General features: G+C 36.7%; 42 protein-coding genes and 4 pseudogenes. 13 read left to right on the top strand and 33 right to left on the bottom strand.

What is annotated here, in order from left to right; genetic code table 11:
- Positions 1–549: 549 nt before the first annotated feature.
- Entirely contained in the window at positions 550–1,416 is an 867-nt protein-coding gene (locus CWR48_RS04590; RefSeq protein WP_115771870.1) for a nucleotidyltransferase-like protein, read from the bottom strand.
- Positions 1,417–1,605: 189 nt separating this feature from the next.
- Here CWR48_RS04590 and CWR48_RS04585 point away from each other — a divergent pair, with 189 nt between their 5' ends.
- Complete coding sequence (locus CWR48_RS04585) at positions 1,606–1,989, top strand: YgzB family protein (RefSeq protein WP_115771869.1); 384 nt, start codon at positions 1,606–1,608, stop codon at positions 1,987–1,989.
- 112 nt (positions 1,990–2,101) lie between these two features.
- Here the strand turns inward: CWR48_RS04585 and perR are convergent, their stop codons facing one another.
- From perR to CWR48_RS04555, 6 genes are all read right to left on the bottom strand, one after another.
- Positions 2,102–2,551, bottom strand: a complete 450-nt coding sequence (gene perR, locus CWR48_RS04580; protein WP_425453875.1) for a peroxide-responsive transcriptional repressor PerR — start codon at positions 2,549–2,551, stop codon at positions 2,102–2,104.
- Between the two features lie 126 nt (positions 2,552–2,677).
- Positions 2,678–3,235, bottom strand: coding sequence for a cob(I)yrinic acid a,c-diamide adenosyltransferase (locus CWR48_RS04575; protein WP_115771867.1), 558 nt, complete (start codon positions 3,233–3,235; stop codon positions 2,678–2,680).
- Positions 3,236–3,237: 2 nt separating this feature from the next.
- Positions 3,238–4,182 (bottom strand): D-2-hydroxyacid dehydrogenase, encoded by a 945-nt coding sequence (locus CWR48_RS04570; RefSeq protein WP_115771866.1) that lies wholly within the window; start codon positions 4,180–4,182, stop codon positions 3,238–3,240.
- Between the two features lie 67 nt (positions 4,183–4,249).
- Complete coding sequence (locus tag CWR48_RS04565; protein WP_245976722.1) at positions 4,250–4,888, bottom strand: sugar transferase; 639 nt, start codon at positions 4,886–4,888, stop codon at positions 4,250–4,252.
- A 500-nt stretch (positions 4,889–5,388) separates the two neighbouring features.
- The gene (gene bcp, locus CWR48_RS04560; protein WP_115771864.1) at positions 5,389–5,859 is read right to left on the bottom strand and encodes a thioredoxin-dependent thiol peroxidase; all 471 of its coding nucleotides are present in this window, start codon (positions 5,857–5,859) and stop codon (positions 5,389–5,391) included.
- 56 nt (positions 5,860–5,915) lie between these two features.
- Positions 5,916–6,353 carry a potassium channel family protein gene (locus tag CWR48_RS04555; protein ID WP_115771863.1) on the bottom strand — a complete coding sequence of 146 codons (438 nt, stop codon included), beginning with the start codon at positions 6,351–6,353 and terminating at the stop codon, positions 5,916–5,918.
- A gap of 636 nt (positions 6,354–6,989) precedes the next feature.
- Between CWR48_RS04555 and CWR48_RS04545 the strand changes: the two genes are divergently transcribed.
- Entirely contained in the window at positions 6,990–8,285 is a 1,296-nt protein-coding gene (locus CWR48_RS04545) for a glutamate-1-semialdehyde 2,1-aminomutase (RefSeq protein WP_115771861.1), read from the top strand.
- 361 nt (positions 8,286–8,646) lie between these two features.
- On the opposite strand, the gene CWR48_RS04540 is transcribed toward CWR48_RS04545, so the two are convergent.
- From CWR48_RS04540 to mutY, 4 genes are all read right to left on the bottom strand, one after another.
- Complete coding sequence (locus CWR48_RS04540) at positions 8,647–10,401, bottom strand: ABC transporter ATP-binding protein (RefSeq protein ID WP_115771860.1); 1,755 nt, start codon at positions 10,399–10,401, stop codon at positions 8,647–8,649.
- A gap of 40 nt (positions 10,402–10,441) precedes the next feature.
- Positions 10,442–10,969, bottom strand: coding sequence for a nucleoside tri-diphosphate phosphatase (ntdP, locus tag CWR48_RS04535; protein ID WP_115771859.1), 528 nt, complete (start codon positions 10,967–10,969; stop codon positions 10,442–10,444).
- Between the two features lie 200 nt (positions 10,970–11,169).
- A complete protein-coding gene (locus CWR48_RS04530; RefSeq protein WP_115771858.1) occupies positions 11,170–11,334 on the bottom strand; it encodes a gamma-type small acid-soluble spore protein in 165 nt (54 codons plus the stop codon).
- 225 nt (positions 11,335–11,559) lie between these two features.
- Positions 11,560–12,636, bottom strand: a complete 1,077-nt coding sequence (gene mutY, locus CWR48_RS04525; RefSeq protein ID WP_115771857.1) for an A/G-specific adenine glycosylase — start codon at positions 12,634–12,636, stop codon at positions 11,560–11,562.
- 189 nt (positions 12,637–12,825) lie between these two features.
- On the opposite strand from mutY, the gene CWR48_RS04520 reads away from it, so the two are divergent.
- Positions 12,826–13,812: a metal-dependent hydrolase gene (locus CWR48_RS04520; protein ID WP_115771856.1), complete on the top strand. Its 987-nt coding sequence runs from the start codon at positions 12,826–12,828 to the stop codon at positions 13,810–13,812.
- A 36-nt stretch (positions 13,813–13,848) separates the two neighbouring features.
- Here the strand turns inward: CWR48_RS04520 and CWR48_RS04515 are convergent, their stop codons facing one another.
- Both CWR48_RS04515 and recX read right to left on the bottom strand, forming a co-directional pair.
- Positions 13,849–14,181, bottom strand: a complete 333-nt coding sequence (locus CWR48_RS04515) for a YfhH family protein (RefSeq protein ID WP_115771855.1) — start codon at positions 14,179–14,181, stop codon at positions 13,849–13,851.
- A 253-nt stretch (positions 14,182–14,434) separates the two neighbouring features.
- Positions 14,435–15,244, bottom strand: a complete 810-nt coding sequence (gene recX / locus CWR48_RS04510) for a recombination regulator RecX (RefSeq protein WP_115771854.1) — start codon at positions 15,242–15,244, stop codon at positions 14,435–14,437.
- Positions 15,245–15,677: 433 nt separating this feature from the next.
- Between recX and CWR48_RS04505 the strand changes: the two genes are divergently transcribed.
- The 7 genes from CWR48_RS04505 (at position 15,678) to CWR48_RS04475 (ending at position 20,088) form a co-directional block, all read left to right on the top strand.
- Positions 15,678–16,235 (top strand): GNAT family N-acetyltransferase, encoded by a 558-nt coding sequence (locus CWR48_RS04505; protein WP_115771853.1) that lies wholly within the window; start codon positions 15,678–15,680, stop codon positions 16,233–16,235.
- A 92-nt stretch (positions 16,236–16,327) separates the two neighbouring features.
- Positions 16,328–16,456 (top strand): YfhE family protein, encoded by a 129-nt coding sequence (locus tag CWR48_RS04500; RefSeq protein WP_115771852.1) that lies wholly within the window; start codon positions 16,328–16,330, stop codon positions 16,454–16,456.
- A gap of 212 nt (positions 16,457–16,668) precedes the next feature.
- Positions 16,669–17,064 (top strand): GntR family transcriptional regulator, encoded by a 396-nt coding sequence (locus tag CWR48_RS04495; RefSeq protein WP_115771851.1) that lies wholly within the window; start codon positions 16,669–16,671, stop codon positions 17,062–17,064.
- Positions 17,061–18,170: a DUF1648 domain-containing protein gene (locus tag CWR48_RS04490; protein WP_211316704.1), complete on the top strand. Its 1,110-nt coding sequence runs from the start codon at positions 17,061–17,063 to the stop codon at positions 18,168–18,170. The genes CWR48_RS04495 and CWR48_RS04490 overlap by 4 nt, the downstream gene beginning before the upstream one ends.
- A gap of 29 nt (positions 18,171–18,199) precedes the next feature.
- Entirely contained in the window at positions 18,200–18,403 is a 204-nt protein-coding gene (locus CWR48_RS04485) for a PLD nuclease N-terminal domain-containing protein (protein WP_115771850.1), read from the top strand.
- On the top strand, positions 18,404–19,312 hold the full coding sequence (locus CWR48_RS04480) for an ABC transporter ATP-binding protein (RefSeq protein WP_115771849.1): 909 nt from the start codon (positions 18,404–18,406) through the stop codon (positions 19,310–19,312).
- Positions 19,312–20,088, top strand: a complete 777-nt coding sequence (locus tag CWR48_RS04475; RefSeq protein ID WP_115771848.1) for an ABC transporter permease — start codon at positions 19,312–19,314, stop codon at positions 20,086–20,088. Before CWR48_RS04480 ends, CWR48_RS04475 begins: the two co-directional genes overlap by 1 nt.
- Before the next feature lie 45 nt (positions 20,089–20,133).
- Here CWR48_RS04475 and CWR48_RS04470 read toward each other — a convergent pair whose 3' ends face one another.
- From CWR48_RS04470 to CWR48_RS04445, 6 genes are all read right to left on the bottom strand, one after another.
- Positions 20,134–20,835 (bottom strand): hypothetical protein, encoded by a 702-nt coding sequence (locus CWR48_RS04470; protein WP_115771847.1) that lies wholly within the window; start codon positions 20,833–20,835, stop codon positions 20,134–20,136.
- A 3-nt stretch (positions 20,836–20,838) separates the two neighbouring features.
- Positions 20,839–21,696 (bottom strand): ATP-binding cassette domain-containing protein, encoded by an 858-nt coding sequence (locus CWR48_RS04465; RefSeq protein ID WP_115771846.1) that lies wholly within the window; start codon positions 21,694–21,696, stop codon positions 20,839–20,841.
- On the bottom strand, positions 21,686–22,063 hold the full coding sequence (locus CWR48_RS04460; protein ID WP_115771845.1) for a GntR family transcriptional regulator: 378 nt from the start codon (positions 22,061–22,063) through the stop codon (positions 21,686–21,688). Before CWR48_RS04460 ends, CWR48_RS04465 begins: the two co-directional genes overlap by 11 nt.
- 254 nt (positions 22,064–22,317) lie before the next feature.
- A complete protein-coding gene (locus tag CWR48_RS04455; RefSeq protein ID WP_115771844.1) occupies positions 22,318–22,497 on the bottom strand; it encodes a type II toxin-antitoxin system antitoxin in 180 nt (59 codons plus the stop codon).
- 12 nt (positions 22,498–22,509) lie between these two features.
- On the bottom strand, positions 22,510–23,358 hold the full coding sequence (locus tag CWR48_RS04450; protein WP_115771843.1) for an SPFH domain-containing protein: 849 nt from the start codon (positions 23,356–23,358) through the stop codon (positions 22,510–22,512).
- An 82-nt stretch (positions 23,359–23,440) separates the two neighbouring features.
- Entirely contained in the window at positions 23,441–24,307 is an 867-nt protein-coding gene (locus CWR48_RS04445) for a ComEC/Rec2 family competence protein (protein ID WP_115771842.1), read from the bottom strand.
- Positions 24,308–24,634: 327 nt separating this feature from the next.
- Here CWR48_RS04445 and CWR48_RS21155 point away from each other — a divergent pair.
- A pseudogene (locus CWR48_RS21155) lies at positions 24,635–24,729 on the top strand (nucleosidase); the annotation flags it as partial.
- Positions 24,730–25,011: 282 nt separating this feature from the next.
- On the opposite strand, the gene CWR48_RS04440 reads toward CWR48_RS21155, so the two are convergent.
- The 9 genes and pseudogenes from CWR48_RS04440 to CWR48_RS04395 all read right to left on the bottom strand — a co-directional run.
- Complete coding sequence (locus CWR48_RS04440; protein ID WP_115771871.1) at positions 25,012–25,800, bottom strand: lipid II flippase Amj family protein; 789 nt, start codon at positions 25,798–25,800, stop codon at positions 25,012–25,014.
- 231 nt (positions 25,801–26,031) lie between these two features.
- Entirely contained in the window at positions 26,032–26,655 is a 624-nt protein-coding gene (locus CWR48_RS04435) for a hypothetical protein (protein WP_115771841.1), read from the bottom strand.
- 175 nt (positions 26,656–26,830) lie between these two features.
- Positions 26,831–27,232: pseudogene (locus CWR48_RS04430) on the bottom strand (GNAT family N-acetyltransferase).
- 122 nt (positions 27,233–27,354) lie between these two features.
- On the bottom strand, positions 27,355–28,242 hold the full coding sequence (locus CWR48_RS04425; RefSeq protein ID WP_115771840.1) for a hypothetical protein: 888 nt from the start codon (positions 28,240–28,242) through the stop codon (positions 27,355–27,357).
- A gap of 97 nt (positions 28,243–28,339) precedes the next feature.
- A complete protein-coding gene (locus CWR48_RS04420) occupies positions 28,340–28,819 on the bottom strand; it encodes an STM3941 family protein (protein WP_115771839.1) in 480 nt (159 codons plus the stop codon).
- Positions 28,820–29,105: 286 nt separating this feature from the next.
- Positions 29,106–29,558, bottom strand: coding sequence for a VOC family protein (locus tag CWR48_RS04415; RefSeq protein ID WP_115771838.1), 453 nt, complete (start codon positions 29,556–29,558; stop codon positions 29,106–29,108).
- 215 nt (positions 29,559–29,773) lie between these two features.
- Positions 29,774–30,730, bottom strand: coding sequence for a hypothetical protein (locus tag CWR48_RS04410; protein ID WP_115771837.1), 957 nt, complete (start codon positions 30,728–30,730; stop codon positions 29,774–29,776).
- A complete protein-coding gene (locus tag CWR48_RS04405; protein ID WP_115771836.1) occupies positions 30,723–31,244 on the bottom strand; it encodes a sigma-70 family RNA polymerase sigma factor in 522 nt (173 codons plus the stop codon). The genes CWR48_RS04410 and CWR48_RS04405 overlap by 8 nt, the downstream gene beginning before the upstream one ends.
- A gap of 679 nt (positions 31,245–31,923) precedes the next feature.
- Positions 31,924–32,049 (bottom strand): annotated as a pseudogene (locus CWR48_RS04395) (IS4 family transposase); the annotation flags it as partial.
- 12 nt (positions 32,050–32,061) lie between these two features.
- Between CWR48_RS04395 and gnd the strand changes: the two are divergent.
- A pseudogene (gene gnd, locus CWR48_RS04390) lies at positions 32,062–32,907 on the top strand (phosphogluconate dehydrogenase (NAD(+)-dependent, decarboxylating)); the annotation flags it as partial.
- Positions 32,908–33,143: 236 nt separating this feature from the next.
- Here gnd and CWR48_RS04385 read toward each other — a convergent pair.
- From CWR48_RS04385 to CWR48_RS04365, 5 genes are all read right to left on the bottom strand, one after another.
- Complete coding sequence (locus CWR48_RS04385; RefSeq protein WP_115771834.1) at positions 33,144–35,273, bottom strand: ATP-dependent Clp protease ATP-binding subunit; 2,130 nt, start codon at positions 35,271–35,273, stop codon at positions 33,144–33,146.
- 595 nt (positions 35,274–35,868) lie between these two features.
- Entirely contained in the window at positions 35,869–36,669 is an 801-nt protein-coding gene (gene pdaA, locus CWR48_RS04380) for a delta-lactam-biosynthetic de-N-acetylase (RefSeq protein ID WP_115771833.1), read from the bottom strand.
- Between the two features lie 77 nt (positions 36,670–36,746).
- Complete coding sequence (locus tag CWR48_RS04375; RefSeq protein ID WP_115771832.1) at positions 36,747–37,550, bottom strand: YfkD famly protein; 804 nt, start codon at positions 37,548–37,550, stop codon at positions 36,747–36,749.
- 403 nt (positions 37,551–37,953) lie between these two features.
- The gene (locus CWR48_RS04370) at positions 37,954–38,637 is read right to left on the bottom strand and encodes an amino acid ABC transporter permease (RefSeq protein WP_115771831.1); all 684 of its coding nucleotides are present in this window, start codon (positions 38,635–38,637) and stop codon (positions 37,954–37,956) included.
- 12 nt (positions 38,638–38,649) lie between these two features.
- Positions 38,650–39,498, bottom strand: a complete 849-nt coding sequence (locus CWR48_RS04365) for a transporter substrate-binding domain-containing protein (RefSeq protein ID WP_115771830.1) — start codon at positions 39,496–39,498, stop codon at positions 38,650–38,652.
- A gap of 410 nt (positions 39,499–39,908) precedes the next feature.
- Here CWR48_RS04365 and CWR48_RS04360 point away from each other — a divergent pair, with 410 nt between their 5' ends.
- Complete coding sequence (locus CWR48_RS04360; RefSeq protein ID WP_115771829.1) at positions 39,909–41,849, top strand: heavy metal translocating P-type ATPase; 1,941 nt, start codon at positions 39,909–39,911, stop codon at positions 41,847–41,849.
- Positions 41,850–41,997: the final 148 nt, after the last annotated feature.

The raw sequence follows: 41,997 nt of genomic DNA, 5'->3' as shown, positions 1-41,997 counted from the left end.
GGCACGCCGCCAGCGTTCGTCCTGAGCCAAGATCAAACTCTCCAATAAAGTGTTTGAAATGAAATTGACACCAATCAATTCCATATAATGACTTAGCATTAAGAAGTGTTACCTTCTTGTTTTGTTGAAAAGAAATCAAGTTTCTTTTCGTTGACATACTGGTTGTTTTGTTCAGTTTTCAAAGAGCAAATGGTGTAACTGCTCGTTCAGCAGCAACTTTAATAATGTAACATACTTGTTATCTAAATGTCAACAAGTATTTTTTATTTCTTGTCGTTATGTTGTTTCGTTTCAGCGACGTTTATTAATTTACCATGGTTGAATTATTAAGTCAACGGTTTTTATTAAATAATTTAATCCATAATTTTCTAAAAAGTCGCGTTGAAATTTTTCCTTCTATTATATATTCTGTCACAGTGCTCGAATAATTATTAATCAATAAAGCGCATAATCCAGTCTAGGTTATTTACATGTGATTGGATTATGACGCCTATAGTTGATTGAAATATCATATTGTAGCCTATGCCAAGAAATAATTTAGGTGATTATTTACTGCTTAATTTTATATTTCCTTTGGTAAACATCGATTCCTTTTGTTGGTTCGAGGACGATTTCGATAATTTCTTTGTCCGTTAGATAAGAAATCATTGCTGCCAAATCTAACATGTAGGGCCTCGTATCCTCATTGGTTAGCTCCGCAAATGACCATGCCGAATCTTTTGCCTGCATGATTGTTAATAAATGATTCGCTGAAACCCTGGCACGAAGGCTAATCACATACTCCATCGCCAGTATCATCAGCTCTACCTTCTTAGAAATTTCTTCATTGCTCTCAATAAATTCCTCATATAATTTATATACTTCTAAATCAATTTTCTTTACTTGGCTCCAAACCGTTACCTCAGGATAATATCCCTTTTCAATTACTGCCAATCTTGCTAAATGAAGGAGCGAATCCATAATTTCACTATGGGCATCCTTAAAATCCCCCATTTCATAAAGATTTCTAGCCCCAGAATAGTTCTTGATTAGTTTGCCAAATTCGATTGCTTTCCTTAGGTCCCTTTTTGTATTTGGGAACTCCCTAAGCTGGGTCTTTAAATGATTCATATATTCATTTCGATCAAAGATGATTTGCCCTTCAATAATCCACTCTACCGCTGTGCGGTATCCACTCGTATCGATCCAGCTCATTAGTATATCTTCACTAACAATATGTAATGCTGCCGTTTTTCCTTCAAATTCATAATGCTTTACTTGCCAATCTTCATCAACATCCGTCACAATGATTAGTATAATGATATCAAAGTTGTCTGTTAAAGAGCTATTTTGGGTCGTTTTTTCAATCATTGTTATTCCCATTGTATTCTGGTTGCTTGCACGTTCTTGATAAATCGGTCTTAGGAAATTTTCCATTACTCGATTTCCCCCATTCCTATCATTACAGCTAAGAGTTAATTTCTTCCATTAAACCATTTCGGTATCGTTATACAAAATCCCTTTTTATTCGCTAAAATAATTTTATTACTTATTGGATAATACAACAACCTGTAACTCGCAAAGTGAAATATGCTATACTACAAGTGAATAATAAGGAGGAAAAACATGGCTGAGCAAAGGTTAGTCTATTCGAGTAAGATAAATAAAATACGATCATTTGCGTTAATATTAGTTTTTGCTGGGATTCTATTAATGTACGTTGGACTCTTTGTTAGAAATATGGAATGGTTAATGGTTATCTTCTTTATTTTAGGAGTGCTGATGGTACTACTTAGTTGTGGTGTTTACTTGTGGATTGGCTCTCTTTCCTTGAAAGCTGTGCCTGTTATTTGTCCAAGCTGCGAGAAACCAACGAAAATGCTTGGACGTGTTGATGCTTGTATGCATTGCAAGCAACCATTAACAATGGATAAAGATTTAGAGGGCAAAGCATTCGATGAAAAATATAATACACGTCGTTATGCTAAAGGCAAGGATGCAACAAAATAAGATTCTATCTACATAGTTGCACTTATTCATTAAGAAGATTGTTATATTTCCTCTACTCTATTAAAAAAATACCCAAAAAAAATCCAAATGCAGAATGCAGCATTTGGATTCTTTAATGTTTTGCTGTTGCAACATGTTTACAATCTTCACATGTTCCATAAATTTCTAAACGATGGTGGCTGACATCAAACCCTGTCACCTGTTCCGCTAACGACTCAACTTCATGTAACGATGGATACTGGAAGTCAACAATTTTCCCGCATTCATTACATATGATGTGATAATGCTCTGACGTGTTACAATCAAATCTACTTGATGCATCGCCATACGTTAATTCACGAACAAGACCTACTTCTCGTAAGACACGTAAATTATTATAGACCGTTGCTACACTCATATTTGGAAATTTACTTTCCAATGCTTTATATATTTCATCCGCAGTAGGATGAACCATAGAAGTCAGGAGATATTCAAGTACAGCATGACGTTGTGGCGTGATCCGAACGCCTGATTCTTTTAATGTATCAATCGCTTGACGTAAACGTTTTTCAGACACGGTCATCCACCTCTCTTTCAATAATGTATTCTAGTCTAATAATGTTATCAGTTTATAATCTTTATAATTAGTGTACCTTCATTTATAGCCTTCTGTCAATATAAGTACCTTTCCATATGTTGTTAATCACATTTATAGATCCACTTTCAATGGTTTTTCCTCGCCACCGAGCTGTTTATTGACATATCTTGCGGCAACAAATAGAAAGTCGGATAAACGATTTAAATACGGACAGACAAGGGAATTATCTAATTCTTCACCTAGAGCAACCGCTGTTCGCTCTGCTCGTCTCACTACTGTTCTTGCTAAATGCAAGGCACTTGATACGCGATGACCAGATGGGAGGATAAAATTATTTAGCGGCTCTAATTGCGAATCCAATAAATCAATTTGATCCTCTAATTCTTGGATATGCTCCTGCTTCAGTTTCCAGTTTACTTCCTTATCTTTTGGTGTAGCGAGTTCTGAACCAGCGTGAAAAATAATCGTCTGGATGCGGTGCATTTTTTCCTGGAATTCTACTTTTCCGTCCCACGTTACATCATCAAGGAAACTTAGTGCAAGGCCAATCATTGAATTTGCTTCATCACATATACCATACGCTTCGACACGCAAATCGTTTTTCGGCACCCGTTCTCCATAAACGAGCGATGTTTTTCCTTGATCACCTGAACGAGTGTAAATACGCAATGCTAATACCCCCTCTTAGGATCAATCACATTTATATATTCCCCTTCACCAGCTAAATACGTTTCTAGATTTGCTATAAAGATTTCTAATGCCCTTGGTACATAGTTTGGTGACATTGCAGCAATATGTGGTGTAATGGTGATCCTTTCTTCTTGCCAGAAAGCATGGTTCGCCGGTAATGGCTCTTCATTGAATACATCTAATACAGCATGCGCTAATTTCTTCTCTTGTATTGCTTGCAATAAATCTGCATCGATTACCGCATCCCCGCGTCCCATATTTAAAAAGACAGCATGATTCGGTAGCGCTTTAAATTGTTTATTCGCAAAAATCCCCTTCGTCTCAGCTGTACTCGGAAGCACCGATACAACAAAATCCACACTAGGAAGAATCTTATCTAAATCATCGAGGGTATAATTTTCATCGAAGCACGTTACCTTTCGACCGCTTCTTGAAATTCCAATCGTTTTCATCCGAAAAGCTTTCGCGAGTCGCGCTACTTCACCACCGATTGCCCCTGTTCCAGCAATTAACATCGTTTTCCCCGTAATTTCCTGCATCCGAACAGCCTTATCCCATGTATGGTTTCTTTCATTTTCAGCGAGCACTTTGCTCCTGCGATATATTTGCAAAAGCATAGAAATTGCATATTCCGCCATCTGAATCTTATGGATGCCCCGAGCATTGGTAAACAGGATTCCTTTTTCTTCTATTAACTGAAAAGGTGAACCTTCAACACCAGCAGAAAGGCTTGCAATCCATTTAAGATTTGCTGCTTCTCTAACTAATTCTGTTCTGACATCATCCCCGTATGTAACAAAAACTTCTGCTTCACGAATATCGTTTTTTAACGCATCAGCATTACTGAAGACAAATTGTTGCTTTGGAAATTGGTGCTTTAATTTTTCTTGATATTCTTCTGATAATTTTGCAGAAAATAGAATCATCGAGTTCACTCCTATTAGCTAATACCCTAATAGTAAAGGAATGAGAGCTAATTGAAAACTAGAAAGATTAGAATTTCCTTTTAAACAACTTCTTAATTGTTTGAAACAGAAGCATCATATCCAGTCTGTATGAACAATTTTCGATATAGTATTGATCTGCATTCTTCTTAAATTGCTCACTAGATTGTTTATTCCCAAATACTTGAGCATATCCGATAATACCTGATTTTACTTGTAAGTGATTAAGATTGATGCTCGTCCCGTCAATGATTTTGGGTGTTGGTCCAACAAGACTCATCTCTCCCTTCAGAACATTCCATAAACGCGGAAGGAAATGCAGGTGATAACTTGTTAGCCATTTCCCTGTCGGCGTCAGGATACCTGTTGCGTTGTTAGTTGATGTGAATACTGCTAGATTACGATTTAATGGTAATGAGCGAATAACCATCGATGGGTTTGTCATCGTGCGGAAGCTATACATAATAAAAGACCGTGTGCCCCTGCCAATACACGCTTTTCTATCAAAAATGGGTGTCCCTTCTCTTTTTTTTATTTGATTACCGATAAGCAATAATAACGGGGACAACATTAATAGGAAGAAGAAACTAATTACAATATCAGTTATTCGTTTGCTCACAACATAGGTGATTTTCCGTTTTCTACTAGATAATCTTGCTTCAACTCTAGAACGAACATGCTTTTGCATTTCCAATCGAATCACCTCATTTTAAAGAATAATATAGCTAGTACTACATCCTATTCTAAAAAAGGTTTCTATATTACTACTAAATAAAGAAGTCCGGATTTGCATCATAACAAAAGATTAAAGCTAGTTTGAGCTGTGTACGGACATTCCTTTGTAGGAGATAAAGGAAACTCTTTGGGAGCGTAAGCGGTTGACTTAGATTACGGCGGTGAGGGAAGTCTCCCTAGGAGCACGGGCGCTGGTGCTGGACGTGGCTGTTCTCGGTAATTAAGTTTTTCACTGCATCCAATTTTTATAGTTTCCTAAGCAATAAAAAAATAATAATAGAGGTACAATCCACATATGAATTGGTACCTCTATATTTATTGGTATATTAAGGGTTATCGGGGTTTTGCATGAAACAATTGCAGCATATAGTTTAGGTGAAATCGTTTACAATCCCTATCTATATTTTAACATAAACACCGAACCGTTACGAAATTGGACTTTTTATACAATACTTATGCTAGATTCTCGCGAATAAATGTAAGTGCATCTTCAACATGCCCTGCTACTTTAACTCCACGATATTCCTTCTGAAGTTTTCCATCTTTATCGATAATGAATGTAGACCGCACCACGCCATAGTATTCTCTACCAAAATTTTCCTTCAGATCCCAAACATCGAAATCCTCCGCAATCTTATGTTCTTCATCTGCTAATAGCAAAAATGGCAAATCGTATTTTCCAATAAACTTCTGATGGGTGTTTGCAGTATCCGGACTTATCCCAATGATTACAGCGTCAAGCCCTTTGAAGCTTTCATGCTGATCCCGGAAGTTGCAAGCCTCCGTTGTGCATCCAGGTGTCATATCCCTTGGATAAAAATAGAGTACAACATTTTTTCCACGATAATCCGACAAGCTTACATTCTCACCATCTTGATCCGGCAAAGTGAAATCTTTTACTAGTTTACCAACTTCTACTGTCATATTGATTCCCTCCATCTCGTCAATACCGTTCAGTCTAACATACTTGCATAACAAATTCATTTATCTCTACTTCGTGAACCTGTCTGAAATAAGCGCATGACAAATGCAGTAGGTAAAACATAGCCTATCAAAGCTTCGATTAACGCAATGAATCTCCCTATGCCAATTGGCGTAATATCTCCATAACCTATTGTAAGTAAGGTTACTCCACTGAAATACATTGAATGGATAATCGAACCGACGATATTAACCTCCCTTAATTCGCCACCCTCAACAAGGATAATTCCCTGGAACGATAAAATAAAATAAAGCATGCCAAATCCTATTATTACAAGGCTATAAATGATTAATAACACAATAAATAATTCACCGGAAAATCGACTATCTTGCATTTCCATACGCGTGGGGAAAATTCCTCCTCTAATAAATGCATGAATGCTAATAAAAATGAGTATACAGACGATAACAAAGATAAACCAAGGAATAATATTCATCGCAAATCTCCTTTAAAATCCTCTAGATTCATTATATGCACCATTCCTTCAAGCTTGTCTTAATTTTTTTAGGCTCGTTGCTTATTGTACGTTGCAATTAATATAAAGTGCGGACAAAGTTAGGCGCAAAGTTGATTTTCACTTTGACAGTCGCGCATCCAGAGGGCTTGTGCTGAGCCCCTAGCAAAGAACGCTATGGACTCAACATTTTCGCTTTTACCGTAGGAATCTCCTGCCCTCCGGCCTTTAGAGAGGATAATGCTGTCTCCCCTTTTTAAGAAAATGATAAAAAGAACAACTGCATAATCCCAGCGGAAGAAATACACGTAGACTCCTGCGGGAAGAAGAGCCTAGGCGAGACTTCGAAGTGCGCAAGCACAAGAAGGCTCGCCAGCTCCCCGCGGAAAGCGTAGTGTATTTCTGGAGCGACTGGCCCGAGAGCCCTAAGCACATTAGAGTAGTTCGCACTTTACATCTATACACCAGCATCTAATTATTGAAAAACAACAATCAGTTAGAGTTTAGCCCTATTCTATGACGTACATTAATAGATGGCAATTACCTATCCATCGTTTTTTCTTCCTATTTTTGTTATATTAATAGTTGAGTTTCATTATTTTAGGAGGTATGAAGAAAATGGATTTTTCAAAATCTGATGCACTACATAAAGAAGCACTTGAGCATATTGTTGGTGGTGTAAATTCTCCATCACGTGCATATAAAGCAGTTGGCGGTGGCTCACCTGTGTACATGGAGCGCGGAGATGGCGCATACTTTTATGATGTCGATGGCAATAAATATATCGATTACTTAGCAGCATATGGCCCAATTATCACTGGATTTAATCATCCACATATAGCAGAAGCAATTAAACAAGCTGCAACAACTGGCGTTTTATATGGTACACCAACCCCTCTTGAAAACAAATTTGCAAAGATGTTAAAAGAAGCAATCCCTTCATTAGAAAAAGTTCGTTTCAACAACTCTGGAACAGAGGCAGTTATGACGACCGTCCGGGTTGCGCGCGCATACACTGGACGCAATAAAATCATTAAATTTGCAGGCAGCTATCACGGACACTTCGATGCAGTTTTAGTTCAGGCTGGTTCTGGTCCGTCAACATTAGGTACGCCAGATTCTGCAGGTGTTCCAGCATCCACCGCAGCAGATGTAATCACCGTCCCTTTCAATGATTTGGATGCATATAAAGAAGCATTGGATAAATGGGGAGATCAAATTGCGGCAGTATTAGTTGAGCCGATTGTCGGCAATTTCGGAATTGTTGAACCACACGAAGGATTCCTTCAAGGTGTCAATGACTTAACACATGAAGTTGGCGCATTAGTAATTTATGATGAGGTTATTACAGCATTCCGCTTTACGTATGGAAGTGCACAACAGCTTTATGGCGTTGAACCTGACATGACCGCAATGGGTAAAATTATCGGTGGCGGTTTACCAATCGGCGCATATGGTGGACGTAAAGAGGTTATGGAACAGGTTGCACCACTTGGACCAGCATATCAAGCTGGAACGATGGCTGGAAATCCAGCTTCCATGGCTGCTGGTATTGCCTGTTTAGAAGTGCTTGCACGAGAAGGCGTATACGAAAAATTAGAACGCCTAGGTGAACGCTTAGAAAAAGGAATTTTAGAAAAAGCAGCGCAGTACGGTGTAGCAATTACGATTAATCGCCTACGTGGTGCATTTACTGTCTTCTTCGGTGAAGAAACCATCACCAATTACGCACAAGCCGAAGCAACTGACGGCGAAGCATTCGGTCGCTTCTTCAAATTAATGTTAAACCAAGGAATAAACTTGGCACCATCTAAATATGAAGCATGGTTCCTAACAACCGAACATACCGAAGCAGACATCGACCAAACGATAGAAGCAGTCGGACATGCCTTTGAAGTAATGGCAGCTGAATAAGTTACATTTTAAAAAGGTCCTTCACAATAATGTGAAGGACCTTTTTTTATCAACTATCTCTTTGAGGTGACTAATGACATTTCATAATTGATGTAAAGTGCGGATTAGTGGTAATTTAAAAATCAAATCTAGACAGTAGTTACTGTTCACACGTGAGTTTGATTTTTTCACTTCAATCAATATTGTTTGTTAGTGGTAAGTCACTCTCTTATATATGACTCCTCCAACCCCAGTGGAAGAAATACCCGAAGACACCATCTCCCCTAAGGTGCGCGAAGGGTATTTCTGGAGCGACTAGCCTGAGAACCCTAAGCACTAAACAAGTGCACAGTTTATCTAAATAACAACAAACTATATAAGTTTATTTCCCATTATCCAAGTTCTGAACCTGATACAAATCATAATAGCTACCCTGTTTCTTCATTAATTCCTCATGTGACCCCAACTCCGTTATTTCCCCGTTTTCAATAACTACGATTCGATCCGCATGGGTAATTGTTGCTAAGCGATGTGCCACAATGAAAGTAGTCCGATCAGATGCAAGCTTTTCTAATGTTTGCTGGATACTATGCTCACTTTCTAAATCAAGTGCAGAGGTTGCCTCATCAAAAATCATGACTGGCGGGTTTTTCAAGAAAACACGCGCAATTGCAATCCGCTGCTTTTGCCCACCAGACAGCTTCACACCACGTTCCCCAACTAATGTGTCATATCCATATGGCAATTTATCAATAAAATCATGCGCATTTGCTGCTCTTGCCGCTGCCATGACTTCCTCATCTGTTGCTTCTGGGTTACCCATTCGAATATTAACAGCAATTGACTCACTGAATAAAATATTGTCCTGCAGCACCATGCCAATATTATTTCTTAATGAACGTGCCTTTACATCGCGGATATCCATACCATCAATTTTAATCGATCCACTTGTTACATCATAGAATCGTGGAATTAGGCTGATTAGCGTTGATTTTCCGCCACCACTCATACCAACAAAGGCAATTGTTTCTCCTTTTTTTACATCGAGGGAAACATCTTTCAGGATAAGCGCCTCATCCTCCGTATATTTGAAGGATACGTTTTTAATTTCTACAGCACCTTCCACTCGTCCAAGCTCTTTGGCATTTTCTTTATCAACAATATCGTACTTCTCATTCATGAATTCCATCACACGATCAATCGATGCAATCGATTGGACAAGTGTTGTTGAAGAGTTGATTAATCTTCTTAGTGGACTATACACCCTTTCCATATAACCAACAAAAGCAACCATTGTACCAATACTTACATTTAGATTGATTACTTGATAGCCAGCAAAAGCAATGACTAGGAGTGGTGCAAGTTCTGTTATCGTATTCGTCACCGCAAATGTCTTTGCATTCCAGTCTGTATGCTGGACGGATTTCTGCAAAAATTTATCATTCCTAATTCTGAATTGGCCTTGTTCATATTCTTCTAATGCAAAGCTTCTTGTAACAGGAATTCCTTGCACCCGCTCATGTAAATGTCCTTGAACCTCGGCCAATGCTTGAGACCTTTCCTTTGTCAGTCGACGTAATCGACTAAAAAAGTACTTAATCGAAAAGCCAAACAATGGGAATAAAATGACCGAAACAACTGTCAAGCCAACATCCATCGTCAGCATAATTCCAATTGCGATTAGGATTGTTACTAAATCAAGCCATATATTCATTAAACCAGTTATTACGAAATTCTTCGTTTGTTCGACATCATTTATTACCCGGGAAATTATTTCGCCGGTTTTTGTCGAAGAATAGAACTTGAGACTAAGCTTTTGTATATGGTCGAACAACTTGTCCCGAATATCGTAAAGAATTTTATTTCCCACCCACTGTGCTAAATATTGGCGAATATATTCAATCGGTGGGCGTAAAACGAGAAAGATAATAAAGGAAAGTCCCATTATCCAAAACAACTGATTCACTTTTTCTGGCTGTGTCATCGTGTCAACAGAAATAATATTATCGATCACATATTTTAAAATTAATGGCATTAACAATGGGATTCCAAACTTGATAATTCCTACGATAATCGTCCAGAAAATTCGCCACTTATATGGTTTCACGAACTTCATATATTGCTTTACACTACTCAAAAATAACCTTCCTCTTTTACATTACTTTAGATTGCTATGTCTAACGATAGGTCAAAAATCGTTCATACCAGCTATCAACAAAATCTGGTGCGAACGGGCCTCTCCTCATACGAACAACTTTAATTAATTGTTCCATATTATGATGCAAAATCCTGTCCAATACTAAGGGGTAGTTCATTTGTCTTTTATGTTCATCGTACTCATCTTCATCCAAAATTTTAAAGGTCATATCTGGAAAAACCTTGAGATCTAAATCATAGTCAATATATTTAAGTGCTTCTTCATCATACACAAAGGGAGAACTAATATTGCAGTAATAATGTATGCCATCCTCACGAATCATCGCGATAATATTAAACCAATATTTAGAATGGAAATAGCAGATGGCTGGTTCCCTCGTTATCCAAGTTCGTCCATCACTCTCGATTACTGGTGTTTTATCATTGGCGCCAATAATAACCGTCTCAGTCCCTTTCAATACTATTGTATTTTCCCATATCCGATGAAGTTGCCCATTATGCTTATAGCTTTGTATTTGCATATTAGAACCAGCTTTCGGAGCAACCATCCAATCTTCCTTTCTATATCATTAATCCCAATACTAATCTTGCATTTATTATATAGGCAATGATAGGAAATATAAAGGGAAACTACTTTTCAGTATATAGGGAATATTTAATCTTAAAGAAAGGCTATACATTTAAAAAGAAGAGAGCTTCCCTATCATTAGGGAAGCTCTCTTCTTTTTCATTATATCGACCTAGGTATTTACTTTTTGTTTGATTGAGATTTCTGATTCTGTTTTCTTACTTCCTGAGCATCTGTCTCAGAAGCAAACTCAGTACCATATTGTCCTTGAGCTGCTTGTTGGTTTTGTTGCTTCACATGCTGTACGCTAGTACCTGCAGCTGTTTTGTTAGCTTTTTTAGCCATCGATATCACCTCCGCAATAATTAATTTGTCCAGTTATCAAATTGTTATGCCTTTATTTTTATAAAGATTATTTAATAAAGTGAAACTTCATTAAGCGGGGTAATATCATCCCCCACTTACAATTCTTGATTTTTCTCGAATTCTTTTCGTTAAGGGTCTTACAGCCAGTTAATTCGGGATAAATGAAAAACAAGGTCCCGAAATCGTTGAGAACCTTGTTTAAAATCACTGTTCAGACAAATATTGCATCATTTTCTGATGGGAAACAGGAAATGGATAGTTGCCGATTTCCTCAAGATTTACAAAACGTAATCTTGGATCATCTGTGGCAATACTTTTTGTTTCTGCTTCATATATTTCCAATTCCCAAATAATATGGGAAAATACATGCTTCAGATTTCCTTTATGTTCCTTTAATTTTACTTTTATACCATATTCACTGAACACCCAATTTTCTATATGTTTCCTGCCAATTTCATTGATTGGCACCATCGGAAATTGCCAGAGATCCGCTAATAACCCCTTATCCTGTCGTTGCTCAATCACATATTCGTTTTTTTCATTTCTGATTAATAGCACTACATATGGAATCTTTTTTTGTTTCTTCGCCTTTGTTTTGATTGGTAATTCCTCCTGCACGCCGTCTTCAAAGCCTTTACAATGCTCCTGAATCGGACAGAACATGCATGCTGGAGCTTTCGGGGTACAAATAGACGATCCAAGATCCATAATTGCCTGATTAAATGAAGCTGGATCGTCCTTTGAAATAATTTCGCGAACATTGGCTTCGATTAGATTTCTCGTTTTAACCTTCGCAATATCTTCTTCAATTTTAAGAATACGCGAAATCACACGCATGACATTTCCATCTACTGCGGGTTCCGGCTGGTTATACGCGATAGAAAGAATTGCTCCTTTTGTATATGGTCCAATCCCTTTTAATGATCCTAATTCATCAGGATTTTCAGGTACTACTCCACCATAGGATGCGACAACTTCTCTTACAGCTGTTTGTAAATTCTTAGCACGGGAATAGTATCCTAGTCCTTCCCACGCCTTCAGCACATCTTGTTCATCGGCTGCTGCTAATTCGTAAACCGTTGGGAATTTATCAATAAACCGATAAAAGTATGGGATAACGGTGTCGACTTTCGTTTGTTGGAGCATTATTTCCGATACCCAGATTTTATAAGGATCTTGGTCTTGTCGCCAAGGCAAGTCACGTTTATGCTGATAATACCAAGATAGTAAATCTTGCTGGAATTGTTGTATATTAAATTTATTTAGAACTTCTTCATTCATGTTTACACACCCTTTGTGATACAATAAAGTAAATCTATATTCTGGCAATTATGCTGCTGGTTAATATTCTTTCATGAAATTGTAGATAATAATAACAATATAACTTTCCATAGTACACTATTTCTGATAATTATTCTTGTCCTTCTCCGTTATTTCTTGGAAAGGACATTATCAAGGAGGATCCTGTGAATGGATACCGGAACACATATTGTAATGGGTATTGCGCTAGGGGGACTTGCGACGATAGATCCAGTTGTTCAAAGTGACCCTACGTTGTTTCATGCGGTATTAGTTGGAACAATCATTGGCTCACATGCCCCAGACTTTGATACCATTTTTAAATTAAAAAACAATGCTACCTATATAAGGCATCATCGTGGATTATCGCATTCCATTCCTGCAATTGTTTTGTGGGGACTGTTAATATCTGGAATTACTCACCTGTTCGTGCCTGAAACAAGCTTCCTACACCTATGGCTTTGGACTGCCTTAGCGGTCATTATTCATGTCTTTGTGGATTTATTTAATGCATATGGGACACAAGCATTTCGTCCATTTACAGACAAATGGATTGCCTATGGCTTTATCAACACGTTTGATCCATACATTTTCTTAATGAATGTTGTTGGAATCTTTGCTTGGGTATTAGGTGCTAATCCTGGCTATACTTGGCTAACCATTTATACCGTCATTGTACTATATTACATCAAGCGTTATATGGATAAAAGAGAAATCGTTAAGAAAATCAATGAATATTTCCCAAATACTGTAGAAATTGCAACATCCCCAACATTAAAACAAAACTATTGGCGTGTCGCAATTACAACAGAAGATCGTTTTTATGTAGGTACAGCAATTAATGGTCATATCGAGATTATCGATGAGTATTCAAAGGTTCCATTGCCAGACCTACCAATTATGGATCTCGCGAAGGAAGACAAAAATGTTTCATCATTTCTAAATTTCTCACCAGTTTATCGTTGGGAAATCAATGAATATGATCACTTCACAGAAGTTCGATTCATCGATTTACGTTATCGCTCGAAAGAGTACTATCCATTTGTTGCGGTCGTTAAAATAGATGATAACATGAATATTATGAGCTCCTATACAGGCTGGATCTTCTCTGAGCTTAAGTTACAGCGTAAACTATTCGTTGAAGATAGCCCGATATAAAAAACCGGCTGACCTTACAGATCAGCCGGTTTTTTGTTAACTAATTCTCTTACCAAGTAAGGATATTGGCAGTGCTTCAACATTTTCGTACACTTCTCCAAGTAAATTTATCCGCTGTCCCCATGCAAACACACCATTAATATAATTAATCTTAAACGTATACCCTATTTCCATCTTTAATTCATATACTTCATCTGCTTTAAACGCTTCTGGATTCATCGTATATGCCATTGCAACTTGCATCTTTCGTTCGTTAATTTGAACTTCGGAAACATTCCCTAACTGCTCCGCTTTTTGTGCCTTCTCTTTCAATACCCCAATCTCCCGGTATAACTGTTCGACAGAATAATCACTATATCGATAATTCATTTGCCTTCCCCCTTGTCTACCTTACTATCTTATCAATTATTAATCGACTCTTCCATACTTTCATCCAACAAAAGTGCAAGCGCCCGTTTAGCGACGTACGGACTGGACTGAACCGCAGGAGATAAAGGAAACACGATGAGCTTTAGCGAATCGATGTTGACTTATCGTACGGAGGTGAGGGAAGTCTCGCTAGTCGCTGGGCGCTGGAGCTAGACGTGGCCAACTCTAGCAAAAGATTAATATAGAGAATTTTTTATACTTTCTTATCATCCAGGAAACGATTAATCAGGTCAATTGGAAAGCCCTTTCGATACAATCCTTCCTTTACTTTGTTGCGGAGTTCATAGCCTTCGAATTTTCTTTGATGCTTATTTACTAATTTATCTCCTTGGAAGACGATTGCATTCCATTCCTCATCTTCGTCTTTCTCCTCATGAATTTCCGACAATGCATCTTTGATTACATCTTGTGTAAATCCTTTTTGTATTAGTGTGACTTGCAGCTGCTGGATTTGCTTCTTAAAGGAGTCTTTTTTCTGGAGTTTAAGCTTCTTCTCTGCCCATTTCGAAATCTTTTCATATTGAACCTCATATGGGTATGCTTGTACCGCTTCACTCGCAATACTAGCTGACACGCCCTTCTCAATAAGTTCCTTCTTGATTAGCATCGGTCCCTTTGATGCTGTATTTATTCGTGTACGAACGAACATCTCTGCAAATTGCCGATCATCAATGAGCTTTTCTTTGATCAGTTTATTAATTATTTCCTTAATATGCTCGGCTTCGATTTCTTTTTTAACTAAATAATCGTAAATTTCTTTTTCCGTTCGCATTCGGAAGCTTAGAAAATGGATTGCTTGGGTATATGATTTATGTAATGTATCTTTCTTTATTAGTAAAGCAATCATTTCATCATCAAGCTCAAGATTCTTTCGTAAATGGAATTCAATTAAAACTGCTTCATCTACACTGAAGCCATATTTTTCACCTTTACCATCGTCCAAGTATATATTGTAACGTTCCTTGCTTTTCTTTTGTGTCGTGATACGAGTGATTTTTTGCAACTATCCCACCCCTTTCCAATAATATATCATGAAAAATAACTTAAATTCTATCCTAACATTTATTAACATCGGATAACCTTTCAACATACATTATTTTGTCTGAATTAATTTATGATTTTATCTGAAAAGAACGCCATTTTATGTCACTAAACTTCATTAAAATTTTACAAAAAAATGATTCCCTTTTTCGGATAAAAATTGTAGAATAGTATTATCAAAATACGAAAGAGATGAATTGGATCTTACTTGAGAACAATTTGAATTAAATAGGGAAGGCAAATGGTGCGCCACCAGTATTTACTGGTTCTAGTGGGTTCGATTCCCACCCCGAATTTTTGTTGCAATCTAAAATAAAAATTCGTGGGTGGGTCACTTACTAAATTCCTAATTGGAAATTTAGAATACCCGCCTGGAAATAAGGAGGGTATTTTTTATGCTGAAAATGCGTGACTTACATGAGGTGCCAGTGTTATTTGACTTGATGACGCATCCAGATGTATTTCCCTATGTTAGACATAAAGCAGAAACAAGTGATGAATTTTATTTCCTCACAAAGAAGACAATTGAAGCAGAAGAAAATGGTGAATTGATCTCACGTACGATTTTAGATGAGTATATGCAGCCGATTGGCACGATTAATTTATTTGATATCCAGAATAAGCACGGATTTTTAGCTACCTGGATTGGCCAGCCTTATTTCGGCAAAGGATATAATCGACCTGCCAAGGATCAATTTTTCAATGAATTATTTTTTTCCCATGATATTGAAGGGATTTTCATGAAAGTGCGGAAGACAAATACTCGCTCACTTAAAGCAGTATTAAAGCTTCCATATGTCTCACTAGGAAATGAGTTTTACCCTGAAGTTTATCAAGATATTAATACGAATGGTGATATTTATGACCTTTTCGTTATTACAAAAGAACAGTATGTCAGCTACCAGCAGTTTACTGCAGAGCAGATAGTTACTACAGATGAAGAAGTATCTTAATTCAAAACCTCCAATTGGAGGTTTTTTTATTATTTGCAGTATAAAATGGATGAAATGGGAGATTCTAATTCTAAAATGAGAGGAATGATCTGATGAGCAAGTTTAAAGAAAATCAGCGATTAAAATACTTATCGAAGACACAGGAAGTCAATTATCAAAAGGAATTTAAACGTGCGGATCGTATCTATGAACAATTATCACAAAGAGGCAGTCGAAGCTGATCAACCCTCTCTGACGTGCAACTGTCGTCCATTACAAAAATCTAAAGCTATTCAGAAACAATCTAAAGTGAAACTCCTTTTAAGGCGTTTCACTTTTTTATTTTGAAGTAAATAGTGTCAAACAAACATTTTCTAAATTTCTATTGCTTTTCATTTCTATCTGTTATATTCTAACTATAACAGATAGAATAAATATATAAGGAGGTGTAAACATGTTTATTAATATCAACCTTGAATCAGCGGAGCCCATTTACATTCAGTTGGAACATCAAATTATTGAAGGAATTGCGAAAGGTAAACTGAGTCCTGGTGATCCGCTGCCATCCGTTAGATCATTAGCTTCTGATATTGGAATTAATCTTCATACAGTGAATAAAGTTTACCAGTTACTGAAACAAGGTGGTTATATTGTAATCCATCGGCAAAAAGGGGTCGTAATTAACCCCGATGGTCCACCAAAAGCTGATGAAGAGTACAAACAGAATTTAATAGCAAGCATCCACCCTCTCATTGCCGCTTCGATTTGCCGCGGCATGGATGAAGAAGCGTTTTTACGGATTTGTAAAGAAGTGTTTAATGAATTTACTGAGGAAGGTGAGAAGAAATGAATACAATCCCATTAATATTATTACTTGCCATTTTTATTCCTGTTTTTCTAATGATGATGCTCACACCATATTTAACTAGAAAAACCGAGAGCTTTGGTGTAACGATCCCTGAGGAAGTTTACAGTAGTAAGGAACTAAAGGCTATGAGGAAAAGTTATCTCATTTCAACAGGTGTACTTAGCTTCATCGTGCTATTACTTTTCAGCATTTTAGGTCTTACCGTCGCAAATCATGAACAAACAATAAGTATCCTACTTACTACTGGCATCGCGCTTTATTTAATTGTTAGCTTTATCATTTATTTAACGTTCCATCGCCGGATGAAAATCTTGAAGGAAAAATCAGATTGGGCGGCAAACAAATCACAGCAAGTATTCATCAATACAAGCTTTCGAAATCAAAGACTTAACCATTCAAATTATTGGTTCCTTTTTTCATTTGTCATTATTATTGCAACTATTATCATTACAATTCAGCTTTACAGCCTAATACCAGAACAGATACCAATGCAGTATAACTTTGCTGGGGAAGTGACTAATTGGGTGGATAAGTCATATCGATCCGTTCTTTCTATGCCAATCATGCAATTGTATTTAATGTTACTGTTCTTATTCATCAATACGATGATTGCAAAAGCGAAGCAGCAGATCAATGCGGAGAAGCCTGAAGAGTCGATGCACCAAAACGTTATTTTCAGACGGAGATGGTCGCTATATATCATTGTCACTGGAACATTATTAACAATCATGTTCTCTTTCATACAGTTATCGTTCATCTATCCGATCAATCAACAACTATTGACAATCATCCCGCTTCTCTTTAGCTTTATCATGATCATCTGGGCAATTGTACTTTCAATCACTACTGGTCAGGGTGGAAGTCGTGTAAAAGGGAAATTTGGGAAAAATGGTAATGTCATCGACCGTGATGACGACAAATATTGGAAGCTTGGGCAGTTTTATTTCAATAAAGACGACCCTGCTTTTATGTTAGAAAAGCGCTTTGGTGTTGGCTGGACAATAAATTACGCGAGACCATTAGCATGGATTATTTTACTCGCGATTATTGGTTTAGCTATTGGAATTCCACTTTTATTGGGAATTTAATGACATAACTCCTAGAGGAGGAAATTGCAATGCAGGAAATAATTGAGACAATTAATTGGGCAATCGTTACGCCAATACTAATTATTCAGGCAATATTAATCATAGTCGCACTCATTGACTTAACAAAGGCTGAATCAACCAATGGGCCGAAATGGATGTGGTTTTTCATCATTCTTCTAGTAAACACAATTGGTCCAATCATTTATTTCATATTTGGAAGGAGTCGCGACTAGATGACATTACTAACGGTGAACAAGCTTTCAAAAAGTTATGACGGGAAAAACGTAGTAAAAGATGTAAGCTTTGAATTTCATAACGGAAAATGTATTGCACTCATTGGACCAAATGGTGCAGGAAAGACGACCATTTTACGTACGCTTGCAGGTCTTCTAAAACCTTCAGCAGGTACGATTCAATTTTCCAATATGAAGGAAAAAGATGATATCCGAAAATATATCGGTTACCTGCCGCAATATCCAGTTTTCTACACATGGATGACTGGAATGGAATTCATGATTTATAGTGGGCGACTGAGCTATTTATCCGAAGCGGAAGCAAAGAAGCGTGCTGAAACATTACTTGAAAAAGTAGGAATAATCGATGCAAAAGATCGGAAAATCGGAAAATATTCTGGCGGCATGAAACAACGGTTAGGAATCGCGCAAGCAATCATCCACAAGCCAAAACTGTTAATGTTAGATGAACCTGTTTCATCACTTGATCCAATTGGTCGCAGAGAAGTGTTAACTTTAATGAAGGAATTAAAAGAAGAAATGACGATTCTATTTTCTACCCATATTTTAAGTGATGCTGAAGAAGTAAGTGATGAGTTATTATTATTAAACAAAGGTGAAATAGTTGAAAGTGGATCGATGGTGGAGTTAAGAAAAAAATATCAAACATCCATTATCAAGCTCGAATTTCAAGGAGATTTAGCCAAATATCAGGAGCCTATTAATGCATTAGCAAGTGTCGCTAATTCTTCAATCGAACGTGATGTACTGCAGGTTTCTGTATCAGATATCGCTGAGGCAAGACAGGAAATTTTGACATATGTACTAAAAGAGGGCTGTCCTTTAACGAGTTTCACGCTAGATCGTGCTTCCCTTGAAGATATGTTTATGAAGGTGGTGACTGGCTAATGCAATGGATGGCACTATTCAGAAAAGAAATAACCGAATATTGGCGGAATAAAAAGTGGATTTGGGTTCCTTTAGTTTTTATTCTCCTAGCAATTATCGATCCTGTTTCCAATTATTATTTGCCGCAAATCCTCGAATCTGTTGGTGGATTACCAGATGGAACCGTCATTGAACTCCCAGATTTTGCACCGGCAGAAGTCGTGATGATGAGCCTTGGCCAATTAAGTAGTTTAGGAGTCTTAGTTATCACATTGATGTCAATGGCAACAATTGCTGGTGAACGTAGAAGTGGTGTATCAGAACTCATTTTAGTGAAGCCTGTCGCTTATCGCAATTATATTACTGCAAAATGGGCCGCACTGCTTGCTCTTGTGTGGGCTTCATTGCTAATCGGAATGCTTGCCAGCTGGTATTATATTAATATTCTTTATGGTGAGCTTTCACTTCACAGCATATTATTAGTCATTATTTTCTACGGATTCTGGCTTACATTGGTAGTCTCTGTATCTATTTTCTATAACACTTTGTTTAAGACACCTGGGATTGTCGCTTTTCTAACGATTGCAACGATTATCTTAATGAGTATTGTTACCCAAATATTTAGCCATGTACTTGTATGGAGCCCGAATAACTTAACAATGTATCTAATGGAGATGGTACAGACTGGGAGCATCTCATCAGACCTTGTTTGGACAGCAATTGTAACAATCATCATTTCAATTGGCCTGTTAATCGCTGCAATTATAGCTTTAAAAAAGAAGGAGCTTGCAAATTAACGTAAGAAGGACTGGATCCTTTAAGCAGAATCCAGTCCTTCTTCATTATTTCGCCTTTATCGTTGTTATTCTTCTTAACAGTAGGAAGGAGATGCAATATATTAATACCCCTACACCAAGCATTTGGTAGAAAAAAGTTAATTCAACGTCTGCAAATACATTGGTCATAAAATCGATAATCCACCCTTGAGTAAGCCCTAGAAGTAAAATGACAGCAAGTGCGCCGACAACAACTCCTCCACCTAGTAAACCATATTTATAAAATAGTAAACCAATGACAAACAAGAGTGAGAATAAGAAAAATAGGAAAGATGTATCAATGACGACACGATTTAACCAAGTATCCCCTAATAGTTGTGCAGGATGAAAAAGATTAATGGTGTAAATTTCTGTTCCACCTATTAACTTGACGATAATCGATTGTAACGTATTTGCAAGTATAGCATTAAATAGTGCTAAACCTATGAAAAATAGACCAAGACTGATAAAAATATTCTTACGTGTTGCTCCTAATTTTAGCGAAAATGGAACACTCTCTTTTACCATCAAGAAACCTGAAATACCGGCATAAACATAAATTGCGAATGGGAAAGCAAAATAGAATTCGGTATTTCCATCACCAAGTAAAAAATAAGCAATCGTTATTGTAACAACTAAAGTACTTAGCAATATCGTCCAAAAGATTGTCAACGAGAAACGGATATCCGTAATATAAAAGTATAGCAGTCCTTTTACTTGCCTAGTCATTATTTATGCCCCCTTCTTTCTTTCCGTTAAATAAATCATTAATTCTTGAATTGGCACACCTTCAACATTTAAACCAAACATTTTTGCTTCTTCCACCGTTCCATAAATATATGCGGTCATCATACCGGCAAGCTGCTTTTTCTCGATTACTTCTTTACCTGAAATGAATGTCTCAACTTCTTCAATAGTCCCAGATACTGCAATTGTATTGTTGCGAAGGATTTCTGATTCCTCCTGTAAAACTAAGGAGCCTTCACGTAAGATCAGAACCTCTTCAAATAATAAACTCACTTCATCAATTAAGTGTGTTGAGAATATAATCATTCGCGGTTTTTCCTGATATTCTTCCAGCATGATTTCATAGAATTTCTTTCTTGATGGTGCATCTAGCCCAATATATGGTTCATCAAAAATTGTAATCGGTGCCTTACTTGCTAATCCCACGGTAATCCCTAGTGCCGATTCCATCCCTTTCGAAAGCGTCTTAATCTTTGAATTCAGATCTAGATTGTATTCTTTAATTAAATTCTCTGCGAGCTCCTGATCCCAATTCGGATAAAAGTAAGAATAAATCTTAAGCACATTTTTTATCTTTAGATCCCTTTTAAAATTCTGTCCTTCTTTAATTAAACAAATCGATTCCGTTAAGCGCTGGTTATCGAATGGATTCTCTCCATTTATTAATATCTCTCCATTGCTTGCCATGATATGTCCAGATAATATATCCATAAAAGTCGTTTTTCCTGCACCATTCCTACCGAGCAACCCATAAATCTTTGGACCATCAAGTATAAATGAAATATCATTTAATGCTCGATGATCACCATATTTCTTGGTTAAACTTTTGACTTCAATTTTCATTTGAAATATCCTCCCTTTTCACCATATCCATAAGTTCTTCCACACTAATTTGTAACTTAATGGCCTCACTTTTTAATGGCAGCATATAATTTTCATAAAATGTTTTCTTCCGACTTTCGATTAATATTTGCATTGCATCATCTGTTACAAACATTCCAACACCTCTCCGTTTGAAAAGAATATCCTCTGCGACTAATTCATTAATTCCTTTTGCTGCAGTAGCTGGGTTGATCTTGTAGAAAGCAGCAAATTCATTTGTCGATGGTACGCGTTCTCCTGCCTTAATCGTTCCGTTGATAATAGAATCCTCAAGCTGCTCTTTAATTTGCATAAAAATTGGTTTACTTTCGTCTAATGAATTTTTCATTTTAGTTCATTCCTTGTTTGGTTAATTGCTTATGTAACTAACCATATAACATATTGATTGATTTGTCAATCTTTTCAAATAACAAAAGCGTAAGCACCCGTTTGAGCTGTGTACGGAGGTGAGGAAAGTCTCGTCACAGCTTTAGCGCTGAAGCTGGACGTGGCTGTTCCAGCATAAGAAATATTTCAGCCAAATTTTATACTTTCTTACCTGCAATAAAAAAATAAGGTCCCGCACACAATGTGTACAGAACCTTATTCGTCATCCATTTTCTTAGCTTCGTTTTTCGGCAGTCGACCCGCTTTCTTGATCGACTCCCTTAATAAAAACTCCAAATGACTATTTACGCTTCGAAATTCGTCCTTTGCCCACGACTCTAAAATATCATATAGCTTCGGGTCTATACGCAATGGAAAATTCTTTTTCTTAGCCATAAAAACCCTCTTTTATTGATATAGTGATCCAGTATTTATCACTGGTTGTGTTCCCTTATCCGATACGATAGAAACAAGTAGATTATTAATCATCGCAACCTTCCGTTCATCATCTAACTCAACAATGCCATCTTTCTCGATTCGTTCAATCGCATCTTGTACCATGCCGACTGCGCCATCAACAATTTGCTTTCTTGCAGAAATAATTGCACTTGCTTGCTGGCGTTGTAACATCGCTTGAGCAATTTCAGTTGAATAAGCTAAATGGGTTAATCTTGCTTCAATTACTTCGACACCAGCAACTTTTAACCGTTCCTGCAATTCTATCGTTAATTCATTCGAAACTTCCTCCGCATTTCCGCGTAATGTAAGCTGCTCTTCCCCAAAGGAATCATATGGATACTTTGTTGCAACCGTTCTAATTGCCGTTTCACTTTGAATTTCAACAAATTTCTCGTATTGATCCACGTCAAATACTGCCTTTGCGGAGTCAATCACTTTGAACACAATGACAGCAGCGATTTCGATTGGATTGCCATTTACATCATTTACTTTCATCTTATTACTATTGAAGTTTCGAACACGAAGCGATACCGTTCTCCTTGATGAAAATGGAACGGTAACTACAATCCCCTCATGGCGAATCGTTCCCATATACTTTCCAAGAAAAATCACTACGACCGACTGATTAGGCTGTACGATGGCAATACCGCTAATTAGCGTTATTGCTACAAGTAATAAAATTCCGCCGATAATAAATTGTTGCTGAATAAAACTGAATACTGTAGCGGCTAAAAGGATTGCAATGACTAAAATACCTAACATTCCATTCATAGACCAAGCTTTTCTCTCCTGAATCATCAAAACGTCACCCTCACTTCTTTTGAATTCATATTGATACTATTATGATATCACTATGGCATCGTTTTGTAAATCAGGATGATTAGTTCGCTAAATTATCAGTCGGACTTTTTTCAGGTATGATCATATAATTCTCCCCATTTGTAATAATTCTTATGTTACCGAATACCCCTGTTGAATAAATTTGCGCATCAATCCGATTTAAATTGTCAATTACCCTTTCAACCGGATGCCCATAATCATTGCCAACACGATACGTCAGAATGGCAACCTGTGGATTTACTTCTTCTAAGAAACGGAGAGATGTGCTTGTCTTTGAACCATGATGTGCAACCTTAATTATTTCCGATTCAAGATTTTGCCGAGATAATAATGTCTTTTCCTGCTCAACTTCGCTATCTCCCATCAGTAGGAAATCTATTGCTTTATAACTAACGCTTAATACGATTGATGCCTGATTATTGCTTTTCCCCTTACCATCGGCATTCAATACTTTAATATTTACTTCAGGATCTAATTTGATTTGTTCATTTACCTTTGCCACGCTCATTGGAATTCTCTGTTTATGAATCTCCATTACATAATTGGTATACGTATTAGTAAAATGAAATTTACCTGAATCGAGTATTTGGATAACTTTCATTTTCTTCATTACTTCTTTCAGTCCACCAATATGATCGACATCTGGATGAGTAGCAATCAACAGATCAATTTGGTTAATGCCTAAATTATTTAAATAGGCTACCACCTTCTTCCCTTCTTTAGGTGATCCGCCATCAATGAGAATCGTTTTATTGGATGGAGTCTGAATTAATATGCTGTCACCTTGCCCCACATCGATAAAGTGCACCTGCATTTCCGCTTGTGCGTCACTATGTAATTGAAATGGCATTTGAATAAATAAGATAATAATTGTCATAAGAAATATAAACAGATACTTAATTTTCATCGGAGTCATCCCTTTGTTAAAATGACGTTCGATAATAGCTTTTCACGAGGAGATTTAAATTATCCTTTATAATAAGAAGTTAACGAGCAGAATAACATATCAACGCGCACATTATGACACATTAGAAATAACGTGTTTCTTTTTTTGTAGTGTATATAAATTCCTGATTATAATATTCAGATAGTTCATATAAAGATGAATGGGTAATTGTGTTAATATGGGGCTTGTGAAGAACTTTTCTTAAAGAAACGTTGAAGAATTGTTAAAGAAGTATTAGTTAATTAATATTCAATTCTTTGCTAAACTTTGAAAGTAATAATTATTTTAAAAGGGAGAGAAAAAATGTTGCAACCACTAATCTTTGATATGATGGAACACTATTTCAAACAGAAAAAATATTAGAGTTATCTCTTGAAGACACTTTGCCAACGTGTTTACCAGCAGACTAGACACAAATGTGATGTCTTTAGAAATTACATAAAGAATGCCGTATTCTTTTATCTTGTTTGAATTTAACGGATCCGTTTTGATTAATCATTTTTCCAAAATGGATTCTTTTTCAACAGATTTAAGTTTGGGTTTTATAAAAAAGATTGATCATTTCAGTAATCCTTATTCAACTATAACACCCGTTGAAGTACAATATTTCACAATTTCCCTTCAATTTATCTAAGAGTAAAGAAAATACATATGTATTTTCTTTACTACACAATGAACTGAGTAAACCAAGCAATATACTTCGCACCTGGAATGAATAACACTTGTGCTAACAGTGTTCCTAATAACCTCGATGTCACCATCATAATAGATGCACTTTTTAAATTAACATAGCTTCCCTTTTGGTTAATCACATCATCTGCAAGGATTGAAATTTTAGGGTCGATAAAGACAATGAGTAAGATTGTGGCTACACCATTAATTAAACCCGATGCCATTACGGCTGTTGTCGCCCGTTCAGGTGCAAGCAACGCTGCATATAGTGCAGATAATACTCCTATTGTATAAATTGCTGTAATCAACATATTAGTGCAAAATAATTTAATCGGTATATCTCGCCAGTTCATATCTTTTAAATAAGCATACCTAGGTAAATGAATATGTTTTCTTGCACGTTTTAAGTAAGGTATAGTAAACCCTTTTTTCAATAACGCAGGAATAGACCCTCGTTCCTCTGCTAAATGAATGATTGCCCTCGAAAAGATAGCAATAAATGTCGGTAACAAAAGTAGACCAATAATTGTTCCTAATGTTGCAGAACCAATTAGAATTCGATATTGACTAGCAACGAATTCTAAAGCATTTTCTTTTGGTGCATTATCTATCAAACTTCCTGTAAAAGGCTGTTGCATCATATTCGCTAACCTTGAAACCATTACCATCACGTTAAATAGGGAAAGAGCCGATGCTAATAGTTTCACCCTTGCACCTGATAAACGTACGGAATATGCTAGTGTTTCGATTGAATGAATGATTAAGATAAATAATGCAATCATTATTAATTGAGTTGTGATATATTCCAAAGACATTACCTACTCCATTTTATTTATTGATTAATCCTAAACCCTACTGCTTTGTTAGCTGAAGATCTTTGTAAATCAATAATAGCATAATATTCCCATTGTTTTACCAAAAATAAAAGACAATCAATTCAATGATCGTCTAATTTAACTATCGCACCCGTTACTTTAAGTACATTTCTTCGCAATTTAACTAAATACAGTTAATTAGTTCTGATTTGCATTTTTTTCTTCTATCTTTATCTTCAGTAATAGTACCATAGCATCTTCTTTAATCATTCTATTTACTGATTCCTCATCTTGTAAATCAATGGTACTAATTGAATTACCTTCAGTTTCCCTATATACTGCTAATATCTTTGTTTCACCCAATTCTAACTCTATTTCTTCATTACCAATGGCATAGTCCCAAGAACTAATAATATCAGTCTTAGATTCATCTTCAATTATTGATGGTTGAGTGCTTACACCAGGTCCATAAACAAAAACTAAAGTGTCTTCTGAATTTGGATTGATCATACCAAACCCCAAATGCCCTTCGTCCACTTCATTAGGGCTGTTACCATAGGATAAGTGCGTTAATGGTTTAGATTCTTTTTTTCCATAATAGTATCTTTCTACCCAAAGATTTACCCAACTTTTATCTGCATTGGGTAATTTAAAATCAAAATCATATAGTACTCCTAAATTTAAATCCTCAAAGGTATTCACATATTCGGAATCGGAATTAACTGAAATAGTAACTATATTGTCACTTGAATTAGTGCAACCAGAGCTTAATACTAAGAAAAAAAATAGGATAGTACTGAACATGAAATAGTTTTTTATCAAAGAAGCTCCCCCATTCTTAAATTGAATTTACTAAAATATTTCGGCACACTCTTAATAACACCTTCTTATTCCATTAATCTGCCCCATTAGTTGAATAACAGGTTCAGATTTCCTTCTTAAAGTAATGCACCAATTAGCTTAATATGGAAAAAGGGTTATTGGGAGAACAATTGCTTTAATATTGATTGATGTCTTCTCCTACAATTAAAAATCTATAATGTATATTTTTTGAAATTACAGTAAACATACCGTCATGTTTGGTAAGTAATCTTTAAAATCATATTTTTCATAGAACGATTCTTCACCTTGTGATGCAAACAAACCGACAAACGCCATATCTGGGACATTCCAATTTAAGTATTCAACTCAATATTTCTTTCCCAATACCATTTTTTTGATAATCTGGATGAACCAATATATCTTGAATATAGAAATAGATAGCCCCATCGCCAACAATTCTCCCTATGCCAACAATTGGTTCATTATCATTGACAATGATTCAGTGAATAGAATTCTTTAGTGATGTTTCCACCACTTCAAAATGTATCCTCCAAGACCTCAATTTCAACAAGTAAATAAATTCGACATCTTTTTATCTATTCCTCTTACTCAACTAAACTGCTACCCCGTTACCCACCATCCCGTTTTTCTGCATTTTGCGGGGTTTCCCTTCCTATTGAAATATGGCGGCCGGTCAAACTAACGCTTAGTTGCAGCGGTCTTCATCTGTTCTATCAGGCGCTGGCGCAATTCCTCCTCAATCGGGGCGTTGCGGCTTTTCAGAAAACGGACCATAAAGAACCCATCCGGGGCAAGCATGCTCAAGATCAGTTCATGTTGCAATCCGGATTTGCCCCCGAATTTCATTTCAATGATGGAGTAATGCTTCTCCTGCACCAGAATATTACTATATTCCACTGTGTTCCCCTCAATGAAGTCTTTTGTATGCTCTTCAATCGAGTCAGCTTCCATCTCTTGAAAGTAATCGAAGGTAAGCTTTTCCGATGTCCGATATGAATAGCGTTCCTTTTCGGGATAGTATCCGATGAACTCACTATCGCGGTATATAAGATAAGTGGCCGGCTTAAAATGCTCAAGCTGAATGATATCAATAAACCGCTTCATATTGCCGAAGTACTCGGCCCCTGGAGGCACAACCGCCTTTTCATCCGGCATAATTTTCCCTTCAAGATCCAAAAGCAGCTCGCTGTATCTTGCATATCTCATGATCCAAATCGTTTTACCTTCTACCTTAAGCTGTACATAGTAGCTTGATATATTGTTCGGTTTTGTTCCGTTTTCATCCTCTTCATTCACACATTTATACATATGCTTCCGTGTATATGTAAATGTTGCTTCCTCCTCACTCATATCTAATATTTCGAGGTTGAGAATTTCGAATGTAATATTGTAGATTTGAAAATTCATCATGAGGGAAAAGTGATTTAAAAAGGAAATATTGCGATGGTCCTGATGAAATATTTCTGTCAATTGTTCGATATCCTTATCCGTATACGTCTTTTCCAGTTTCTGCACTAGTCCTTTAATTGTTTGCTCACTTATTTTTGGTTTTCTTTTGAAAAACATTTATTACACCTCCAGTAAAAAGTTTAATTAAGTTAACCTAGTAAACCTTGAAAAAAGAGAAAAAGCGTGTTTTGAAAAAAAGATTGATCAAAAGAAGTTAAGATTCTTTCTTCATCCCCGTTTCCCAACGTTCACCAATAGCATTCACAAGATCATCCGCAGAACAAGCTAAATTATTTACGGGTATGTTGACTTGTGATGGCAGTAACCGTTTGTTTAATTGATTAAACAATTTCTCCATTCCGCTTGATCGGTTAATGATCAATTCACTGTCAAATGTAAAAATGCCAAGAAACACCTGACCCGAAAAGTTAACTAGGTCAATCGCTTCAATATCCTCCCATCTGACAAGGCCTGCTCCTATATAACTAGACTGGTCTATAATTCCTTCTTTCGTGATAACCACTGCCGGTTCCCTTATGACAATTACTTTTACATAGTATAGGAAGCAAAGCCCGAATACTGCGATGGTAAGAATTCCTATCACCATCGGCCACATTGGTTCATTAAATGGTACCGATAAAATGAATATGCCCACCGCTACAAAAACGAGGCAAAAAACAGCCAGTATGATCATCCTGCCCTTTTTTTGCCATTACAATAAAATCGTCATTCACATCATTACCCCCCAAGATTACAAAATTATACGAATAGTTAGTCTATATTATTTTCATACAATTGCCTAATTGAAAAGGTGTTAAGCGATAGCACCCATCAAAACTCTCCTTAGAAATTCTTATTCCTGAATTGCCCCTATTCCGTAAGATCAAGATAATGATTGCTGCGAATAGCTTACTGAACTAATGCACCCGTTTGTTTAAGTACAGTTCTTCACAATCTCAAGTTATTAAATATACTACTAACTAAATTAAATTCTCCCAGTCCTCAAATGACAACTTTTCCGTAATATATTTTAATTTGTCTGGAACTTCGACATAACACATCAATTCTAAACTATTTCCATCTGGGTCATCAAAGTAAATCGAAGCATTTCCTTGATTTGGTCTTACAAAAGGCTCTATCAATGTTCTCTTTCCAAAAGAAACAGGTTCAACTTGGATGGATTCAAGCCATTGTAAAGAATCTTTTAAACCCTCATATGTAACTCGAAAAGCAACATGCCTCAAAGAAGGGTGGTATGGTGTTTGATACTCCTTCCCTTCCCATAATCCTAACCAACTTTTCCCTTCTTCTATCCAAAAGAATGCAGTGTCTTCATCACGCCAAGCGAACCTCAAACCTAATTTTCGGTAGAATTCAATTGAAATATCTAAATTCTTCACAGGTAAATGTGCTTCATATAACCCCTTTATCATTTCTTCCACCCTTTTGTTTGTTGAATTTTTATATTTTAAATATACAGTCAACAGATTTCATCTTCAACTCTTCTGCACCTTTGCTCAATATCTTTATAACTTAATATTATCCCATAATATTCCAAGCAAATTATTAAATTTTCCAGAAGAAAAAGGCGATCAAATCTTCTATGATCACCTTGTTAAATTCTTGCACCCGTTTGCTGAATAATATTTTACTCAAGTTGGCTCCACATTTTTAAAAATACGTCCTCATTCATTTCAAAATACACATCCATAAATCCATAATAGATATATCCGTCTCTGAGAAGTGTTAATCTAACTAAAGAACCATCATTCAAGTTAATGCTTAATTCCCTGAAGTCCTCGTTGTTTCTGTTTGGAGAATTACCTATTGGGTCTGAATTTTCTTCGCGAGGAAGAGGCTTCACCTTATTCAGTTCTTCTAGAAAGATATTTAATGCTTGCATACTTGTAACAGACTGATAATTTTTAATACCGTTATCCCAATCACTAAAGTTTCTATACTGTGCAGAGGATACATTACTAACCATATTTAATTGACCAAACACACCCTCACCACTATTTATTGTTATTCCGTTAAGGTTTTCATAGAACTCTGCGTATTTCTTACCATCCTGTTCTTGGTATGTCATTATCCTAAAGTCTTTATCGTATCCTTTTACAGAATATACGTCTGTTTCTCCAATTGTTGAAGCGAACTCTTCATCATAGGCTTCTTGCTTACTCCATTCATCAATTGTTCCTTTTGTAGTTCCGAGTTTATCACCTATAATAGCTTTTGCATCTTCTGGATCTATCTCTGTCGCTGCTTGGGTATAAACTTTCCCGTTATATATAATTAAGCCAATCATACTCGCACTTGAAGTGTCTTCTGGTAATTGAATAGCTGGGATTTCTACACTTCCATCCTCATTAACAACGAGTGCTTCTTGACTTTCTGTTGTACCATCTGGGGTATCGTTATTAAATAAGGTGAATGCTCCAACAGACACAAGTAAAGCGGCAGCAATACCGATGCCTTTTACATTAATTCTTTTTCTATCCTTATTCATTTCTTTCTTTGCTTGAGAAACACCCATTTTGCTTCTTTCGCTCAGTTCCTTTGGTATTTCAATTTTATTCATTTCTTGTTTAATCTTATTACTCATAAAAATCATCTCCCTTCAAATTTTTACGGAGCTTGTCTAACGCTCTATATAAAATCGTCTTTGCCGTACCCAAGGGAATATTCAATGTTTTGGATATTTCTTTTAGAGTTAACCCTTCGTAAAATCTTAAAATAATAACACTTTTTTCATCTTCATTTAAACGCTCGATTAAGTCACGAACCGTCACTTCTAAATCAATATCTTCGTTTATATCATCCGATAAATTTCCCTCTAGTTCTGGCTTTAAATAAACTACTTTCTTCTTTTTCCGAAGTAAATCCATTGAACAACTAATCGAAATTCTTATTAACCAAGTTTTAAAATACTTAGGTTCTTTTAGATTTTTGATTGATTTAAATGAACGATATGCTGTTTCTTGAACCACATCAAGTGCATCGTTTGGATTTTTCACATACACAAAAGCCATTCTATAAATATCCTGTTCATATTTCTGAAACAAAGCCATAAATGCTTTATCGTTACCTTTTTGAGCTTCCTTTACTAAATCTAGCAATCAATAGCCACCTCCTTAATTCCCTTTCACCCATTAGACGGGCAATTTATTGATTTGGCTTTAATTTCATATAAAAAATTATCGTCCCGCTGAAGAACGATATTATGAAATTTGTTTATTTTTTTGTAATATGTCTTCTTCCACTGCCCCTTTAAGTAAATCTTTTCACAAACTCTCATATGTCATTTCAGTTATTTCTATAAATTCGGTTTACACCGATCCTTCCCATATTGCCTCCCATGAATTAACCTTTCCTTAAGCAATTAACTTTATTGACAATTGTACCTTTTTTTAGTGAGCTCTGTTCTATTGTTACTTCCCTTTTAAACCTTTATTTAACTCTTACTGCCCGTTAGAAAGTCCTTTCACAAATATATATGCATTTTATGATTTGCCGATATATTCTTATTCGATATAACCTCAATATTTAGATAGACAATACTTTTGTGTCAAAAACTAATAAAGACATAAATCTTAAGTCTTGGCTATTATAATAACTGATATAACAATATTTTCAAAGACACCACTCTTGTGTCACTAGTCACTAAAGTCGCAGGATTGTTGCATTAGGTTTAGGATTATTAAAGATGCGAAGGGGATTTTTATGGATTATAATTTTAGTGTTATGACACAAGAACAAGCAGAAAATATTGCTTCAAACTGGCACTTTGATGGAAAATATTCCTTTTAAACGTCGTGAAAGCTGTGAAATACTGATAGAATCAAGATCGATGCACTTTTGTAGCAGATCATCGAAAAGACAATCGGCCAATTCATGGAGACTTTCAATTTCTTCTAGCTTTGCAATCTTGCATTAAATATTCAAGAGCATCATTATTTCGTATGTGGGTATACGGTGTCCGAGGCTTCACGCCTGAGGGCCGCTGCTGAAGAAATAGAAGTATATGAGAGTATTGACTTAATGTTAGACCGTTTGGAGAAGCAGAAAATTATATGGCTTACCTTGCCCGCTGGTGAGGTTACAGAAAATATTGTACAAGAATTAATGAATCAGTTGTCCAGCGATGATATCATCATTGAAGCAGGAAACTCATACTATAAAGATTCGGTGCGAAGAGCAAAGGCTGCCAAGGAAAAAGGAATCCATTATATTGATTGTGGCACATCTGGTGGACAATCTGGCGCACGGACAGGCCCTTGTCTGCTGGTAGGAGGAGATCAGGTGGTATGCCAAGAGCTTGAACCGTTTTTTAAGAGCATTGCGTATGAAAATGGAAACCTATATTGTGGGAATTCCGGTAGCGGCCATTATGTGAAGACGGTACATAATGCCATCGAATATGGAATGATGGAAGCAATCGGGGAAGGCTTCCATCTTTTAGAGGCTAGCGATTATCCCTTTGATTTGGCGGCAATTGCCAATGTATTTAATAATGGCTCTGTGATAAGAAGCTGGCTAATTCAATTGGCACATGATGCTTTGGTAGAAGATTCAAATTTGGAACAAATTAGGGGAATCGTGGGTTCAACTCCCGACGCAAAATGGGCTGTGCAAGAAGCAATGGATAAAGGCATTTCTGTACCTATTATTGCAAACTCATTGTTTATTCGTAATGATAGCCAAATGGAAGACATTTTCAGCATCAAGGTGGTAGCTGCCTTGAGGAATGGCTTCGGAGGACATGGTGTGGTGAAAAAGTGACCCTTCTTTCAGTTATCTTTTGACAGTCCACCTAGTTTAAAGTTACGAAAGAGGATTTAATTGAAGTCGCTAATTCTATGCAGTAATTCTGTGCTTTCAACAGAATAAGAACTATAAAACACAAGGCTTAGAGATAAAAATTCTCTAAGCCTTGTGTTTTCCTATTTGTTTTAGTATTTTGCACCACATAAGAAAACCTCGCTAGATAACATCCAGCGAGGTTTTCCTGTTTAATACTATCCCATTTTCACAACAATTTCGTTATCGACTACATCAACATTTACTTTTTCAACCGTGTCGTGTTCCAAAATTAAATCTGTTAACTGATCTTCAATTTTATCTTGGATCACACGACGTAATGGTCTTGCACCAAAGCGTTCGTCATAACCACTTCTTACTAGTGCATGTTTTGCTTCATCCGTAATCGTAATGGTCATATCATTATCGTCAAGTCTTTCTTGTAATTCTAAAAGCATAAGGTCAACGATCTTCAATAGGTTCTCTTCTGATAATTGATTGAAGTTAACGATTGTATCAAAACGATTTAGGAATTCAGGTTTAAAGTATGCATTTAATTTCTCTAACGTCGATACAGATTCGTGTTTTCCTTGATTAAATCCAACATTAATTTGTTTTTCACCTGTACCTGCATTACTTGTCATAATAATGACAGTTTCTTTAAAGCTAACTTTACGTCCTTGAGAATCTGTTAAATGACCATCTTCCATAATTTGCAAGAAGGTATTTAATACGTCTGGGTGTGCCTTTTCAATCTCATCCAATAAGATAATCGAATATGGATTGTGTCGTACACGTTCTGTTAATTGCCCTGCTTCCTCATGTCCTACATAACCTGGAGGTGAACCGATAATCTTAGACACCGAATGTTTCTCCATATATTCACTCATATCAAGACGAATGATGGAGTCACGGGAACCGAATAGCTCATCGGCAAGTACTTTCGATAATTCCGTTTTACCAACACCAGTTGGACCGACAAATAGGAACGTACCGATTGGGCGATTTTTAGATTTCAATCCTGCACGACTGCGACGAATAGCCTTCGCTACTTTATTTACAGCCTCATCCTGTCCAATAACTTTTTCACTTAATGCTGCAGCAAGATTTTTCATTTTTTCTTGTTCGTCTGTTTGCATTTTCATTACTGGGATACCTGTTTTTTCTTCTACAATTAATTGAATGTCACTGACATCTACATCGATAATTTTTTCACTATCGGAAGCTTTTTCCAACTGTTTTTGTAATTGAATTTCTTGATATCTCAAGTTCGCTGCACGTTCATAATCTTCTTTTTCAGCTGCATGTTGTTTTTCCTTAATAATTTCATCAAGTCGTTGTTTAATGGAAGTTGAATCTACTTGTGAATTTTTAAGATTCAATCTTGAACCTACCTCATCCATTAAATCAATTGCCTTATCTGGTAAGAAGCGGTCTTGAATATATCGACTAGATAACGTTACAAATGCTCGGATTGCTTCATCAGAATAGTGAACATCATGGAATTTCTCATATCGATCTTTTATTCCATTCAAAATTGTTACTGTGTCTTCTTGAGTAGGCTCGTTTACTGTAATTGGTTGTAAACGTCTTTCGAGTGCTGCATCCTTCTCAATTTTACGGTATTCTTTTAATGTTGTTGCACCTATTAACTGTAGGTCACCACGAGCTAACGCTGGTTTCAAAATATTTCCAGCATCCATTTGTGATCCTTCTGCTGTTCCAGCGCCAACAATTAAGTGAATTTCATCAATAAATAGGATGACATCATCACGCGACTTAAGCTCGTCGATTAATTGTTTCATACGTTGTTCGAATTGACCTCGAATACCTGTATTAGCAACTAATGACGCAACATCAAGTAGGTATACTTCTTTATTCAATAGTTTTGCCGGTACATTTCCTTCAACAATCTTCACTGCCAATCCTTCAGCAATCGCTGTTTTACCAACACCTGGCTCACCAATTAAAACTGGATTATTCTTGTTTCTTCTATTTAAAGTTTCAATTACACGTTTAATTTCATTGTCTCGTCCAATTACCGGATCAACTTCACCAGCTCTTGCGCTATCTGTGAGGTTACTACCTAATTGATCAAGTAGACTATTTCTTTTATTAGTTTGTCTTTGTTTTGTTTTTGCTCCTACTTTCGCTTCTCCATTACCTTGTGAAAAGCTATTATTAAATGCATCATTTGCAAACCCAAATGGAAAGCCAGCAGAATTCATCATTTGACCTTGGAGTTCCTGGAAACAATCATTACAAAGGTGTATTTCCATTTTTTGATTGTTCATCATCATAGCTGCGCTAACGTTCGCTTCATTGACACCACATTTTTGACATAGCATATTCCATTCCTCCTAGAAAAATTATATTTAAAGTTACGTTTTTTATATTTGACTTTGACTATCTTTGACCTTATGAATTTATTATACCCTGACCTTCTTTGACTTTCAAGTATTTTGTTCAACTTTTTTTATTTTTTGTGAGAACGGTCTATGTAAGGCTTTATTAATGTTGACTCGTTTTGTATTGTTGGTTGCAATTTAAATAAAGTGCGGACTAGGTGCGAAGTTGATTTTCGCTTCGGGCAGTCGCTTTCCGTGGGAGTCTCCTGCCCTCCGCTACAATCAACGGCCAAGAGAGAGCGAAATGTTCTCTCATCCTATTTAGAAGTGATTACTTGAAAATAATTGCTCATTCCCAGCGGAGAAAATACACGGAGACTTCTGCGGGAAGAAGAGCCTAGGTGAGACTACGAAGTGCGACAGCGCGAGTTGGCTCACCAGCTCCCCGCGAAAAGCGTAGTGTATTTTCGGAGCGACCGGCCTAAGAATACTCATCTCCTCCAGGTAGTCCGCACTTTATATCCATTTCTAATTACTACCCATTACTTAGCAAAAATAGAGGTAGACTCATTATAACTGAGCCCGCCTCTATTCATTAATTAATATCCATAAATCCCTTTGGCAGAATATCTTTGAAAACAAGATCATCTAAACTTTTAAAGCTATATCCCTGCTTCTTCAAGTCCTGAATAATTCGCTCAAGTGCACTGGCATTATCGGATGATACAGCGTGCAGAAGAACGATTGCCCCTGGATGGATCTGTGCCATCACTTGATCATATGCATATTGGGCGCCCTTCTGCCCGTTTACATTCCAGTCATTAAATGCTAGCGACCAGAAGATATGAATTAACCCAAGCTCATTTGACCATTTCAATGTTTGTTCATTGAAGGTTCCTCTTGGTGGACGAAGATATTTTATTTCCTTTTGCTCTGAAACAGCCGCAACAGCTTCCTCTAATGTTTCTAGTTCTTTTTTCATTGCTTCTTTTGTTAATATCGTGAAATCTGGATGATGATACGAATGGTTTCCTATTATATGTCCTTCATTGACCATACGTTTAACTAGATCAGCCTCACTCTTTACGTAATGACCCGTAACAAAAAACGTTGCAGGGACAGATTCCTTTTTCAATATATTTAATATGTCAGCAGTAAACCCTTGCTCAAACCCATTATCAAAGGTCAAATATACGACCTTTTCTCCTGAATAATCAGCATAGTATGCGCCATATTTTACAAGCATTTCTTGATACTTACCGATTTCTGGTATCTTATGTTCGTTATTTTTTGCATATCCCCAACCGAATCCACTTGCGGCTACTTGAATAGGACTAAGGAAGATAAGACTGAAGATAAGAAGATAAATAATCGATGAACTTATTTTTTTATCCATAACAACCCACCTATTTTCTTCTTACCTTGTCCTACATCAGGAGAAAATATGCTATAAAATTAATGATGCTCCTGTCTTTACTTCACCTGATATGAAAAGGAAACATGATCCTGGATTGGAATCCATGCACCAATTCCCTGTTTTGTTACATTTTTAATGACAAGCTGTTTTTTTGTACCTTTTAACTCAATGTAAACTTCCCCAAAGGTAACCTGACCCTTTTCATTTACTGCGGGTGCAAACGCATGTAAGTAACCATATTTATTCACTGGTACAGCGTATTTATTATTCTTTTTTGTATTGCCGCCAATCGTACTCGTATATGCAAGTGGTAATTTCGTCTTTTCCGCTGCTTTAAACAGCATCATTTTCTTTACATCATCTGGATTTGTAACTTTATTCGTTAATGCCCCTTTTACTTCCTTCTGAGCTTGCTGCACATAATTCATTTCCTGGTAGACATTTCCACCAAGATTATTTAGCTCGTTTGTATTGATTGATTGATATTCCCAATTTATAGTTGTTTCTTTGGAGTCATAATTTAACGGCCAACGTCCAAGATAAATCATGCCCCGATAACCAATCCCTACTGGAGATGGCTTGATCGAAGTTTCATTAAGTAATTTGATCAAATCTGGGTTATCAACGGCGACTTTAATTCCATCTAGTAATTCCTGCGTTAACTCACTAGGCTCGATTATTTCTTGATCATCTGCTGAATTAGGAAAAGTATTCTCCTTGGATATATTTAGTACGTGATTTGGTATCGCAAATGAGTCTACTTTCGTTTTCTCCTTTTCTTCCGCAAAGATTGCTAATGGCAATGTCATTATTATAAGAATTGTCATGAGTAAGGCGAGAACAGGCTTCATTTTTTTCATATGTCGGTCCCTCTCTTTTATAGTAGCTAGGAAAATTCATGTTTTTCTACTATAGTTTTTTCGAAATCCTAGAAATTATACGTGGCAGGTTAAATGGAGATATTTGGGTTCAAACAAAAGCGGAAGCGCCCGTTTTAAGCTGTGTACGGACTGTGCCTCACGGACGTAAGGTGGTTCGACGTTGCCACAGGACGTGGTGAACTTAGTCGAACTTCTCCTTGCCTTTTGAGCACGAGGAGCGTAAGCGGTTGACTTAGATTACGGAAGTGAGGGAAGTCTCGCTACAGCTTTAGCGCTGGAGCTGGACGTGGCTGTTTCAGCATAAGAAGAATTTCAGCCAAACTATATACTTTCTCATTTTCAAAAAAGGCACTCAATTTCTTGAGTACCTTCTTTCCATTCTTTATACAAACTTACTATAGCGTTTTTCCAACTGCTCTTGTAAAGAGCCTATGGCTATACATATTGGCCAGTAAATGAGTGCAACTAATATATACATCGTCATCGCATCGAATTCTCTTCCAGCAACGATTTGTGTTTTCTGAAAAAGCTCCGGTACGGTAATCACCGCTGCCAGGGAGGTTGCTTTCACAACATCCATGAAAATATTAGTCATCGGCGGTAACGCAATTCTTACTGCTTGCGGCAGGATAATCCTTCTTAATGATTGCCAGTATCCAAAGTTCAACACTTTTGCCGCTTCCCACTGGCCCTTATCCACACTATTCAATGCCGAGCGATCAACTTCGGCAACAAATGCTGCACTGATTAAGCCGAATCCTAATATTGCAGCAGTAATTGCATCGAGCTGAATCCCCACGACAGGTAAGCCAAAATAGAGAATAAAGAGAAAGACGAGCATCGGCGTTCCTCGCATAAAGGAAATATAAATTCTTGCTGGCCACCTAAGCAGAAAGGATTTCGAACTTCTCGCTAATGCAAGGAACAAACCCAGCACTAATGCCATTGCCATTCCAGCTATCGAAACGAGTAATGTCATTGGTAAACCTTCTAAAACAAAAGGTAGACTCTCAATTGCTAATTCAATGTCAAATAAACCACCAAAATCAAAACCGTTGAAGTCCATCTCCATTTCCTCCTACAGTTCTAGACCTTCAATAACTTCAACTTCCTCATCTGACTCTTTGGAAGCATCCTCTTCATAGAACTGAGTCGCTAATTCAGTCAATGTGCCATCTTCATGCATTTCATCTAATACTTTATTAATTTCCTCTGTCAGCTTATCAGCGCCTTTAGGCAGTACGACAGCTTGTTCTGTTGGATGGAATTTCAATGTAGGGTGTAAATGCAAGTCAAAGTCAGGAAATGCTGCTACACCGAATTTCGTTAAGAAATAATCGTTAATTACAACATCTGTTCTTGCATTACTTACATCGCTTAAATATGCTTCATTCGGTGCGTTTCCGTATGTAACAACCTCAGCACCATACTTTTCAGCGATTTGGCTATATACTGTTGTTGCTCCACCACCAGCTTTTTTCCCTTTTAAATCTTCTAATGACTCGATGCCAGAATTATCGGATTCACGCACAGCCATTACAGTGTACGAATATTTATATGGCTCACTGAAATTAAATTCTTCTATTCTTTTGTCTGTTATATCGATATTATTTGCAGCTGCATCGATTCTACCACTCTGAATTGCTGGAAGCATGCTATCAATCCCCATAATTTCAAATGAGATATCTACATCAAGACGTTTTGCGATCTCTTTCATAACTTCAACATCATAACCAGTTAACTCGTCTGCATCATCATAATACGATGCCGCAATTAGCGTACCGGAAGTCCCTACTACAATCTCTCCATCTTTTTGAATTTTATCCCATCTTTCATCTGTATTGCTTTCTTCTTTACCTGTATCCCCACAAGCAGTAAGAATTGCAATTAAAACGATTGAAATAAATAATAAACCAACTTTCTTCAAGTTGTCCCCTCCTATTGTTCTAATAAATATTCCATTTAGACTATAACAGTAATAGCCTATAATTTCAACCAATTTTCTTCTGTAATGAATTTACCCATTACCAAAATATAACAATAAGAAGAAGTGTTCCATAATTATGATGGATGCATAAATCTAAAGCATTTAACATTTATAAACATATTATAAACAAAACGAACATTTGACTTTCAGTTTGATTTTTTATACAAACTTTTTACCCCTAAATGATAATCACTATCAATATAGAAACACCCTTACAATGATAACCATTCCCATTTAATGGATTACTATTGACTTATAACGCCATTAATCTTATTATGTAATCAATACTTAATTACAATAATTCTAAATAATAACGAATATCATTATCAATGATAAGGAGGAAATTAATAATGTCAGCAGACTCTCATACACTACAATCAGGCGACAAACGGAGGAACTACGATAATTTGCAATCGATTCCGTTTATTTCAAAGTTTAAAGCCCATATCGAATTAATTGCAGCTTTATTTAGCGGTTTACTCATTCTAGTAACTTGGACTTTAAGTGATCATTTATCAACATCTGTATGGGTCACTCTCCATCTGTTTGCCTTTGCAATTGGTGGTTATGCAAAAGCAAAGGAAGGGATTACTGAAACAATCCGAACGAAGAAATTAAATGTAGAGATGCTCATGATCTTGGCCGCTATTGGTTCTGTAATAATCGGCTACTGGACAGAAGGCGCGATTCTCATCTTTATTTTCGCACTTTCTGGAGCACTCGAAACCTATTCAATGAATCAAAGCAGTAAAGCAATTTCATCTTTAATGGAGCTTCAACCAGAAGAAGCATTATTAATAAGCAACGGTCAAGAAATGATTACCTCTGTTTCTGAATTACAAATGGGAGATCATATTATTGTTCGAGCCGGTGAACGAATTCCTGCAGACGGAACGATTATCAAAGGAGCAACCGCAATTGATGAGAGTGCGATCACGGGGGAATCGATGCCAGTCAACAAGTATAACAGTAATGAAGTTTACGCTGGTACAGTTGCATTAGATGGTTCGATTACAGTACAAATAACTACGAAACCAAATGAAACGTTATTTCAGAAAATCATTAAACTCGTCCAAACAGCACAGGATGAGAAGTCCCCTTCCCAATTATTTATTGAACGCTTCGAAAGCAAGTATGTAAATATTGTTTTAATTGTTGTTGCGATTATGATGTTCTTACCTTACTTGGCATTCGGCTGGACCCTTTCTGAAAGTGTTTATCGGGCAATGGTTTTACTTGTAGTAGCGTCACCGTGTGCACTCGTCGCATCAATCACACCGGCAACATTATCGGCAATTTCTAATAGCGCTAAGAGAGGCGTCCTATTTAAAGGTGGCGTACATGTAGAGAATCTAAGCCATATTAAAGCAATCGCATTTGATAAAACAGGGACCCTAACAAATGGCAAACCAGTAGTTACTGCTGCGCATTTTGATCTTAATCAAAATGCGGAGACGATAATCGATATTGTTGGTACCATTGAAAATGAATCCACCCATCCATTGGCACAAGCAATCGCTAACTATGGTGCTGATAAACTTCAAGAGAGAAGTAATATCGAAGTAATCGATATGAAAAATGTAAGTGGGAATGGCGTTACCGCAGTAGTAGACAGTAAGCGCTGGACAATTGGCAAGGCAGACTTTGTTGGCAAAGAAGATGCAGCACGTTTCCAAAGTGGAATTGGTACTACGTTAGCGGAACAAGGCAATACAGTTGTTTATGCTAAAATAGAGGATACAATTGTTGCTGTATTTGCATTAAAAGATACCGTTCGTCAAACATCGAAGGATGCGATAAGCCAATTAAAGGAACATGGTATTCATACGATTATGCTCACTGGCGATAATGAATTAACCGCAAAAGCTGTAGCAGAAGAAGCTGGACTTGATCAGTATATTGCCAATTGCTTGCCACAGGAAAAAGTAGAACATGTAAAACGTTTAAGAAAGGAATACGATAACATTGCTATGGTCGGTGACGGAATAAACGATGCACCAGCATTAGCTAGCGCAAATGTAGGAATTGCAATGGGAGAAGGAACGGACGTTGCATTAGAAACGGCGGATGTTGTACTCATCAAAAACGATCTTGCGAAAATCACCGATGCAATAAAATTGTCCAGTCGCATGAACCGAATCGTTAAACAGAATGTTATTTTCTCATTAAGTGTTATTTTTATACTAATACTTTCAAACTATTTTCAAGTATTAGATCTCCCTTTAGGCGTAATTGGTCATGAAGGAAGTACGATATTAGTTATATTAAATGGACTGCGTTTATTGAGATAGTCGCTAATCACAATACTAATTGCGTTACTAAAATATAGATAATAATGAATAGTTGATGTAAAGTGCAGATTAACTGAATTACAAATAGTATGTGCTAAACCGCCGTCCGAGTTCGCTACGGGCGGATGCTTTCCGCGGGCACGGCCTC

It is taken from the genome of Oceanobacillus arenosus (assembly GCF_003369575.1).
Lineage (GTDB): Bacteria > Bacillota > Bacilli > Bacillales > Amphibacillaceae > Oceanobacillus > Oceanobacillus arenosus.
The sequence above is the reverse complement of the archived record's forward strand: the minus strand, read 5'-3'. Positions and strand labels throughout refer to the sequence as shown.

Excerpts from the sequence above, each read along its gene's own strand:
- CWR48_RS04590 (WP_115771870.1), bottom strand. The coding sequence starts at position 1,416 with ATGGAAAATTTCCTAAGACCGATTTATCAAGAACGTGCAAGCAACCAG.
- CWR48_RS04585 (WP_115771869.1), top strand. The coding sequence starts at position 1,606 with ATGGCTGAGCAAAGGTTAGTCTATTCGAGTAAGATAAATAAAATACGA.
- perR (WP_425453875.1), bottom strand. The coding sequence starts at position 2,551 with ATGACCGTGTCTGAAAAACGTTTACGTCAAGCGATTGATACATTAAAA.
- CWR48_RS04570 (WP_115771866.1), bottom strand. The coding sequence starts at position 4,182 with ATGATTCTATTTTCTGCAAAATTATCAGAAGAATATCAAGAAAAATTA.
- CWR48_RS04565 (WP_245976722.1), bottom strand. The coding sequence starts at position 4,888 with ATGCAAAAGCATGTTCGTTCTAGAGTTGAAGCAAGATTATCTAGTAGA.
- bcp (WP_115771864.1), bottom strand. The coding sequence starts at position 5,859 with ATGACAGTAGAAGTTGGTAAACTAGTAAAAGATTTCACTTTGCCGGAT.
- CWR48_RS04555 (WP_115771863.1), bottom strand. The coding sequence starts at position 6,353 with ATGAATATTATTCCTTGGTTTATCTTTGTTATCGTCTGTATACTCATT.
- CWR48_RS04545 (WP_115771861.1), top strand. The coding sequence starts at position 6,990 with ATGGATTTTTCAAAATCTGATGCACTACATAAAGAAGCACTTGAGCAT.
- ntdP (WP_115771859.1), bottom strand. The coding sequence starts at position 10,969 with ATGGTTGCTCCGAAAGCTGGTTCTAATATGCAAATACAAAGCTATAAG.
- CWR48_RS04530 (WP_115771858.1), bottom strand. The coding sequence starts at position 11,334 with ATGGCTAAAAAAGCTAACAAAACAGCTGCAGGTACTAGCGTACAGCAT.
- mutY (WP_115771857.1), bottom strand. The coding sequence starts at position 12,636 with ATGAATGAAGAAGTTCTAAATAAATTTAATATACAACAATTCCAGCAA.
- CWR48_RS04520 (WP_115771856.1), top strand. The coding sequence starts at position 12,826 with ATGGATACCGGAACACATATTGTAATGGGTATTGCGCTAGGGGGACTT.
- CWR48_RS04515 (WP_115771855.1), bottom strand. The coding sequence starts at position 14,181 with ATGAATTATCGATATAGTGATTATTCTGTCGAACAGTTATACCGGGAG.
- CWR48_RS04505 (WP_115771853.1), top strand. The coding sequence starts at position 15,678 with ATGCTGAAAATGCGTGACTTACATGAGGTGCCAGTGTTATTTGACTTG.
- CWR48_RS04500 (WP_115771852.1), top strand. The coding sequence starts at position 16,328 with ATGAGCAAGTTTAAAGAAAATCAGCGATTAAAATACTTATCGAAGACA.
- CWR48_RS04495 (WP_115771851.1), top strand. The coding sequence starts at position 16,669 with ATGTTTATTAATATCAACCTTGAATCAGCGGAGCCCATTTACATTCAG.
- CWR48_RS04490 (WP_211316704.1), top strand. The coding sequence starts at position 17,061 with ATGAATACAATCCCATTAATATTATTACTTGCCATTTTTATTCCTGTT.
- CWR48_RS04485 (WP_115771850.1), top strand. The coding sequence starts at position 18,200 with ATGCAGGAAATAATTGAGACAATTAATTGGGCAATCGTTACGCCAATA.
- CWR48_RS04480 (WP_115771849.1), top strand. The coding sequence starts at position 18,404 with ATGACATTACTAACGGTGAACAAGCTTTCAAAAAGTTATGACGGGAAA.
- CWR48_RS04475 (WP_115771848.1), top strand. The coding sequence starts at position 19,312 with ATGCAATGGATGGCACTATTCAGAAAAGAAATAACCGAATATTGGCGG.
- CWR48_RS04470 (WP_115771847.1), bottom strand. The coding sequence starts at position 20,835 with ATGACTAGGCAAGTAAAAGGACTGCTATACTTTTATATTACGGATATC.
- CWR48_RS04465 (WP_115771846.1), bottom strand. The coding sequence starts at position 21,696 with ATGAAAATTGAAGTCAAAAGTTTAACCAAGAAATATGGTGATCATCGA.
- CWR48_RS04460 (WP_115771845.1), bottom strand. The coding sequence starts at position 22,063 with ATGAAAAATTCATTAGACGAAAGTAAACCAATTTTTATGCAAATTAAA.
- CWR48_RS04455 (WP_115771844.1), bottom strand. The coding sequence starts at position 22,497 with ATGGCTAAGAAAAAGAATTTTCCATTGCGTATAGACCCGAAGCTATAT.
- CWR48_RS04450 (WP_115771843.1), bottom strand. The coding sequence starts at position 23,358 with ATGATTCAGGAGAGAAAAGCTTGGTCTATGAATGGAATGTTAGGTATT.
- CWR48_RS04445 (WP_115771842.1), bottom strand. The coding sequence starts at position 24,307 with ATGAAAATTAAGTATCTGTTTATATTTCTTATGACAATTATTATCTTA.
- CWR48_RS04440 (WP_115771871.1), bottom strand. The coding sequence starts at position 25,800 with ATGATTGCATTATTTATCTTAATCATTCATTCAATCGAAACACTAGCA.
- CWR48_RS04425 (WP_115771840.1), bottom strand. The coding sequence starts at position 28,242 with ATGTTTTTCAAAAGAAAACCAAAAATAAGTGAGCAAACAATTAAAGGA.
- CWR48_RS04420 (WP_115771839.1), bottom strand. The coding sequence starts at position 28,819 with ATGATCATACTGGCTGTTTTTTGCCTCGTTTTTGTAGCGGTGGGCATA.
- CWR48_RS04415 (WP_115771838.1), bottom strand. The coding sequence starts at position 29,558 with ATGATAAAGGGGTTATATGAAGCACATTTACCTGTGAAGAATTTAGAT.
- CWR48_RS04410 (WP_115771837.1), bottom strand. The coding sequence starts at position 30,730 with ATGAGTAATAAGATTAAACAAGAAATGAATAAAATTGAAATACCAAAG.
- CWR48_RS04385 (WP_115771834.1), bottom strand. The coding sequence starts at position 35,273 with ATGCTATGTCAAAAATGTGGTGTCAATGAAGCGAACGTTAGCGCAGCT.
- pdaA (WP_115771833.1), bottom strand. The coding sequence starts at position 36,669 with ATGGATAAAAAAATAAGTTCATCGATTATTTATCTTCTTATCTTCAGT.
- CWR48_RS04375 (WP_115771832.1), bottom strand. The coding sequence starts at position 37,550 with ATGAAAAAAATGAAGCCTGTTCTCGCCTTACTCATGACAATTCTTATA.
- CWR48_RS04370 (WP_115771831.1), bottom strand. The coding sequence starts at position 38,637 with ATGGACTTCAACGGTTTTGATTTTGGTGGTTTATTTGACATTGAATTA.
- CWR48_RS04360 (WP_115771829.1), top strand. The coding sequence starts at position 39,909 with ATGTCAGCAGACTCTCATACACTACAATCAGGCGACAAACGGAGGAAC.